The following is a 57,042-nucleotide window of genomic DNA, read 5'->3' as shown; positions in this document are numbered from 1 at the left end:
GTCAGGGCGGTGGCCTGACGGCGCCGGCTCTGACGGCCAAAGACATGGAAGACATCCGCACGGCCATGTCGCTTGGCGTGGATTACGTCGCGGTATCGTTCCCCAAGAACGCCACCGACATGGAAATGGCCCGCCAGCTCGCGAATATTGCGGGTGCGCCCTACGGCATCAAGCCGAAGATGATCGCGAAGATCGAGCGGGCGGAAGCGATTCCGGCACTGCAAGGCATTCTCGACGCATCGGACGGCATCATGGTTGCGCGCGGCGACCTGGCCGTGGAAGTGGGCAATGCCGCAGTTCCCGCGCTGCAAAAGCGCATGATTCGTATGGCCCGCGAATCGAACAAGTTCGTGATCACTGCGACCCAGATGATGGAATCGATGATCTACGCGCCGGTGCCGACCCGCGCCGAAGTGTCGGACGTCGCCAACGCGGTGCTGGACGGCACGGACGCGGTGATGCTGTCGGCCGAATCCGCAGCGGGCAAGTACCCGGTGCAGACCATCGAGACGATGGCCGCGATCTGCCTCGAAGCTGAGAAGTCGGAGCAGTCGGAGTTGGACAAGGATTTCCTCGACCGCACGTTCACGCGCATCGACCAGTCCATCGCGATGGGCGCGCTGTTTACGGCGTACCACCTGGGCGCGAAGGCAATCGTCGCGTTGACCGAATCGGGTTCGACCGCGCTGTGGATGTCACGGCACTGGACGCACGTGCCGATTTTCGCGCTCACGCCGCGGGTCGGCAGCGAACGGGCGATGGCGATCTACCGCAACGTCACGTCGCTGCATCTGGATACCAGCACCGATCGCGACACCGCGTTGCAGCAGGCGCTGGAAACCGTGGTCAGCAAGGGCTACGCGTCGCACGGTGACATGGTGGTGCTGACTGTCGGCGAGCCGATGGGCCAGGCAGGCGGTACGAATACGCTGAAGATCGTGCGCGTCGGTGAGCCGTATTGATTCGGTTTAAGCCGAAGACTGTTTAAGTTGGAGAATGCTCGATCGGCACGCAGGCTTGATTGAGTGAAGCAGGCTGTCATGCCCCGCGAGAGGCGGCGCACAGACTCCAATCGCGCGTGCGGTAAAGGTCCGCAGGTGACGCGCTTTAGGGAATGTGTGAACGGGTATGCAGCTTGCTTCGCGATAAAATCGCCAAAAAAGATGCCGACGGCACAGAATTCGTTTCAATCTAAGGAGTTAAGCATGCCTCTCGTATCAATGCGTCAACTGCTGGACCATGCCGCCGAAAACGGTTATGGCATTCCGGCATTCAACGTGAACAACCTGGAGCAGGTGCAGGCGATCATGGCCGCGGCCGACAAGGTCAACGCCCCGGTCATCATGCAGGCGTCGGCCGGCGCGCGTAAGTACGCGGGCGAGCCGTTCCTGCGCCACCTGATCGAAGCAGCGGTCGAGTCGTACCCGCATATTCCGGTCGTGATGCACCAGGATCACGGCCAGTCGCCGGCGGTCTGTATGGCGGCGATCCGCAGCGGTTTCACCAGCGTGATGATGGACGGTTCGCTCGAAGCCGACGGCAAGACGGTCGCATCGTACGAATACAATGTCGAAGTCTCGCGCAAGGTGGTTGAAGCGGCGCATTCGATCGGCATCACGGTGGAAGCGGAACTGGGCGTGCTCGGTTCGCTGGAAACCATGAAGGGCGACAAGGAAGACGGCCACGGCGCGGAAGGCACGATGACCCGCGAGCAACTGCTGACCGATCCGGAGCAGGCTGCCGACTTCGTCAAGCTGACGCAATGCGACGCGCTGGCGATCGCGATCGGTACGTCGCACGGCGCGTACAAGTTCAGCAAGAAGCCCACGGGCGACATCCTGTCGATCCAGCGCATCAAGGAAATTCACCAGCGCATTCCGAATACGCACCTGGTAATGCACGGTTCGTCGTCGGTGCCGCAGGAGCTGCTCGCGGAAATCCGCGAATTCGGCGGCGACATGAAGGAAACCTACGGCGTGCCGGTTTCAGAGATTCAGGAAGGTATCAGGAACGGTGTGCGCAAGGTCAATATCGACACCGACCTGCGTCTGGCGATCACTGGTGCGATCCGCCGCTACATGGCGACCAATCCGGGCAAGTTCGATCCGCGCGACTACCTGAAGCCGGCGCGCGAAGCCGCGATGAAGATCTGTCTCGAGCGCTTTACGCAATTCGGCTGCGAAGGCCAGGCCGGCAAGATCAAACCGGTTTCGCTTGATAAAATCGCGGAGAAGTACAAATCGGGCGAGCTCGCGCAAGTCGTCCGCTAAGCTATAAGCAGGCCCTACATCTGGCTGATTGGCCAGGTTGTCGTTCGATCGCCGTTCCCGCATCATCCGGGGAACGGCGTTTCCCTTTTGTTCCGGTCACACTTTTTGCCCCACTTTTAGCGAACCACGACGATGTCTACCCTTTACGAATCCACGCTCCACTCGCTGCCGCTGCTCGGCCGCGGTAAAGTCCGCGACAACTATGCGGTGGGCAACGACCAGTTGCTGATCGTCACGACCGACCGTCTGTCGGCGTTCGACGTCATCATGGGCGAGCCGATTCCGAATAAGGGCCGCGTGCTCAACGAAATGGCGAACTTCTGGTTCGAGAAACTGAAGCATGTGGTGCCGAATCACCTCACGGGCGTGGCGCCCGAATCCGTGGTGGCGGCTGACGAAGTCGAGCAGGTCAAGGGCCGTGCGGTAGTGGTGAAGCGCCTCGAGCCGATCCTCGTCGAAGCGGTGGTGCGCGGCTATCTGGCCGGCAGCGGCTGGAAAGACTACCAGGCAACCGGGTCGGTGTGCGGCGTGGAACTGCCGCCGGGCCTGCAGAACGCACAAAAGCTGCCTGAGCCGATTTTCACGCCGGCAGCCAAGGCCGAAATGGGCCACCACGACGAGAACATCACTTACAACGAGATGGAACGCCGTATCGGCACCGAACTGTCGGCCACGATCCGCGACATCTCGATCAAGCTGTACAAGGAAGCCGCTGACTATGCTGCAACGCGCGGCATCATCATCGCGGATACGAAGTTCGAATTCGGTCTGGATAACCACGGCCAACTGTATCTGATGGACGAGGCGCTGACTGCCGATTCGTCGCGCTTCTGGCCGGCTGATCAGTATCAGGTCGGCACCAACCCGCCGTCGTTCGACAAGCAGTTCGTGCGCGACTGGCTCGAAACCCAACCGTGGAAGAAAGAGCCGCCCGCACCGAAGCTGCCGGACGACGTGGTCACGAAAACGGGCGAGAAGTACCAGGAAGCGCTCGAACGCCTGACCGGACACAAGCTCGCTTAAGTACGCTTACCTGGTTATATCTGCACTGCGTGAGAAAACGCCGGGCCGCCCCAAGTTTGCTCACCCCCCTCGGGGGGCCTGGCGCGAAGCGACAGGTCGGGGGCGCTCTCAAGAAACAAGGAAGCCGTACCATGAGTGAAGCTCAAACTGCCCATACGCATGGCGCGCCGGTTGTCGGCGTGCTGATGGGTTCCAGTTCCGACTGGGAAGTGATGAAGAACGCCGTCGCGATTCTGCAAGAATTCGGCGTGCCGTATGAGGCCAAAGTCGTATCCGCGCACCGCATGCCCGACGAGATGTTTGCGTATGCCGAGAGCGCGCGCGAGCGCGGCATTCGCGCGATCATCGCGGGTGCGGGCGGCGCGGCGCATCTGCCGGGCATGCTGGCCGCCAAGACCACGGTGCCGGTGCTCGGCGTGCCGGTGGCGAGCAAGTATCTGAAGGGCGTCGATTCGTTGCATTCGATCGTGCAGATGCCCAAAGGCGTGCCGGTCGCTACTTTTGCAATCGGCGAAGCGGGCGCGGCGAATGCGGCGCTGTTCGCAGTGTCGATTCTGAGCGGCACGAGCGCCGAGTATGCGGAAAAGCTGGCTTCGTTCCGCGTGCGCCAGAACGAAGCGGCCCACGCAATGGTGCTGCCGGCGCTGTAAGCGCCAAGGCTGATTGCTTTTAAGACGTCCCTACTGTCTGACCCCCGGCTGGATGCTGCTGTATGAATGCAGCACCCGGCCGCGACCGACCACTAAGATGAACCCAGACAACACACCGGTTTCACCGATTCTGCCCGGCGCATGGCTTGGCATGGTCGGTGGCGGCCAGCTCGGCCGCATGTTCTGTTTTGCCGCTCAGGCAATGGGCTATCGCGTTGCCGTGCTCGACCCGGACGAAAACAGTCCCGCGGGCGCGGTCGCCGACCGCCATATCCGTGCGGCTTACGACGACGAAGCGTCGCTCACCGAACTCGCGCGGCTGTGCGCGGCGGTGTCGACCGAATTCGAGAATGTGCCGGCGGCGAGCCTCGATTTCATGGCGAAAACCACCTTCGTGAGCCCGGCCGGCCGTTGCGTCGCCGTGGCCCAGGACCGGATCGCCGAGAAGCGTTTTATCGCGTCGTCAGGCGTGACGGTCGCGCCGCACGTGGTGATCGAATCGTCGGACGCGCTGGCCGCGCTCGACGACGCGAAGCTCGAAGCCGTGCTGCCCGGCATTCTGAAGACTGCACGCATGGGCTACGACGGCAAAGGTCAAATCCGCGTGCGCAACGCCGAGGAGGTGCGCGAGGCGCATGCGTCGCTCGCGGGTGTTCCGTGCGTGCTGGAAAAGCGCTTGCCGCTGAAGTTCGAAGTGTCCGCGCTGATCGCGCGCGCGGCGAGCGGCGCGTCGGTGGTGTATCCGCTGGCGCAGAACACGCATCGCGACGGCGTGCTGTCGCACACCATCGTGCCCGCGCCGGATGCAAGCCCGACGCTGGTCCAGCAAGCACAGCAGGCCGCGCTGCAAATCGCGGACAAGCTCGGCTATGTCGGCGTGCTGTGCGTCGAGTTCTTCATTCTCGAAGACGGGTCGCTGGTTGCCAACGAAATGGCGCCGCGCCCGCATAACTCCGGCCATTACACCGTGGACGCCTGTGCGACCAGCCAGTTCGAACAGCAGGTCCGCGCCATGACCGGCATGCCGCTCGGCGACACGCGCCAGCATTCGCCGGCGGTGATGCTGAACATCCTCGGCGACGTCTGGTTCCCAAGCGGCCCGAAGGGCGCGGCAGTCACGCCGCCGTGGCACGAAGTCGCCGCGATGCCGGCGGCGCGTTTGCATCTGTACGGCAAGGAAGAAGCACGTTGCGGCCGCAAGATGGGCCACGTGAACTTCACGGCCGCGACACTCGAAGAAGCCCGCACGTCGGCGCGCGATTGCGCGCGGCTCCTGCATATCATCACGAGCTGACGCGAGCGCCATGCCGGATCAAAGCAAACCTGCCGAAGGGGGCGCCGCAAGCGCCTTGCCTGTGAGCGCCGAGCAGATCGAACACGCTGCCGCGCTGCTCGACGCGGGCGGCCTCGTCGCGTTCCCCACGGAGACGGTCTACGGACTCGGCGGCGACGCTGAAAATCCGGAAGCGGTCGCGCGTATTTACGCGGCGAAGGGCAGGCCGGCGAATCATCCGGTGATCGTGCATCTGGCGCCGCAGGGCGATCCGAACTACTGGGTCGAGCATTTGCCGGCGGAAGCGCAGCGCTTGATCGATGCGTTCTGGCCGGGGCCGCTCACGTTGATCCTGAAGCGTGCCGAGCGGATCAATGCAGCCGTGAGCGGTGGCCAGGACTCAGTGGGTTTGCGCTGCCCGTCACACCCGGTTGCCCAGGCTTTGCTCGAAGCGTTCAGTGCGTTGCGCGGCGGACATGGCGGCGTGGCTGCGCCATCGGCGAATCGTTTTGGTCATGTGAGCCCAACGACGGCGCAACACGTGCGCGACGAGTTCGGCAGCGCGATTCATGTGTTGGACGGCGGCGCATCTGATGTCGGGATCGAATCGACGATTCTGGATTTGTCGCGCGGATTTCCGGCGCTGTTGAGGCCCGGTCGCGTAACGCCGCAGGATATCGCCGACGTACTCGGCGAGGCGCCACGCCTGCCCGACGGTTCGGATGCAACGGCACCGCGCGCTTCGGGGACGTTGAAGGCGCACTATGCGCCGCGCACGCCGTTGGCCTTGCTGCCTTTTGATGCGTTGCAGATTTTGCTCGCGACGCGCCAGGGCGATGAACGCGTGGCCTTGGTAGCGCGTGCTTCCCGCGCAGGGGAGTGGGCTCATGCCGAGGGCGTGCATTTCATTGCCGCGCCTGAAGATCCGCACGTTTATGCGCGCGAGCTGTATGGCCTGCTAAGGGCACTCGATCGCGCGGATGTGAGCCGGATTCTCATCGAGAAGTTGCCGGACACGATCGAGTGGATCGCTGTGAACGATCGACTGGGCAGGGCCGCAGCGGCCTTTGAAGCGCAAGGTTAAGGTTTGATCTTCTTGCCTGTGTGGCCCTAACGTGGCACGTAGCAGGCGAATACACATCGCGCGCCGCTTCGGCGAACAAATCACAGCACGCTAACGCTGCAGGCGCCTGATCCGAAGCGCCGCGCAGGTAATAAAAAACGCCCGGCTTGACCAGCAAGCCGGGCGTTCGCAGAATTCGCATCCTGCTGCCGCTACGCGGCCACCCTCAACTTATTTCCCCAACCCGGTGGCCGCGACCTGCTGCTGAACGAACTGCGCGAACAAAGCGTGCAAGTGCGTGCTCGGATGGACCAGATCCGCGAACATGTAGGTCTGGTCAGCGCCAGCCACCGTGTAAGTCTGCGGTGAGCAGAACAGCGACGAACCGAACTGGGCGCCGTACTGTGCTGGGGTCAGCCCGTTCGTTGCGCTCGGATTGGCGGTGGCGAACGCGGTTGCGTTGGCCACCATCGACGTCAGGTTACACGCCGTACCGGTGTTGGGCACCGTGAAGCCCAGCGCCTGGTAGTTCGGCAACTGCTGATCGATCCACGTGAACGCATCGGCCACGATGACCTTGCCCGTGCCCAGCAGGCCGAGGGCCGTCAGGCTCTGGACCAGGATGCCGTTATACGCCGCGGTAATCCCCGACAGGAGTGCAGCCGTGCCAGGCGCGGCTGCGTTGGCCTGAACGCCTTGCGGCGTATTGCCGATGTCCGGCACCGTCGACACCGCCACGTGGGTCGCACCCGAGTTGACGATGGTCTGGATTTGCGCGGCGAGCTGCGTGGCGGCCGTCGCGATCTGGGGGTTGGCCAGTTGCTGCAGGTAGCCGGCGATGAACTGTACCTGGCCTGCCTGCGAGTTCGGCAGTTTGCCGGCCTGTACGAGCAGAGGGTATTGCGTCTGTAGCGCGGTGCCGAGCGCCGTCAGATTGGCGGCGGTCGAGAACTGGAAGATGTCGTTCGCGCCGCCGTTCACCAGCACAAGCTGGTTCGCGTTGAAGCTCGTATGCGCGCCCAGGTAGTTCGCCACCTGAGTCACCACCGGCACGGTCGTCGCCGCCATGCTGTTCGGTGCCCAACCTTCGCCTTGGGCGTTGACGACGTCCGAGCCGCCTTGCGCGTAGCCCAATCCGCCCGTCGCAACCAGCGGTTGACCGAAGCCGCCCACATACGCGGCGGTCAACGTGCCGCCGTAGTACTCCGCGACCTTCTGGGTCCACACTTCGCCCGGGTTGGTCGTGAAGCGGCCGCCGCCGAAGCTCGACTGAATCACCGGTGCGTACGTGCCGACATCCGACAAGCTGTCGCCAAACGAAACGACCTGCAATTTCACGCCGCCTGCCGGCGTGCTGCTCGAGCTGTTGTTGTTATCGCTGCCGCCGCAAGCCGCGAGCAGCGCAAACGCCGCACTGGCGATGGCGATCTGCGTGACGCGGACGAAATTACGTTGCTTCGATGCTGTTTGTTTCATGTTGACTACATCTCCTCGTATGTGTGGCCCTTATGCCATGTATTGCAGGCAGCGCCCACCGCGTCGGCGGCATGACGACAGCTTACAGAATCTTCTACGGCCTGCGCGGTGCTTGAAACGCGGCTGTATGGTTCTCTTCAATGCCCGTAGCGCCGCCGGATGCCGCGGCACCGGCACTCACGCCCGCGGCGCGGCGCGCGTGATAGGCCGCGGCCCATGCGGGCGGTGCGAACAGCGCGCGCAACTTGTTGCGCCAGCCTCGCACACTCACGAAATCGGCGGCCATCGACGCCCATTCATGAAACGTCGCCTTCAGCGGGTTATAGGTGTGAAGCGGTTCGACGATGCCGTACACCGGTGCGTCGTGCGGATCTTCCTCGACATAGCTGCCGAACAGGCGATCCCAGATCACCAGCACGCCGGCATAGTTGCGGTCGATATAGCGGTCGTTGCGTGCGTGATGCACGCGGTGAATCGACGGCGTGTTGAACACGTATTCGATCCAGCCGAGTTTGCCGATCGCTTGCGTGTGCACGAAGAACTGGAAGCCGAGATTGATCAGTACGATCGCGACGATCTGCTTCGGCGGAAAGCCGAACACGGCGAGCGGAATCCAGAACAACCACATGCCGGCAATCGGATACATCAGGCTCTGGCGGAATGCGGTCGAAAAATTCATCCGCTCCGACGAGTGATGCACGACATGCGCGGCCCACAGCCAGCGCACGCGGTGGCTGCACCGGTGAAACCAGTAATAGAGCAGATCCTGAGCGACGAACAGCACGACGAACGACACCCAGCTCGCCTGCCACGTATAGACGCGATATTGATCGTAGAAAAATGCATAGACGGGGATGATCGCGAGCCACGCGAGCTTGTCGGCGGCTTGCTGCATCAGCGCGAGCGCGGCGTTGCAGAACGTGTCGCGCCAGCTATAGAGCTGCGCGCCGGGGCGCGTGCGCCGCAGGTGCCACGCCTCCCAGCCAATGCATGCGAGAAAGACTGGCGCCATGGCGAGCAGCAGCAATTCGGCATCGAATTGCATCGTGTCTTCCTCCGTGGTCCCTGGCCGCTGCGCTTGCCGCAGCGGACGTTGTCGTTATCGTTTGATTGGGCCACGCTTTTCGTAACGGCTGCGTGGCTCGTGCGCTACGCATAACGTTTTACGCGCGCCTCAAACACTGCCCGACAGCGTACACGCTTGGGCGCATTGCGGCGCGTGGGTTCTATAGAATGAATCCTCAATGGGCGCCGCGCTTGTGCGGGTTTTTCCTGGGCTTGCTGCCGCGCGGTTCGGCGACGGAGTCTGAGACCTTCGTGAATCCCTGGGAGGGTCCCTGATACACCCATTCGAGCAAGGCGTCGTGCGCGGCGCGCGCGGCCTCCGAATGCGGGTCGTTGATCAGGCTCACCACCACGTAGCTGTTGCCATCCGACGAGGCCACGTAACCGGCGATCGCACGCACGTCGCGCAGGGTGCCGGTCTTGATGTGCGCGTTGCCGCCCGCACCCTGGTTGGTCAAGCGGTTGCGCATCGTACCGTCGACGCCCGCAATCGGCAGCGACTCCACGAACACCTGGGCGACCGGGCTCGCATTGGCCCGCTGCAGCAGATCGGCGAGCGAGAGCGCGGTAACGTGCTCGTCGCGCGACAGGCCCGAGCCGTTGTCGAGCGTCAGGTATTGCATGTCGACGCTGTCGCGGCGCAGAAATTCCTCGATGGCGCGCGCCGATTTCGCGGGCGTGGCGGGCGCTTTTTCTTCCGTTGCGCCGATCGTCAGGAACAGGTTGCGCGCCATCGTGTTGTTACTGAACTTGTTGATGTCGCGCACGATGTCGGACAGCATCGGCCCCTGGTGCGTGGCGACGAGGCGTGCGCCGACCGGCACCGGGCCTTCGCGGGTCGCGCCGCTGAACGTGCCGCCGGTTTGCTGCCACAGGGCGAGGAATCCGCCCGCGAAGAACGCGGAGTGATCGAGCACCGCGACGTTGATCGTGCGCGGGCCGCAGCGCACCGAGTAATCGCCGTCGAACGACGCCACCACGGTGCCGTTCGGCTGCGGCGTGACGGTGGGCGAGACGGAGGCGGCTTCGCCGCGGCACGGGCCGTTGACAGCGTGCATCTGATTGTTGATCTGTAGCTGCGAGAGCGCGGGCAGCACGTCGATGGCGACGCTGCCGTCCGGCGAAGGCGTCAGTGTGAACGACAGCGATTTGAAGGCGTACAGCAGCGGATCGGGGCCGACGTTGTACGGCGCGGTGGTGTCGTCGTCGAACGGCGGCAGATCGCGCGTGGAGGCGTCGAAATAGCGCTTGTCGAGCACCAGCGCGCCGTCGATGCCGTTGATCCCCGCCTTGTGGATCTTCTGCACGAGGTCGATCAGTTCTTCGGGCACGAGTTTCGGATCGCCGGTGCCCTGGATGTACAGATTGCCGTGCAGCACGCCGTTGGCGTCGAGCGTGCCGTCCGCGTAGGCGCTCGTGCGCCAGCGATAGTCCGGGCCGAGGATCGACAGGCCGGAGTAGGTGGTGACGAGTTTCATCGTCGAGGCGGGCATCATCGGCTTGCCGGCGTTCAGCGCGAGGATTGGCGTGCGGTCGCCCACTTTCTCGACCACCACGCTGATCGACGACAAAGGCACGTGCGCGCGCTGCAGGCCGAGCATCACCGGCTGCGGCAACACCGTGGTGACGTTGACGCTCGGATGCGTGGCCTTGACGCGCGCCTGTGCAGTGAGCGGCAACGCCGCGCCGCCGCAGCCGAGCGCGGCGCAGGTAAGCAGCAACGCCGCCGAGCGCGGTGCGAACCGGCGAGGCAGAGAGTCGGCAGCGGGAGAAGGCAGCGGACGCAGCACCACACGGCGTGCGAGAGAGTGCAAAAAAGCGGGCAAAAAAGCGTGCGTCATGGACAGGCGAAGAAGCAAGATTTCGGGGCGCGGTGGCGCGCGGCAATCCGGAGGGTATCGAAGCGTCGCGTGGCGCGCGGAAAACCGCGGCGCGACGCAAAGCGCCCATTGTAGAGACATGCCGCCACGCTGCGGTGAAAAAGCGTCGTGCGGCGCGCACGTCGGGGCTGGGCGCTAGAATGCGGCATCGTCAAATGTTTCAGGACCGTACCAACCATGCGCATATTGCTAGTCGAAGACGACCGGATGATCGCCGAAGGTGTACGCAAGGCGCTACGCGGTGAAGGCTTCGCGGTCGACTGGGTGGAAGACGGCGAAGCGGCGCTCAGCGCTGCGGCCAGCCAACCTTACGATCTGGTGCTGCTCGATCTCGGCCTGCCCAAACGCGATGGGCTCGACGTGCTGCGCACGCTGCGCGCCAAAGGCCAGGCCATTCCGGTGCTGATCGTCACCGCGCGCGACGCGGTTGCCGATCGCGTCAAAGGCCTCGACGCCGGCGCGGACGACTACCTCGTCAAACCTTTCGATCTCGACGAACTCGGCGCCCGCATGCGCGCGCTGATCCGCCGCCAATCGGGCCGCAGCGATTCGACGATTCGCCACGGCAACCTGACGCTCGATCCGGCTTCGCATCAGGTCACGCTCGACGGCGCGCCGGTCGCGTTGTCGGCGCGTGAATTCGCCCTGCTCGAAGCGTTGATCGCACGGCCCGGCGCGGTGCTTTCAAAGAGCCAGCTCGAAGAAAAAATGTACGGCTGGGGCGAGGAAATCGGCAGCAATACGGTCGAGGTCTACATCCACGCTCTGCGCAAGAAGCTCGGCGCGGACCTGATCCGCAACGTGCGCGGTCTTGGTTACATGATCGCGAAGGACGCCTGAGCCGATGCGTTCGATTCGCCGTCAATTGTTGGTCTGGCTGCTGGCGCTGGTGTTGCTCGGCGTCGGCATTGCGGGTTGGCTGATCTACCGGCAAGCGCTTGCCGAAGCCAACGAACTGTTCGATTACCAGTTGGAGCAGATCGCCGCGGCGCTGCCGTCGGAACCGTTCTCCCAGGTGCTCGGTTCGCGCGACACCGGCGACGAAGGCATCGTGCTGCAGATCTGGAATCGCAACGGAGTGCTGATGTACTACTCGCGCCCGCGTGCGCCGCTCGCGCCGCGCGCCGAAATCGGCTTTTCGACCGAGCATACGGAGCGCGGCGACTGGCGCGTGTACGGCGCGATCGTCGGCGATAACGTCGTGCAGCTCGCGCAGCCGGTTTCGGTGCGCAACCGGCTGGCGGCGAATGTCGCGTTGCGGACCCTGTGGCCCTTGATCGTTTTGCTGCCGTTTCTGGGTCTCGCGGTGTGGGTAATCGTCGGGCGCGGGTTGCGGCCGTTGCGGCGCGTGACCAGTGCGCTCGACGCGCGTCACCCCGAGGCGCTCGATCCCTTGCCCGATCAGCGTCTGCCGCTCGAAGTGCAGCCGCTCGTGCGCGCGTTGAACGGCCTGCTCGAACGGCTCGCCACTGCGCTTGATATTCAGAAAGCATTCGTCGCCGATGCCGCGCACGAATTGCGCACGCCGCTTGCCGCCGTGCAGATCCAGTCGCAACTGGTGGCCCGCGCGAAAGACGACGCCGCGCGCAGCGAAGCGCTGGCCGATCTGCAGGCGGGCGTCACGCGCGCCACACGTCTCGCCGAACAATTGCTGGCGCTTGCGCGTTCGGAGCCGGACGGCGTCGCCGCTACGAACGCGATCGATCTGCGCGCGCTGCTGCAGGACTGCGTGGCGGCGTACGCGCCGCTTGCGCAGAATCGCGGCGTCGATCTCGGTATCGAGGCGAGCGAAGCCGCCACGGTGACCGGCGACGCCGACGCGCTGCGGGTCATGTTCAACAACCTCGTTGATAACGCAACCAAATACACGCCGCGAGGCGGCCGTGTCGACGTCAGCCTGCATGTCGACGAAGGTCATCCGGTGGTGCGGATTGCCGACAGCGGGCCGGGCATCGAGCCGGCCGAACGCGAGCGCGTGTTCGATCGCTTCTACCGGGCCGGCGCCGGCGCGAACCGCGTGCGCACTGATGTGGCGGGCAGCGGCCTCGGCCTCGCGATCGTGCGCCGCATCGCCACGCAACACCATGCGGCGGTGAAGCTCGACGAATCGCCGGCGGGTGGTTTGCAGGTCGAAGTGCACTTCTGAATGTGAGGCTTTCTGTTCGTAAAGTGGCTCGAACGTGGCTTGAATGTGGCTTAAGCGAGGCTTAAACAAGCCTTAAATATGGGCTTGAAGCGATCTGGCGCTGCTTAAGACTCTTTTAAGCGATGCCACGTACGCTTCATCTCATTCCAAAGCCTCTTTCTCCCATTCAGGAGTACACGATGAACGCGAAAACCTTGTCCCGCAGCGCTGTTGCAGTGGCTGTCGCCGTGGCGCTCTCCGCCGGCTATGTGGCGGGGCATCGCGACGTGCCTGCGCCGCAGGTGATCACGCCGGCGCAAGCCGCGATGATGCCTGCTGAAGCCGCGGCGAAAACCGGCATCCCCGATTTCTCAGGTCTGGTCGAAACCTACGGCCCGGCCGTGGTCAACATCAGCGCGAAGCACGTGGTCAAGCAGACGGCATTGCGCGGTAACGGTGGTAACGGCGGTAATGGCGCCAACGGCGGCAACCAGTTGCCGATCGACCCGAGCGACCCCTTCTATCAGTTCTACAAGCACTTCTTCGGCGGCATGCCGGGCATGCAAGGCGGCGACGGCGGCGATGCGCCCGATCAGCCGAGCGCGAGCCTCGGCTCGGGATTCATCGTCAGCAATGACGGCTACATCCTGACCAATGCCCACGTGGTGGACGGCGCGAACGTCGTCACCGTTAAGCTCACCGACAAGCGTGAATTCAGGGCAAAAGTGGTCGGCGCCGACAAGCAGTCCGACGTCGCCGTGCTGAAGATCGATGCGAGCAGTCTGCCGACCGTGAAGATCGGCGATCCGCGTCAGAGCAAGGTCGGCCAGTGGGTGGTCGCGATCGGCTCGCCTTACGGTTTCGACAACACGGTGACCTCGGGCATCATCAGCGCGAAATCGCGCTCGCTGCCGAACGAAAACTACACGCCGTTCATCCAGACCGACGTGCCGGTGAACCCGGGTAATTCGGGCGGCCCGCTGTTCAATCTGCAAGGCGAAGTGATCGGCATCAACTCGATGATCTATTCGCAGACGGGCGGCTTCCAGGGCCTTTCGTTCGCGATCCCGATCAACGAGGCGATCAAGGTCAAGGACGACATCGTCAAGACCGGCCATGTGAGCCGTGGACGTCTCGGCGTCGCGGTGCAGGGCATGAACCAGACGCTGGCGGATTCGTTCGGCATGCAGAAGCCGCAAGGCGCGCTCGTCAGCTCGGTCGATCCGGGCGGCCCGGCCGCCAAGGGTGGGTTGCAACCGGGCGACGTGATTCTGTCGGTGAATGGCGAGCCGGTCAGCGACTCGTCCGATCTGCCGTCGCAGGTCGCGGGTCTGGCGCCGGGCAGTTCGGCCACCGTGCAGGTGTGGCGCGACAAGGCCACCAAAGACCTGAAGGTGACGATCGGTTCACTGTCGGATGCCAAGGTGGCCTCGGACAAGGCCGATCAGCCGACCCAGTTGCAAGGCCGTCTCGGCGTGGCGGTGCGGCCGCTGACGCCGGAGGAGAAGAGCGGCGCGTCGGTGTCGCACGGCCTGCTGGTGCAGCAATCGGGCGGCGCGGCTGAAAGCGCCGGCATCCAGCCGGGCGACGTGATTCTGGCGGTCAATGGCCGGCCGGTCACGAGCGTCGATCAGTTGAAGCAGATGATCGCCGGCGCGGGCAACAGCATCGCGTTGCTGATCCAGCGGGATAACGCGCAGATCTTCGTGCCGGTCGATCTCGGCTAAGCGGACATTGATCGCATTGAAGTAATGCTTGCCGGTCCTTGCACTTACTGCGTACGGACCGGCATTTTTTTATCTGTTTCAAAGCCGTGATTCAACGCTGTATCAAAGCTGTAAAGCAGGGCGCTCTGCGCCGCATGGCATGGCGCAGCAGCGGTTTCCATACGACGCGAACTGATGGCGGGCACGCAGGTTGCGTCTTCCTTGATCTGGACCCTCCGAGGGATTCCGGACGACAAGGACCTAAAGAAGGAGCGAACCGATGAAAACCCAACGCAAGCAGCGAAGGATCGTAGCCGCCGCAGTTTGCGCAGCGCTCACGCTCGGTCTGGCGGGCGGCGCTTACGCGCAGGCGAGTGACGTAACGGGCGGCACGACCACCGACGAAAGCAGCGCGGGCAACGCCAACGGTGGCGGCCTGCCGCAAATCCAGCACCAGGGCGACGTCTCGTTCGTGTCGGGCGGCGTCGGTCTCGACGAATCGAAAGCATTGCAGCAGGCGCAAAGCCAGTGGCCGCTGTCGATGCGCTTCACCGGCCCCGGCTCCGATTTTCTCGCCGACATCCACGTGCGGATCGTCGACGCGCACGATGGCAATGTGCTGACCGCCACCTCGCGTGGGCCGTATATGTTGGTCAGGCTGCGCCCGGGCCGCTATACCGTGCATGCGCAGTACAAGGATAACGACCAGACCAAGGCGGTGACGATTCCGGCCAAGGGCACCGCCAAGGCGGCGTTCTACTGGAATACCCAATAAACGGCCCGTCTCTCTGAGCGGCGCCGGGCGAGAAGCCCCAGCGGCATTCAGGAAGGCCGCGCAATCGGCTTAACTTTGGCCGATAATGAAGCCACGGGTGCACCCCGTGGCTTTTTTGTTGCACGACCGCATACTGAGTTGCATCCCGAGTTGCATCCCGAGTTGCATCCCGGGTTACATCCCATCACGGAGCCGAGACATGAGCGATGCCTTGACACCTCACGGAAGCCCCGGCGCCGGCGCGAGCACGGGCGGGCACACCATCGCCATCCGCGGCAACAACCATCGGGTGCGGGTGATCCACGGCGGCGTGACGATGGCCGACACCCAGGCTGGCCTGACGCTCACCGAAACCGGCCTGCCGGACGTGTTCTATTTTCCGCGCGGCGACGTCAACATGGCACGCCTCGAACGCTCCACCCATACTTCGCACTGCCCGTTCAAGGGCGAAGCCTCGTACTATCATTTGCGCACCGAAGACGGTCTGATCGAAAACGCCGTCTGGAGCTATGAGACGCCGCTTGAACCGGCGCTAAAGATAAAAGGGTATCTCGCGTTTTACGCATCGCGCGTCGACCGCATCGATCAGACGTCCTGACCGGCTGTCGCGCGTTCATCGGGGAGGCTGCCATGGAACTGAACGACGCGTTACGGATTCCGCTTGCGCCGTCCGACGTTTGGGACGCGTTGCAGGACCTCGCCTTGTTGCGTGCCAGCCTCGACAACTGCGAGTCGTTCACACGGCTCGGCGACGGCGAATATGCACTGACCATGACCGTGCCGCTCGGGCCGCTGCGCGCGCGTTACGAAGCGCGTGCCCATGTCGCCGGCCAGGATTCCGGCCCGGCGGACGCGCAGCGCCGCACCATCAACTTCAAGGCGCGCGCCGAGGGCATCGGCTCATTGCGCGGCCAGATCGAAGTGAGATTGCGCGCCGACGATGGCTCGCACGGCGTCGGCAGGGAGCGGGGCACGCGGATCGATTACACGATCTGGGCGACCTCGTCCGGGCCGCTCGCCGAACTGCCCACGCGCCAGCTCGAAAACGCGTTGCATCAACTGGCCGACGATTTTTTCGACGAGTTCGGCGCGGTCGTTCGAGCCAAGCATGGGCAAGGGCCGAACCGTGCACGCGGTTCGGCGGCGCGTCGGCAGCACGTGTTTCTGCGGCCGATCACGCTTGGCGGGATTGCCCGGCGCACGCGCGTGGATCATGGCAATGCGCTGACCGGGCGGGCGGCGAGCGCATCGCATGGGGCGGCCCACGGTGTGTCGCATGGAGTCTCGCATCGCGAACCCAATCCGCATGTCGTGCCGAACTGGGCGTGGGCGGTCATGATTTTTCTGGTGGCGCTGCTGTTGTATGTGGCGCGCTGGATTAGCGAGCAGTGACGACGTGGCTTGGCGCACCGCTGTCGTGCCAGCGCGACTACGAAATCCTGGTGGGCGACTACGAAACACCGTCGACCACACGGCATTTGCGGTCCTTGAATGCGCTATCCGCTTTTGCCGGTCTCACCCGCGCTCACACGCCGCGGAACTCCCGCCTCCACGCGGATGGCGAGGTGCGGAACGCCTCCGCGAAATGTTGCCGTAGCGAGGCGGTCGAGCCGAATCCCGCAATCCCCGCGATCGCTTCCACGGACTCATCCGTGCTTTCCAACAGTTGCTGCGCACGGCCGAGCCGCTGCGCCAGCAGCCATGCGCCGACGGTCGTGCCGGTGGCGAGCCGGAAGCGCCGCGTAAACGTGCGGCGGCTCATCAACGCGCGTTCGGCGAGCGTGTCGAGCGTATGCGGCGCATCCAGATTCCCGCTTACCCAATCGAGCAGACAGGACAGGCGGTCGCCGCGCACGTTCGGCGCGACCGGTTGCTGAATGTATTGCGCCTGGCCACCCTGCCGATGCGGCGGCACCACCAGTCGTCGCGCGACATAGTTCGCCGCCTGCGCGCCGCTCATCTTGCGCAGGACATGCAGGCAGCAGTCGAGACCGGCAGCGGTGCCGGCCGAAGTCAGTACGTTGCCGTCGTCGACATAGAGCACGTCGGGATCGAGCCGCACGCGCGGATAGCGGCGCGCGAAGTCGTCCGCCCACGCCCAGTGGGTCGATGCCGGTCGGTCGTCGAGAATGCCGGCGGCGGCCAGCACGAACGCGCCAAGACACAGCCCGACCAACTGGGCGCCGCGTGCATGGGCGGCGCGCAGTGCGTCGAGCAGGGCGGCGGGCGGCGTCTCGTCCGGATCGCGCCAGCTCGGCACGATGATCGTATCCGCGTCGGCGAGTGCTTCGAGCCCATGTGTGACCGCGATCGAGAAGCCGGCGGTGGTGGTCAGGGCGCCGCGCTCGGCAGCGCAGACGCGAAAGTCGAAATCGGGCAAGCCACCGTTGCTGCGGTCCTCGCCGAACACCACGCACGGTACCGAAAGATGGAACGGGCTGATGCCGTCGAACGCGACGACCGCGACGACGTGGCGGGGCGCGACGTCGCGCCCGGCGGTAGAGGAGGTGGATGTAGCCGTCATTCGCAATTGCCCCGTGACATTTAACGATGGCCCGATTCTAGCGAAGATTGTCATTCGGGTCGCTATCGGGGACATGGCGGCTGACGAACAATGCTTCATCGCCGCTGCCTGCAGAACGCCCATCCCGGGTCGCGCAGCGCGAGCCCTAACTGCTCAACTGACAGGAGTCTTGCTATGACCGCACCCCGCCGCGCGCTGATCGTCATCGATGTGCAGAACGAATACGTTACCGGCGATCTGCCGATCGAATACCCGGATGTGCAAACCTCGCTCGCCAACATCGGCCGGGCGATGGATGCGGCTCGTGCCGCCGGTGTGCCGGTGGTGGTCGTGCAACATCTCGCGCCGGCCGGCTCGCCGGTGTTCGCGCGCGGCAGCGAAAGCGCCGAGCTGCATCCGGTGGTGGGTGCGCGGGCACACGATCACTACATTGAGAAGTCGCGGGCGAGCGCCTTTACCGGTACTGATCTCGCCGACTGGCTGGCCGCGCAGCAGATCGACACGCTGACGGTCGTCGGTTACATGACGCACAACTGCGACGCGTCGACGATCAACCACGCATACCATGCGGGGTTTGCCGTCGAATTTCTGCACGACGCAGCCGGCTCGCTGCCCTATGAGAACAGCGCGGGCTTTGCGAGCGCAGAGGAGATTCACCGGGTCTTCAGCGTGGTCCTACAGTCGAACTTCGCGGCGGTGGCGAGTACGGAGCAGTGGATCGCCACGGTGCAGGGTGAGGCGCCGCTCGAACGCGGCGATATCTACACGTCGAATCAGAAGGCGCGGGCGCGCCGGGTCGCGGCGTAAGTATCTAGCTAGTCTGACCGGGTAACCGGGCGGCGGCTGCCGTCCGATTCCCGATGCGCAGCGCCGGACTCAGCCGTAGCGCATCGAACATCCCGGCGACCATTTGCTCCGCATGCTTGCTGAAATCGGTCGCCGCCTGCAAAAACAGCATGTCGCGCAGCGAGCCGCTGATGAACGCATGCACCATCGTCGCCGCGATTCTGGTGTCGAGATCGGCCGGCAATTGCCCTTTGGAGATCGCATTGCGCAGACCGCCTTCGATCTTCAACAGCCCTTCGCGCATGTTGGTCTGATAACGGATCATCACCGGACCCATCTCTTCGACGAACTCGCACTTCAGAAAGAGGATGTCGAACACGCGCCGGCGGCGCGGGTCGTTGGCGGTATCGCGCAGGCAGACCGTGCAGATTTCCGTCAGGCGCCCGAGCGGGTCGGGTTCATTGGGGTCTTGCGAGGCGGCCTTGAGTTCGTCCAGCGGCAGCAGCACGCGGTCGAACATTTCGGTAAACAGATCGCCTTTGTGCGCGAAATGCCAATAGATTGCGCCGCGCGTGACGCCGGCGGCCTGCGCGATGTCGGCGAGCGACGTGCGCGATACACCCTTCTCGAAGAAAACCCGTTCGGCCGCGTCGAGAATGCTGTTGCGCGTCTCCTGTGCCTCTTCCTTGGTTCTTCTGACCATATTGTGGTGACCTGCCCTGATTGTGGGGTTTTCCCGGGCGCTTTTAAGTACGCTCGATGACAATCTGTCTGCCGTTAAGCAATTTACGAAGCGATCTTGCAGGCCCCCCGCCTGCAAAGAACTAAACGCACTTTTACATGCATTCGTGGATGTATATATAATAGCATCCCACGATCGGATAGCCCAAGCCGTGACGACCGGTTAATATCCGTCACTGTTGCCTTTCAAAACGCTCTTGCGCCGTGCCCCGACGGGCGGCGCCGTGCGGCATTTCCCCGGTATGGCGCATTTTGTTCAGGATGCCCCTGCAGGTGCGGTTTGCATCCACGGGCTTCCGGTCACGCGTCGCAAGACGCATGTGTGCGCTGTCGTCCCCGGGGTAGGGATGCGCGCACTTTTTCATTCTCAGTCTTTGACAGAGGTCGCTCCATGCGCGTCGAACGGGTTCCATTCCGCTTAATCAGTGCCGCGACGGCTGCCGTATTGCTGGCAGCGTGCGGACCAAAACAATCTGCCCCGCCGCAACAAACGCCCGAAGTGGGTGTCGTCACCGTCCAGCCGACGGCTGTGCCCGTCGTCACCGAATTGCCCGGCCGCACCAGTGCCTTCCTCGTCGCGCAAGTGCGTGCACGGGTCGACGGCATCGTGCTGCGCCGCGAATTCACGGAAGGCGGCGAGGTCAAGGCTGGTCAGCGTCTGTACAAGATCGATCCGGCGCCCTACATCGCGACGTTGAACAACGCGAAGGCAACGCTGGCGAAGGCCCAGGCCAATCTCGTCTCGACCACCGCGCAAGCCAACCGCTTCAAGGTGCTGGTGGCCGCCAATGCGGTCAGCAAGCAGGACTACGACAACGCGGTGGCCTCTGCAGGCCAGGCCGCAGCTGACGTGGCCGCCGGCAAGGCAGCGGTCGACACAGCGCAGATCAACCTCGGCTATACCGACGTGACCTCGCCGGTGACCGGCCAGATCGGCGTGTCGCAAGTCACGCCGGGCGCGTATGTGCAGGCGAGCGCCGCCACGCTGCTGGCAACGGTCCAGCAACTCGACCCGGTCTATGTGGACCTGACGCAATCCAGCCTCGACGGCCTGAAGCTGCGCCGCGAAGTGCAGGAAGGGCGCCTGAAGACGAGTGGCCCGGACGCTGCCAAGGTCTCGCTGATTCTCGAAGACGGCCGCACCTATTCGGAAAAGGGCAAGCTGCAGTTCACCGACGTGACGGTCGACCAGACCACCGGCTCGGTGACCGTGCGCGCGATCTTCAAGAACGCGGACAAGGTGCTGCTGCCGGGCATGTTCGTGCGCGCGAAGATCGAGGAAGGCATCAACGACAGCGCGCTCGTCGTGCCGCAAGTCGGCATCACGCATGACCAGAAGGGTCAGCCGACCGCGCTGGTGGTCGGCGACGACAACAAGGTCGCGTTGCGTCAGCTCGTCACTGCGGGCACGTACGGTTCGAACTGGGTGGTGGAAAGCGGCCTGAAGGCCGGCGACCGCGTGATTGTCCAGGGCACCGACAAGGTCCGCCCGGGCGCACAGGTCAAGGCCGTTGCCGCGCAACTTCCCGCCACACCCGCTTCCGACGCATCCGCTCAGGGTGCGCCGGCCGCCAGCGGTGCGACGCAGACGGCTAAACCCGCTTCTGCTGCATCGGGCGCGTAATAACAGGGAGCCCGCCTCATGGCAAAGTTCTTTATTGATCGCCCGATTTTTGCATGGGTGATCGCCATTATTCTGATGCTCGCGGGTATCGCGTCGGTCTTTACGTTGCCGATCGCGCAATACCCGACCATCGCGCCGCCGGCCGTGCAGATCAGCGCAACGTACCCGGGCGCATCGGCGAAGACGGTGGAAAACACCGTCACGCAGGTGATCGAGCAACAGATGAGTGGTCTCGACCACTTGCTGTATCTGTCGTCCACGTCGGACGACTCGGGTACGGCAACCATCACGCTGACGTTCGCAGCCGGCACCAATCCTGACATCGCGCAGGTGCAGGTGCAGAACAAGCTGCAGCTCGCCACGCCGCTGTTGCCGCAAGCCGTGCAGCAGTTGGGTACCAAGGTCACGAAGTCGAGCAGCAGCTTCTTGCTGGTGATGGCGTTCGTGTCCGAAGACGGCAGCATGAACAAGTACGACCTGGCGAACTACGTCGCGTCGAACGTCCAGGATCCGGTCAGCCGGATCGACGGTGTGGGTACGGTGACGCTGTTCGGCTCGCAGTATGCGATGCGGATCTGGCTGGATGCGAACAAGCTGACCAACTTCGGCCTTACGCCGGTAGACGTGCAGACGGCATTGCAAGCGCAGAACGTGCAGGTCGCGGGCGGTTCGCTCGGCGGCACGCCGTCGGTGCCGGGCCAGGTGCTGCAGGCCACCATCACGGAAGCCACGCTGCTCAATACGCCTGAACAGTTCGGCAACGTGCTGCTGAAGGTGAATACGGACGGCTCGCAAGTCCGTATCAAGGACGTGGGCCACATCGAGCTCGGCGGCGAAAACTACAACTTCGACACCAAGTACAACGGTGCGCCGACGGCAGGCTTCGGTATTCAGCTCGCCACCGGCGCGAACGCGCTGGCTACGGCCAAGGCAGTGCGCGCGAAGGTCGCCGAACTGTCGAAGTACTTCCCGCACGGCCTCGTCGTGCAATATCCATACGACACCACGCCGTTCGTGCGTCTGTCGATCGAAGAAGTGGTCAAGACGCTGCTCGAAGGTATCGTGCTGGTGTTCCTGGTCATGTACCTGTTCCTGCAGAACCTGCGCGCCACGCTGATCCCGACGATCGCCGTGCCGGTGGTGCTGCTGGGCACGTTCGCGATCATGGGTATCGTGGGCTTCTCGATCAACACGCTGTCCATGTTCGGGCTCGTGCTGGCGATCGGCTTGCTTGTGGACGATGCGATCGTGGTGGTGGAAAACGTCGAGCGGGTGATGCAGGAGGAGGGGTTATCGCCTCGAGATGCGACCCGCAAGGCGATGGACCAGATTACCGGCGCGCTGGTCGGCGTGGCGCTCGTGCTGTCGGCGGTGTTCGTGCCGGTGGCGTTCTCGGGCGGTTCGGTCGGGGCTATTTACCGGCAGTTCTCGTTGACGATCGTGGCGGCGATGGTGCTGTCCGTGCTGGTCGCGTTGATTCTGACGCCGGCGCTGTGCGCGACGATCTTGAAGCCGATCGAAAAGGGCCATCAGGAAAAAACCACCGGTTTCTTCGGCTGGTTCAACCGCACGTTCAACAAGAGCCGCGACAAGTATCACTCGGGCGTTAACCACGTGATCAAGCGCTCGGGCCGTTGGCTGATCATCTACATGGTGGTGATCTTCGCGGTTGGCCTGCTGTTCGTGAAGTTGCCGAAGTCGTTCCTGCCTGACGAAGACCAGGGCACGATGTTCGTGCTGGTGCAAACGCCGTCCGGCTCGACGCAGGAAACCACTGCGCATGCGCTGAAGGACGTTTCCGACTACCTGCTCAACACCGAGAAGAGCATCGTCGAATCGACCTTCACGGTGAACGGCTTCAGCTTCGCCGGCCGCGGTCAGAACGCGGGTCTCGTGTTCGTGCGGATGAAGGACTACGCGGTGCGTCAGCACTCGGATCAGAAGGTGCAGGCGCTGGTTGGCCGCCTCTTCATGCACTTCTCGGGCTACAAGAACGCGCTGGTGTATCCGGTGAATCCGCCGTCGATTCCTGAACTCGGCACGGCTGCCGGCTTCGACTTCGAGTTGCAGGATCGCGCCGGTATCGGCCACGAGAAGCTGATGCAGGCTCGCAACATGCTGTTGGGCATGGCGGCGAAAGATCCGACGCTGGCTCAGGTGCGTCCGAACGGCCTGAACGATACGCCGCAGTTCACCGTGAACATCGACCACGAGAAGGCTGCTGCGCTCGGCGTGTCGCTGTCGGTGATCGACCAGACGTTCTCGATCGCATGGGCGTCGCAGTACGTGAACAACTTCCTCGATACCGATGGCCGGATCAAGAAGGTGTATCTGCAAGGCGACGCACCGTTCCGGATGAAACCGGAAGACCTGAACGCCTGGTACGTGCGCAATACGGTCGGCACCATGGTGCCGTTCTCATCGTTCGCGAGCGGTACGTGGTCCTATGGTTCGCCGAAGCTCGAGCGCTACAACGGTATCTCGGCGGTGGAAATCCAGGGCGCGGCTGCGCCGGGCAAGTCGACCGGTCAAGCCATGACGGCCATGGAAGCACTCGTGGCGAAGCTGCCGGCAGGTATCGGCTACGAATGGACGGGCTTGTCGTTGCAGGAACGCCAGTCCGGTTCGCAGGCGCCGATTCTGTACGGCATCTCGATCCTGGTTGTGTTCCTCTGTCTCGCGGCGCTGTATGAAAGCTGGTCGATCCCGTTCTCGGTGATCATGGTGGTGCCGCTCGGCGTGATCGGCGCACTGCTGGCCGCTACGCTGCGCGGGCTCGAGAACGACGTGTTCTTCCAGGTGGGTCTGTTGACCACGGTGGGGCTGTCGGCGAAGAACGCGATTCTGATTGTGGAATTCGCCCGCGAGTTGCAGCAGGGTGAAGGAATGGGGCCGATCGAGGCCGCGCTGGAAGCAGCGCGTCTGCGGTTGCGTCCGATTCTGATGACCTCGCTCGCGTTCATTCTGGGCGTGATGCCGCTCGCGATCAGTAACGGCGCGGGCTCGGCCAGCCAGCACGCAATCGGTACTGGCGTGATCGGCGGGATGTTGACGGCGACCTTCCTCGCGATTTTCATGATCCCGATGTTCTTCGTCGTGATCCGCGCGAAGTTCGGCGGCGAGAAGGAAGACCCGGATGAGGCGCTCGCACACTACAACCAGCACCATCCGCATGATCCGCAAGGTGGCGGGTCGGCTGGCGGGTCGACTGATCAAGGCTCGGGCAAGGACGGACATTGAGATGCAAAAACACTCTTTGATTGCAGTGGCGGTTGCGCTGTTCGCCGCGGGTTGCACGATGGCGCCGAAGTACCATCGCCCGGATGAGCCCGTGACGGCGAACTTCCCGACCGGCGGCGTGTACGACACGCAGCCGGGCGCGGCGAGCGCCTCGCGGACTGCGAACGGCCAGGCGGCCGCCGATATCGGCTGGCGTGATTTCTTCGCCGATGCGCGTCTGCAGCGGCTGATCGAAATCGCGCTGAAGAACAACCGCGATCTGCGCGTGTCGGTGCTGAATATCCAGGCATCGCAGGCGCAGTACCAGATCGCTCGCGCGGCGCTGTTCCCGACGCTGGACGCCGCGGCGTCGCAAAGCAAGCAGCGCACGCCGAAAGATCTGACGGCCACTGGTCTGACGATCAGCAACACGTACTCGGTGGGCCTGAACGCTTCCTGGGAAATCGACTTCTTCGGGCGGATTCAAAGCCTGAAGGATCAGGCGTTGGCTCAATACCTGGCCACCGCTCAGGCGCGCAAGGCCGCGGAAATCGCGCTGGTCTCGCAGGTGGCGAATCAGTACATGACGGTGCTTGAGCTGGACGATCTGCTGAAGGTGACGCAGAACACGTTGAAGACCGCGCAGGAGTCGTACCGCATCACCAAGCTGCAGTTCGACAACGGCACGGGTTCGGAACTGGATCTGCGGCAGGCGCAGACGGTGGTCGAGCAGGCGAACGCCAACCTGCAGTCGCAGGCGCGTCTGCGGGCTCAGGCGGATAACGCCCTCGTGCTGCTGGTCGGCGAGCCGTTGCCGGACGATCTGCCGCCGGGCATGACATTGGACAATCAGAACCTGCTGACGGATGTTCCGGCGGGCCTGCCGTCCGATCTGCTGACACGTCGTCCCGACATCATGGAGGCCGAGGAGAATCTGCTTGCGGCCAACGCGAACATCGGCGCGGCGCGTGCAGCGTTCTTCCCGAAGGTCTCGCTGACCGGCAGTTTCGGCACGCTGAGCCCGACGCTCGGCGGTCTGTTCAAGCCGGGTTCGGCGGCATGGAGCTTCGCGCCGTCGATCACGTTGCCGATCTTCGAAGGCGGCCAGAACAAGGCCAATCTCGATCTCGCCACCGTGCAGAAGAACATCCAGATCGCAACGTATGAGAAGGCGATCCAGACGGCGTTCCGCGAAGTGGCGGACGGACTGGCGGCACGCGGCACGTACGATCAGCAGATCCAGGCGCTGGAGCGCAATACCTTTGCCGAGCAGCGCCGGCTGGATCTGTCGGACCTGCGTTATAAGAACGGTGTCGACAGCTATCTGTCGGTGCTGACCGCGCAGAACGATCTGTATATATCGCAGCAGTTGCTGGTGACCGCGCGCATGCAGCGTCTGCAGAACCTGGTCACGCTGTACCAGGCACTCGGCGGCGGCTGGATCGAACGGGCCGGCGAGCAGCCGCGTCCGGCCGATGCACCGGTCGATTACGGTGCGGCAAGTGCGCCGGTGGCGGCTTCGGCGGCGACTGCGAGTTGAGTCTTGTAGTCGCAGGCGTGTAGGGCGGTTTTTGGCTTTGTCAGGAAGGCCGTCCTGCGCAACTGGTAAGAAAAAAAAACGCCACGGCATGCCGTGGCGTTTTTGTTGGCGCTGAGATCAACTCAGCTCGGATCACAATCCAACTCGGATCAACCCAACTCGGATCGACCCGGCTCAACCCATCACTCACGCTCAGCGCGATCTCTCTCGCGCAGCGTTGCCTGCGGCCCGACGCTCAGTGCAAATCCGCCGCACGCAGCATCTCGTCGCGTGGCGATTCATTACCGCCGCGTCCGTCGAAATCATGTCCGGCCTTGCGAATCTCGCACTGCGCCTTCTTCTCGCTCTTCACGCCGTTGAAGATCAGGTTCAGCACGACCGCCGACACCGACGCCAGCAAGATCCCGCTATGCAACAGCGGCGACAGCGCCGGCGGCAGCTTCGAGAAAAATTGCGGCGACACCACCGGCACCAGGCCCATACCGATGCTCACCGCGACGATGAACAGGTTGTGATGGTTCTTCACGAAGTCGACCTTGGCCAGCACCTTGATGCCGTTCGCCGCGACCATGCCGAACATCACGATGCCCGCACCGCCGAGCACGAAGGCCGGCACCGAAGCCACCACTTGCGCCATCTTCGGGAACAGGCCCAGCAGCACCAGGATCACGCCGCCCATCGCGCAGACAAAGCGGCTCTTCACACCCGTCACGCCGATCAGGCCGACGTTCTGCGAGAACGAGGTATGCGGGAACGAGTTGAAGATGCCGCCGATCAGCGTGCCCAGACCGTCGACGCGCAGACCGCGCACCAGCGTCTTCTGATCCACGGGACGATCGACCATGTCGCCGACCGCGAGGAACATGCCGGTCGATTCGATGAAGGTGACGAACATCACGGTGACCATCGTCGCAATCGCGAGCGGATCGAAATGCGGCAGGCCGAAGTGGAACGGCATCACGATGCCGACCCACGGTGCGTGCGTGACGCCGTCCATGTTCACGCGGCCGAGCACCAGCGCGATGAGGAAACCCGCAACGATGCCGAGCAGCACCGAGATATTGGCGAGGAAGCCCTTGGCGAATTTGTTGATCAGCAGGATCAGCATCAACACGAGGAGCGACAGGCCGAGATAGACCGGATTGCCGTAGTCAGGGTTGCCGACACCACCGGCTGCCCAGTTGATGCCCACTTCCATCAGCGAGAGGCCGATCACCGAGATCACCACGCCGATCACCACCGGCGGGAAAAAGCGCAGCAGCTTGCCGACCGCCGGTGCGAGAAGGATGCCGATGACGCCGGCCGCGATCGTCGAGCCGAAGATGTCGAGGATGCCGAGCGAAGGGTTGGTGCCGATCGCGACCATCGGGCCGACAGCCGCGAACGTGCAGCCCATGATGACCGGCAGACGGATGCCGAAGATCCACAGACCGAGGGTCTGAATCAGCGTGGCGATGCCGCAGGAAAACAGGTCGGCGCTAATCAGGAACGCGATCTGGTCTTTCGGCAATTTCAGTGCCGCGCCTACGATCAGCGGCACCGCAACTGCGCCTGCGTACATCACCAAAACGTGCTGAATGCCGAGCGTCAGCAACTGGCCCGCGGGCAGTCGCTCGTCGCACGGGTGAACCGTGTTCGATTGCATTTTGTCTCTCTCCACCATCTCGTTTTGGGATGGCTCCAAGGTATGCGGAACGAAAAGCTGCAACAAGACCACTGGGGCCTATTCCGGCATTCCCGGTGACGATATGGATGAGGCCTGTTTGAAAGGCAAAAGAAATGCGTGCGCCGCACAAATCGCCCGTCAGCCCCATGCAGCGGCGATGGGCGCTCGCGCGTCGCGCGCGCCCGTGCTAACGGGATATGTGTGAGAATCAATGAGGTGTATCTCGCTCGACGCATAGTGCTGTTTTTGTGCGGCTCGCGGCGTGGCGGGGTTAACCCGCGAGTCCGGGTTTTCAGCGCGCATTCCGGCGCGCTTCCGAAGCCGTGCAGCGGTGATGGAAAATACGCCGTTCCAGGCACCTTTCGCGTGCTTGTCCCTAAGCTCAAATTGACGTCCTATCGCCCATGAGTTTTCTTGGCATCGACCTTGGCACCGGCTCCCTGAAAGTCGCAATCGTCGACGAAAACGGCCGCGAGCAGGCAGCGGCCAGTGTCGCGTATGCACTCGAAACGCCGCACTCCGGATGGGCCGAAATCTCGGTGCAAACCTGGTGGCGCGCGCTATGCGAAGCGGCGGGGCGTTTGCCTGCCGGTTTGCGTCGTGAGGTGCAAGCAATCGGTTTCTCCGGGCAGATGCACGGTGTCGTGTTGATCGACGCCCATGGTGAAGCCGTGCGCCCGGCAATGCTCTGGCCCGACACGCGCGCGTTGGGTCTGCTCGATCAATGGCCCGAGCCGCAGCCGAATCCTGTTGCGCCAGGCATGGCCGGTCCTTTGCTGCGCTGGATCGTGCAGAACGAACCGCAGTCCGCACGTAAGACACGATGGGCGCTGCAACCGAAGGATTGGTTGCGCGTCGCGTTGGGCGGCGCGGTCGCAACCGATCCCTCCGACGCCTGCGCGACCGCGCTTGCCGATCCCGCTGGCGTGTGGGATCAGGCGCTGCTCGAGCGGCTCGAATTGCCGCATGAATGGTTTGCACCGCTTGCGCCTTCCTATGCGGCGGGCGGCATTTTGTCGCGGGAGGCCGCGCAGGAACTGGGTCTGCGCGCCGGCATCGTGCTGGCGATCGGTGCCGCCGATACGCCATGCGCTGCGCTTGGCAGTGGTCTCGCGAGCGACGGCGACGCATTGCTCACCACCGGCACGGGAGGACAAATCGTCGTACTCGCCGAGCACGCGCCGCAAGCGGTAAAAGGCCTGCATCGCTATCGGGCCGCGAGCGATCACTGGTATCGGATGGCGGCGATGCAAAACGTCGGCGTCGCGCTCGAACGCGTGCGGGGTTGGTTGTCGTATGAATGGGTTGATGCTTATCGTGATGCATTCGGTGATACAACAGCCGCTATCTCAAGCGCCGCAGCAGGCCTGACTTTCCTGCCCTACCTCACCGGCGAGCGCACCCCGTGGCTCAACCCTGCCGCGCGTGGCGGCTGGCTCGGCCTCGCGCTCGACCACACGCGCGGCACGATGATGCGCGCCGCATTCGAAGGCGTCGCGTTCTCGTTGCGCGCCGGGCTCGACGCGATCCGCGCGAGCGGCGCGACGGTGACGACCTTGAAGCTCGCGGGCGGCGGCTCCGTCGATGCGCGCTGGCGGCAGTTGCTCGCCGACGCGTTAAACGTCGAACTCCATGCCGTCGACTGCCCCAACGCAGCGCCGCGTGGCGCGGCTATCCTCGGCGGATTGGCGAGCGGGCATTGGCACGCAAGCGACCTCGCCGCGCTTGCGCCAGGCGCGACGCGTGTTGCCGGGCCGCAAGGCGATGCGGCGCTCGCCGAACGTTATGCGCGCTTTCTCGATCTGTATGGCCGCGTCGAATCATGGTTCGGCAAAACCCCGCTTCGCTGAGCAACGCGATGTCAGCTACAGACAATGCCGCGACGTACTTTGCAATACCATGACGGCTTTCGCACGCTAAGGTATAGGCCGGCGCTTGATGCCGGGCGGCGACGACACTGTCCGTCCCCAGTCCGGCACACGAATTAACTGCGGAACCGCGAACCGCGACACCGGCACGCCGCGCGATATCTCACCGCGACGCGCCAGGCATTCACCGACTCACAGGAGCATTCACGATGAAAACCAAAGCAGCAATCGCATGGAAAGCCGGCGCCCCGTTGACGATCGAAGAAGTGGATCTGGAAGGCCCGCGCGCCGGTGAAGTCCTGATTGAAGTGAAAGCGACGGGTATCTGCCACACCGACTACTACACGCTCTCGGGCGCGGATCCTGAAGGCATCTTCCCGGCGATTCTCGGTCACGAAGGTGCGGGTGTGATCGTCGATGTGGGTCCGGGTGTCGGCACGTTGAAGAAGGGCGACCACGTCATTCCGCTTTACACCCCGGAATGCCGTCAGTGCAAATTCTGTCTGTCGCGCAAGACCAATCTTTGTCAGGCGATCCGTTCGACGCAAGGCAAGGGCCTGATGCCCGATGCCACGTCGCGCTTCTCGCTGGACGGCAAGCCGCTGTTTCACTACATGGGCACGTCCACGTTTTCGAACTACATCGTCGTGCCGGAAATCGCGGTCGCGAAGGTGCGTGAAGACGCGCCGTTCGACAAGATCTGCTACATCGGCTGCGGCGTGACGACGGGCGTCGGCGCTGTGGTGTATTCGGCGAAGGTCGAAGCGGGCGCGAACGTGGTGGTGTTTGGTCTCGGCGGCATCGGCCTGAATGTGATCCAGGGTGCGAAGATGGTCGGCGCGGACAAGATCATCGGCGTCGATATCAACCCGGGCCGCATCGAGTTGGCGAAGAAATTCGGCATGACCCACTTCATCAACCCGAACGAAGTCGAGAACGTGGTTGACCACATCGTGCAACTCACCGACGGCGGGGCAGACTATTCGTTCGAATGCATCGGCAACACGAAGGTGATGCGTCAGGCGCTGGAGTGCACGCACAAGGGCTGGGGTCAGTCATTCATTATCGGCGTGGCGGCGGCGGGTGAAGAGATCAGCACACGCCCGTTCCAACTGGTGACGGGCCGCGAGTGGAAGGGCTCGGCATTCGGTGGTGCGCGCGGCCGCACGGATGTGCCGAAGATCGTCGACTGGTACATGGAAGGCAAGATCAATATCGACGACCTGATCACGCATCGTCTGCCGCTCGAGCGCATCAACGAAGGCTTCGATCTGATGAAGAAGGGCGAGTCGATCCGCTCGGTCGTGCTGTACTAATACGTCACCGACCCGGCACAGAAAGGAGCATGTCGATGCTTGAACTATTGTCGTCGCATGCCTGCCATGGCGGCGAGCAGCGGATCTACCGGCACGACTCGCAGGCCGTCGGTCTGCCGATGCGCTTCTCGGTGTATCTGCCGCCGCAGGCTTTGCAGGCCAACGCGAACGTGCCCGCGCTGTTCTATCTCGCCGGCCTGACTTGCACGGAAGAAACCTTCCCGGTCAAGGCGGGCGCGCAGCGCTTCGCGGCGCAGCACGGCATCGCGCTGATCGCGCCGGACACCAGTCCGCGCGGTGCGGGCGTGCCGGGCGAAAGCGCGGCGTGGGACTTCGGCGTCGGCGCGGGCTTTTACGTCAACGCGACGCAGCAGCCGTGGGCGAAGCACTATCGGATGTACTCGTATGTGCGCGATGAACTGCGCGAAACAGTGCTCGCGAATCTGCCGGTGGACGGCGGGCGTCTGGGCATCTTCGGGCATTCGATGGGTGGCCATGGCGCGCTGATGCTGGCGCTGCGCAACCCGGAGATCTATCGGTCGGTGTCGGCGTTCGCGCCGATCGCCGCGCCATCACAGTGCCCGTGGGGCGTGAAGGCGTTCAGCGGGTATCTGGGCGAGGACCGTGAAGCGTGGAGGCAGTATGACTCGAGCGAGCTGGTCGCTCACGCACCACGCAAGTTCGCTGAAGGGATTCTGGTCGATCAGGGGCTGGCGGATCAGTTCCTCGCCGAGCAGTTGAACCCGGATGTGTTCGAAGCCGCTTGCAAGGCCGCAGGACAGCCGCTGACCTTGCGTCGTCATGCTGGCTACGACCACGGGTATTACTTCATCTCGACTTTCATCGAGGACCATCTCGCGCATCACGCGAAGGTGCTGCTCGGCTGATATTCACCGGGACGATGGCGGCGGCACGCAGTGTGTCGCCGCCAGGCGCCGCTTCAACGCCGCTTCAACGCCGCTTCAACGCCGCCTCAACAAACTCCCGCCATACACCACCGCCGACAGCACGGTGATCCAGAAGCTCGTCGGCCAGTCGGTATAGAACGCCAGCGTCAGACCGAGCCACGCCTGCACCAGGGCGAACACGGCGGCAAGCACGAGACCGGTCGAGAGTCGCGTCGTCACGTTTTGCGCGGCGGCGGCCGGCCCGACCATCAGCGTGAACACCAGCAGCACGCCGACAATCTGCGTGCACGCCGCCACGGCGAGCGCGGCGATCGACAGGAACAGCACCGACACCCTGCGCAACGACACGCCCTTGGCTTCCGCCAATTCCGGCTGCAACGAAGCAAACAACAAGGGCCGCATGATCGCGGCGAGCGCCAGCAAACTGATGACGCCTAGCGCCGCCAGCACGCCGAGTGTCGACGCATTCACGCCGAGCACGTTGCCGAACAGCAGCGCGGTAACTTGAGTCGCGTATGCGGTGAAGAAATGCAGGAACAGCAAGCCGAAGCCGAGCGACAGCGACAGGATCACACCGATCGCGACATCGCGTCCGGCCAGTTTCTCGCCGAGCGCGCCCATGCCGACGCCTGCCGCGAGGGTGAAGCCGATCATCCCCCAGATCGGCGAGATGCCGATCAGCACCGCGCCGGTCGCGCCGGTAAAGCCGACGTGCGAGAGCGCGTGACCGGCGAAAGTCTGTCCACGCATCACCAGAAAATAGCCCACCACACCTGCCAGCACCGCGACGATCCCCGACGCCGCGAACGCGTTCACCATGAAATCGTATTCAAACATCGTGCTTGTGTCCGTCGCGTGAGTCGTGCTGGTGTGAGTGGCCGTGTGCGCCACCGTGGTCGTGCGAATGTGCATGCCCGTGCGAGTGGCTATGGCCGCCGTTCTCGTCGTGTTCGTGCTCGTGATCGTGTTTTTCGACTTCGACGTCGCCCGACATCACGAAGATGCGGCCATTCACGCGCATCACATCGATCGGCGAGCCATAGAGACGCGACAGCACCGGCCGCGTAATGACTTCATCGACGGTGCCGAGCGCGGCGACGCCGCTGCCGAGATACAGCACGCGATCGAGCGCGTGCAGAAGCGGATTCAGTTCATGCGCGGAGAACAGCACGGCAATGCCGAGCTCCTGCTGCACGCGCCGCACCAGTTCCACCACGCTCTTCTGATGATGCGGATCGAGGCTGATCAACGGTTCGTCGAGCAGCAGCAGCTTGGGGTTGCCGAGCAGGCATTGCGCGAGCAGCAGACGCTGACGTTCGCCGCCCGACAGCTCCGATAACGGCCGCTCGGCTAGCTGGCGGCCGCCTACCAGATCGAGCACCCGCTCGACATCCGCGCGGGTTTTGCTGTCCGCATGGGGCAGGCCCCAGCGGTGTCCATCGGCGGCCATGGCGACGAAGTCGCGGCCGCGCACGCGGCGCCCGGCCAGCGCACTGCGCGTCTGCGGCATATAACCGATCGACGAGTTACCACGCTCGACCGGCTGCCCTAACACGCGGATCGCGCCGCTCGCCGCCGGCACGAGACCGAGCACGGCGCGCATCAGCGTGGTCTTGCCCGCGCCGTTCGGCCCGAGCACGCCGATGAATTCGCCCTGGTTCACCACGAAGCCGGCGTCGCGCAGAATCGTGCGGCCGCCGAGTTCGAGCGTGACGCGCTCAAGTTCAAGCACGGGCGCGTTGCTACGTGCGCCCGTCGATGCACTAGCTGGCGTGCTGCGGCCAGTTTCGTTCATTGGGTTTTTCCTTTGGCGGTGCTCGCCGCCGCATTCGCTCCGCCTGCATCGCCCGCGGCCAGCGCCGTGCCTAGCGCGTCGAGCTGCGTCAGCATCCACGTCTGATAGGTCTTACCGGCCGGTTCGGTTTCGGTGACGCTCATGGTCGGCACCTTCGATTGCTGCGCGAGCTTCAACATGCGTTTGGTCAGGGCCTCGGTTGCCTGGCTGTTATAGATCAGAACGCGTACGCGCTTTTCGCGCAGATCGCGTTCGAACGCGGCGATATCGGCCGCGCTTGCTTCAGTGTCGTTCATCGTCGCCAACTGGAAGCGCAGATTGCGCATCGAGAGGCCGACTGCGTCCGACATATAGCCGAACACCGGCTCGGTTGCCGTCACCGGCACGCCGGCGTAGCGGCCATGCAGATCGGCGACTTTGGCGTCGATGGGTTTCAGCGAATCGAGAAACTTCGCGAGGTTCGCATCGTACGCCGACTTGTGCGCCGGGTCAGCCGCGACGAGCGCCGCGCTTACCGCGCGCGCCACTTTCGGCATGGTGGCCGGGTCGTACCAGAGGTGAGGATTATCGCCGCTCTTCTTGCCTGTCAGTTCGGCGGTAACGATCGTCGCGCGATTCGAGCCCTTGGAAGCGGCCAGCAGTTTCGCCATCCACGGATCGTAGTCGGCGCCGTTGTAGACCACAAGGCTCGCATGCTGCAAGGCCCGCGCCGTCTTCGGGCTGGCTTCGAACAGATGCGGGTCCTGATCCGGATTGCTGAGGATGCTGGTCACGTCGACGCGATCGCCGCCCAGTTGCTGCACGACGTCACCGTAAAAGTTTTCCGCTGCCACTACAGGGATTTTCGCATCTGCGGCAAATGCCTCGTGGCTGAGCGTGAGAGCAGCAGCGGTCGCCGCGCCCATAGCCATGGTCTTCGACAGCTTTAGCGCATGGCGCGCCCCGTTCAACATCGAGCCGAATTTCTTCATCGTTGTTTCCTGCTGCGTGAGAGTTGAATGAACTACGAACCTTGGGAGCGGCGCGTTTTGGCGTTCATACCGGTGATCAGGCCGGCTTTCATAGGGACGCACCGGAGGGCCGCGCCGCGCGGGCGCAGCGCGCGCACAGCCCGCTTAGCTCGACCACCTGGCGGTGCACCTCGAAACCGTGTGCCGGCACGCTATGCGACAGTTGTTGGGCAAGATCGCCGCCGGGAATCTCCACAGTCGCGCCGCACCCGTCGCACATCAAAAACTGGCTGCGATGCGGCACGCCGACCTCGCAGCAGGCAAAAAACGCGTTCTTCGATTCGATCCGATGGACGAAGCCGTGCGCGAGCAGAAAGTCCAGCGCCCGGTAGATCGTGGTGGGCGGCACGCGCCCGCGTTGCGGCTCGAGCGCGTCCAGCAACTCATAGGCCCCGATCGGCCGGTCGCTGGCGACGATCGCCGCATACACCTGTCGCCGCAGCGGTGTGAGCGCGAGCCCATGCAGGGCGGCGTGCGCCTCGGCATGGGCGAGCCGTACGGCATGGTGTTCTGCAATCGATGTAGCCATCAGCGGACTCCCTGACGAACCTGCAAAGCTTCGGAGCGAAGCGAGGCCGCAATGATATAACGTATCTCGAATTTTTGTCAGCGGCTTGCGCAGAAAGCAGATTAGGGATCTTCGATTTCTCGTATTTGTGTCGGTCGAAGCTGGAAGAGGGTGCGCGATGGTCCTGCCGCGCTGCACCATCGAAATCTGGTCGAGCGCCTTGACATGGCCCGGTCCGTATCCGATCATTCGATCACTAACAGAGCAATTGTTCGCGCAACGAGCGTTCGCTCACTGCGCCTCAAGAAGCGAAACGAACCGGAGACAGGCAGTGGCGGCACGATTGCAAGACAAGGTGGCCATTCTGACGGGCGCGGCAAGCGGAATCGGTGAAGCCGTGGCGCGGCGGTATCTGGACGAAGGCGCGCGTTGCGTGCTGGTCGACGTGAAACCGGCGGACAGTTTCTGCGACGCGTTGCGCGCCGCTTACGGCGACCGCGTGCTGACCGTCAGCGCCGATGTCACGCGCCGCGAGGATATCGAACGCATCCTCGCGAGTACGCTGGAGTGTTTCGGCCAGGTCGATATCCTGTTCAACAACGCAGCGCTCTTCGATATGCGCCCGATCCTCGATGAATCCTGGGACGTGTTCGACCGCCTCTTTGCGGTCAACGTGAAGGGCATGTTCTTCCTGATGCAAACCGTCGCCCGGAAAATGGTCGAGCAGGGCCACGGCGGCAAGATCATCAATATGTCGTCGCAAGCCGGGCGGCGCGGCGAGGCGCTGGTGTCGCACTACTGCGCAACCAAAGCCGCCGTCCTCAGCTACACGCAATCCGCAGCGCTCGCCCTCGCGCCGCACCAGATCAATGTGAACGGCATCGCGCCGGGCGTCGTCGATACGCCGATGTGGAAAGAGGTCGACGCGCTCTTCGCCCGCTATGAAAACCGGCCGCTCGGCGAGAAGAAGCGCCTGGTCGGTGAAGCGGTGCCGCTCGGCCGTATGGGCGTGCCGGACGATCTGACCGGTGCGGCCCTGTTTCTCGCGTCGGCGGATGCCGACTACATCACCGCGCAAACCCTGAACGTCGACGGCGGGAACTGGATGAGCTGAGCGAATCGCAGAGTGGATGAGCCGAACCTGTTTCACCCTTCGTTATTTTCGTAGAACAAACGCAGCATCACATAACGTACGAGAAAGGAGACATCACATGAAACCAGCTACAAAATCCGCGCTGAAGGCGGTCAGTGCCGGCGCTATCGCATGCTTTGCGTTGCACGCTCAGGCGGCCACGGTGACCATCGCCACGTTGAACAATCCGGACATGATCGAGCTGAAGAAGCTCTCGCCCGCTTTCGAGCAGGCGAATCCGGACATCAAGCTCAACTGGGTGATTCTCGAAGAAAACGTGCTGCGTCAACGCGCCACCACCGACATCACGACCGGCAGCGGCCAGTTCGACGTGATGACGATCGGTGCGTACGAAACGCCGCAATGGGGCAAGCGCGGCTGGCTCACGCCGCTCACCAATCTGCCCGCTGATTACGATCTGAACGACGTCGTGAAGACGGCTCGCGACGGCCTCTCGAGCGGCGGCCAGTTGTACGCGCTGCCGTTCTACGTCGAAAGCTCGATGACGTATTACCGCAAGGATCTGTTCGCCGCGAAGGGCCTGAAAATGCCCGATCAGCCGACCTACGACCAGATCGCGCAGTTCGCCGACAAGCTCACCGACAAAGCCAACGGCATGTACGGCATCTGCCTGCGCGGCAAAGCCGGCTGGGGCGAGAACATGGCCTATGGCACGACGGTGGTGAACACCTTCGGCGGCCGCTGGTTCGACGACAAGTGGCAGGCGCAGTTGACGTCGCCGGAATGGAAGAAGGCGATCACCTTCTACGTCGATCTGCTGAAGAAAGATGGTCCTCCGGGAGCCAGCTCGAACGGCTTCAACGAAAACCTGACGCTGATGTCCTCGGGCAAGTGCGCGATGTGGATCGACGCAACGGTGGCGGCCGGCATGCTCTACAACAAGCAGCAGTCGCAGATCGCCGACAAGGTGGGCTTTGCGGCGGCGCCGATTGCCGTCACGCCGAAGGGTTCGCATTGGCTGTGGGCGTGGGCGTTGGCCATTCCGAAGTCGTCGAAACAGGCTGACTCGGCGAAGAAGTTCATCGCATGGGCCACGTCGAAGCAGTACATCGAACTGGTCGCGAAGGATGAGGGCTGGGCCTCGGTGCCGCCGGGAACACGCCACTCAACCTACGCACGTCCGGAATACAAGGAGGCTGCACCGTTCGGCGACTTCGTGCTGAAGGCAATCGAAACGGCTGACCCGGATCATCCGACGTTGAAGCCGGTGCCGTATACCGGTGTGCAGTTCGTCGGCATTCCTGAGTTCCAGTCGTTCGGCACCGTAGTCGGTCAAAGCATCTCCGGCGCGATTGCCGGCCAGATGACGGTCGATCAGGCGCTGGCAGCCGGCCAGGCAACGGCGAATCGCGCCGTGCAACAGGCCGGGTATCAGAAGTAAAGCGGAAGCCAGCCACATGAGTCACGTGGCACGCGCCGGCTGACGCCCGTCAGCCGGCCCACGCAGCACAGTGGGCCGTCCCCTCCGTGTGGGCACCGCGACATCGCATTGTGTCGCGGTAGCCAGGCGGTTTAAGCGATCACGGCGGATAAAGCGCCGGCCCGCGCATTACCGAACAGGTGGTCAATCATGCGTCCTTTACGCCTGCCTCTTATGCATGCCCATCCCCAAACAGAAAAAGAACGCGAAACCCGCAAAGCCAATTCGGCCCGCTGGCTCGTCACGCCCTCAGTCGCCGTGCTCGTGCTGTGGATGGCGATTCCGCTGGCGATGACGATCTGGTTTTCGTTCTCGCGCTATAACCTGCTGAATCCGGATCTGAAAGGCTTCGCCGGTTTCGACAACTACAAGTATCTCGCCAGCGATCCGTCGTTCGGACCGTCGATCGGGCACACGCTCGAGTTGATCATCTCGGTGCTGGTGATCACGGTGGTCGGCGGCGTGCTGATGGCGATCCTGTTCGATCGTAAGTTCTACGGTCAGGGCATCGCGCGGCTACTGGCGATCGCACCGTTCTTCGTGATGCCGACCGTCAGCGCGTTGATCTGGAAGAACATGATCCTGCATCCGGTGTATGGCCTGATCGCACAGGGCATGCGCGCGATCGGTCTGCAGCCGATCGACTGGTTCGCCGAATACCCGCTCACGGCCGTGATCATGATCGTCGCGTGGCAGTGGTTACCGTTCGCGTTCCTGATTCTGTTCACCGCGATCCAGTCGCTCGATCAGGAGCAGAAGGAAGCGGCGCGGATCGACGGTGCGGGTCCGTTCTCGATGTTCTTCTACATCACGCTGCCTCACCTGAAACGGGCGATCGCGGTGGTGGTGATGATGGAGACGATTTTCCTGCTGTCGATCTTCGCCGAAATCTATACGACCACGGGCGGCGGTCCGGGCACCGCGACCACCAATCTGTCGTACCTGATCTATTCGCTGGGCCTGCAACAGTTCGACGTCGGTCTCGCTTCGGCGGGCGGCATTCTGGCTGTCGTGCTGGCTAACATCGTGTCGTTCTTCCTTGTGCGGATGCTCGCGAAGAACCTGAAAGGGGAGTACGAAAAATGAGCCACGTTGCCTCTACCTCTGCGTCGGGCACGGCGCCGATGACCGTGCCGGCCAAGTCGCCGTTCGCCGCAATTCGCCGCGGCCTTCCTGGCGTGATCGCCTGGCTCGTCGCGTTGCTGCTGTTTTTCCCGATCTTCTGGATGACGATCACCGCGTTCAAGACGGAGCAGCAGGCGTATTCGTCGTCGCTGTTTTTCATCCCGACGCTCGATAGCTTCCGCGAGGTGTTCGCGCGCAGCAACTACTTTTCGTTCGCGTGGAATTCAATCCTGATCTCGGCGGGCGTCACGCTGCTGTGCCTGATTCTCGCCGTGCCGGCCGCGTACGCGATGGCCTTCTTTCCGACGCGCCGCACGCAGAAAGTCCTGCTGTGGATGTTGTCGACCAAGATGATGCCGTCGGTTGGCGTGCTGGTGCCGATCTATCTGTTGTGGAAGAACAGTGGTCTGCTCGATTCGGTGTCCGGTCTGGTGATTGTCTACACGCTGATCAATCTGCCGATTGCGGTGTGGATGTCGTTCACGTACTTCGCCGAAATTCCGCGCGACATTCTCGAAGCAGGCCGGATCGACGGCGCGGCAACGTGGCAGGAAATCGTCTATCTGCTGATGCCGATGTCGCTGCCGGGGCTTGCCTCCACCGCGCTGCTGCTGGTAATCCTGTCGTGGAACGAAGCGTTCTGGAGCATCAACCTGTCGAGTTCGAACGCCGCGCCGCTGACTGTGTTCATTGCGTCGTATTCGAGTCCTGAAGGCTTGTTCTGGGCCAAGCTCTCCGCTGCTTCACTGCTTGCGGTTGCGCCGATCCTGATTGTCGGCTGGCTGTCGCAGAAGCAACTGGTGCGCGGTCTTACTTTTGGGGCGGTCAAATGACCGCAGGTACGACGGTAGGTCATTTCGCGCTGATCTGCGATTGCGACGGCGTGCTGATCGACAGCGAAGCCGTGGCGGCGAGCATGCTGGTGCACGAACTCGAGGCGCGCTGGCCCGATGCCGATGTCGAGCCGGTGGTGTTGCCGCTGCTCGGCTTGCGCATCGAAAAGGTGCTGCAGGGCACGGCGGCGCAACTTGGCAAGAGCCTGAGCGTCGAGGATATCGAGTCGATCCGCCAGGCGGTGGAAGCGGCGGCGATGCAGGCGTCGGCGGTCGTTGGCATCGAGTCCGCGCTCGCGCAGGTGCCGCTCACCAAGGCATGTGCGAGCAACAGTTTCCGGCCGTATGTGGAGAACGTGCTGGCGCGCACGGGCCTCGTGAAGTTCTTCGGCGACCGGCTCTTTTGCGCCGATGCGGTGCCGAATCCGAAGCCCGCGCCCGATGTCTATCTCGCTGCCGCGCTTGGTCTCGGCCTCGCGCCGTCCGCCTGCCTCGTGGTGGAAGACAGCGTGACGGGCGTGACGGCGGCAACCGCGGCGGGCATGACGGTGCTGGGCTTTATCGGCGGCGGTCATGCGAGTGACGCGCAGATCGACGCGTTGCATGCGGCGGGTGCGCGTACTGTGTTCGACGACATGCTGCAGTTGCCGGACCTGGTCGCGCAATGGACGCTGAGCGCGACGGCAGCGATACCGTAAGGGCAGCCGCGTTGGCGCAGCACCTGGATAAATGAATTAACGCAGCAAGAGCAATACACGGAGACACATCATGGCAAGCGTAACTCTGCGCAACATCCGAAAAGCCTACGACGACAACGAAGTGATGCGCGACATCAACCTCGACATCCTGGACGGCGAATTCGTCGTGTTCGTGGGTCCGAGCGGTTGCGGTAAATCGACGCTGATGCGGATGATCGCCGGCCTCGAAGACATCAGTGGCGGCGATCTGACCATCGACGGCACGCGCGTGAACGACGTGCCGCCCGCCAAGCGCGGCATCGCGATGGTGTTCCAGTCATACGCGCTGTATCCGCACATGACGCTGTACGACAACATGGCGTTCGGCCTGAAACTCGCCGGCACCAAGAAGCCGGAAATCGACTCCGCCGTGCGCAATGCGGCGAAGATCCTGCACATCGACCATTTGCTCGACCGCAAGCCGAAGCAGCTTTCAGGCGGCCAGCGCCAGCGTGTTGCAATCGGCCGCGCAATTACGCGCAAGCCGAAGGTGTTCCTGTTCGACGAACCGCTGTCGAATCTCGACGCCGCGCTGCGAGTGAAGATGCGCCTCGAATTCGCGCGCCTGCACGACGAGCTGAAGACCACGATGATCTACGTGACGCACGATCAGGTCGAGGCCATGACGCTGGCCGACAAGATCGTCGTACTGTCGGCGGGCAATGTGGAGCAGGTCGGCAGCCCGACCATGCTTTATCACGCGCCGGCCAATCGCTTCGTCGCCGGCTTTATCGGCTCGCCGAAGATGAACTTTATGGAAGGGATCGTGCAGTCGGTGACGCACGACGGCGTCACGGTACGCTACGAAACCGGCGAGACGCAGCGCGTTGCGGTGGAGCCGGGCGCGGTGAAGCAGGGCGACAAGGTCACCGTCGGCATTCGTCCGGAGCATCTGCACTTCGGAATGGCTGACGACGGCGTGTCGGCACAAACCATGGCGGTCGAATCGCTTGGCGATGCGGCGTATCTGTATGCGGAATCTAGTGTCGCGCCGGATGGTTTGATCGCGCGGATTCCGCCGCTCGAACGCCACAGCAAGGGCGACACGCAAAGGGTCGGCGCCACGCCTGAGCACTGCCATTTGTTCGACAGCGAAGGGAAAGCCTTCCAGCGTAAGATCGTAGAAGTGCTGGCCGCGTGAGTATGTGATTGGGAAAGCGGCGGGCGCGCCGCTTTCCGTCCGGTCACGTTTATTCACGCTCAGGAAACGTTCATGCCCGCCTACGTCGTCATCACGCGCGAGAAAACGCTCGACCCCGCCAAACTGGAAGAATACAAACAGGACGCGCCCGCAGTCTTCGAGAAGCATGCGGTCATGGTGCTCGCGAGCCACGGGCGGAAAGAAGTGGTGGAGGGGCCGCCGATCGACGAAATCCTGATCCTCGAGTTCCCCAGTTACGACGAAGCGATCGCGTGGTATCGCAGCCCAGCGTATCAGGCGGTCAGCGAGACGCGCCTGCAGGGCGGCGAGTACCGCATCATCATCACGGAAGGGCTGCCAGTGTTGTAGAGCGGCGGTGTGCCGCCTGTAAGCCTTTTAAGCCGCCGCTTCGAGCGCCGCTCGCGCACACAACTCGTCGGTCACCAGTCCCGACAGCCAGCCGCCTTTAAGCACCGCGATCAGCGCTTCGCGCTTGCGCTCGCCGCCGGCAAAGCCGATGGTGGGGCGCCGCGGTGGCGAGTCGAGCGCGATGCTGGTGACGCGCCGGCCGGTCGGCGATTCGACGTGCGCGCCGGCGGCATCGATCGGCAGGCCGAGCATTTCGGCCACCGCACCGTTCTGCACCAACTCCTTCACTTCCGCGGACGTGATAAAGCCGTCTTCGTGCAACGGACATTTCGGCCCGATATTGCCGATGCCGACGAACGCGACATCCGCTTGCGCCGACAGCGATTCGACGATCCGGTACAGCCGGTGATTGCACCACTGTGCGCGTTCGGCTTCGCTATCGGCGAGCAATGGCGCGGGCAGCAGAAAATGCTTGCCGCCGGTCTTCTCCGAAATGTGCAGCGCGACGTCGTAGCGGTTCGAGGAGCCGTCCGAGGCGATCGCCCCGACCATCGATACCAGGCGATGCTGCGGACGCTCCAGTTGGGCGATCTGATCGACCGCGGCCTTCAGCGTACGGCCGCTGCTCACGGCGACCACCATCGGCTTTTCTTCGCCGAGATAGCGTTCCATGACTTGCGCGCCGGCCACCGCCAGCTTGCGGTCGACTTCTTCCGAGGTATCGCTGTCGATCGGTACGACTTCGCACATGCTCAGGCCGTAGCGCTTCGAGAGTTGATCGGCGAGCGCGAGGCAATCGGCCAGTTTGTGATCGACGCGTACGCGAATCAGGTTCTTTTCGACCGCGAAGGCAACCAGCCGCTGCGCGACCGGGCGCGACACCTGCAGCTTCTCGGCGATCTCGTTCTGGGTGTTGCCTGCGACGTAGTAAAGCCACGCGGCGCGGGTAGCAAGGTCTAATTTTTCTGTGGACTTGGGCACGGTGACGGTTCGCTTGAAGTGCGCCGATGATAGCAGCCGGTTCCCGCGTCTCAACGGCAACCGGCTGTGCTTTGCCGGTCAGGCGAGCGGTTGTCGCGCGGGGTCGAACAGCGGCCGCACGTGGCGGTAGAGCGCGCGATACGCTTCGAGCCGGTTGCGCAGTTCGGCGTGCCGTCGCGGGTTCGGCGTGAACTCCTTTTCGATCGGCGGCTTGCTCAGCACCTTGGCCGGGTCGCCGCCCGCCGCCAGCCAGCCGAGGCGTGCCGCGCCGAGCGCCGCGCCGGTTTCGCCGCCGCCGTGCTTGCGGGTGGCGGTGTCGAGCGCGTCGGCGAGCAGTTGTGCCCAGTAGTCGCTGCGCGCACCGCCGCCGAGCAGGGACAGTGCCTTTGCTTCGGTGCCGGCCGCGCGCAACGCGTCGAGGCCGTCGGTGAGCGCGAGCGTCACGCCTTCGAGCACCGCGTAGCCGAGCAACGCGCGATCGGTCGCGTGATTCATGCCGAAGAACACGCCCTGCGCATACGGGTCGTTGTGCGGCGTGCGTTCACCGGATAGATAGGGCAGAAAGAGCGGGGCAGTGGTCAACGCTTCCGCTGGGAGCGCCTCGATTTCGGCGAGCAGGGTCGGCTCGTCGGTGGAGGTGAGCTTGCAGACCCAGCGCAAACAGCTTGCCGCCGACAACACCACGCTCATCTGATGCCAGCGATCCGGAATCGCATGGCAGAACGCGTGCACCGCCGAAGCGGGATTCGGCCGGAAGCTGTCGCCGACCACGCACAACACACCTGAGGTGCCGAGCGAGACGAAGCCGTCGCCCGGTTGCGTCGCGCCGATGCCGATCGCGCTCGTGGCATTGTCACCACCGCCGGCCGCGACGATCACGCCGTCGCTCAAACCGAACTCGCGCGCCACCGCGGGAAGCAGGGTGCCGGACGGTTCACTGCCTTCGCACAAGGCCGGCATCTGCGCGCGCGTCATGTTGCAGGCGGCGAGCAATGAATCGGACCAGTCGCGTTTGGCGACGTCGAGCCACAGCGTGCCTGCTGCATCCGATGGATCGGACACCTTGCCGCCGGTCAGTTGCAGGCGCAGGTAGTCCTTTGGCAGCAGCACGCAGGCGGTCTGCGCGAAGATTTCCGGTTCGTGGTGCGCCACCCATAGCAGCTTCGGCGCGGTGAATCCGGGCATCGCGAGATTGCCGGCCACGGTGTGCAACTCCGGCGCGCGCTCGGTGAGCTCCGCGCACTCCTTGTCGCTGCGCATGTCGTTCCACAGGATCGCGGGCCGCAATACGCGGTCTTGCGCATCCAGCAGCACGGCCCCGTGCATCTGCCCCGAGAGGCCGATGCCGCGAATCTGCGCGAACTCGTCCGGATGTTTGGCGCGCAACGCGGCCAGCGCCGCGCGCGTGCCGGCCCACCAGTCTTCAGGATTCTGTTCGGCCCAGCGCTGATGCGGACGCGAAACCGTAAAGGGTGAGCCTGCGGTGCCGATCACGCGTCCATCGGAGGCGAGCAGCAGGACTTTCACTTCGGACGTGCCGAGGTCGATGCCGAGATACATGGGCGCGAAACCTTCGTCGTTAGGAATGCGCTACTTTAGCCGCACATGGCGCGCGGTGCCATGCGCATTAAGCCTGGCACCGGCGTGTTTCGCGTGGTTCGCTATAGCGCGAGTCAAGCTGCGCCGCGTTTGGCCAGCCACACGTCGACTCGCGCCAACGCGCCCGCCAACGCCGATTCCAGTTCCGGCGTCTGCGCCATGCTGCCCCAGAGCAGGCGGTCAGCGGCGAACGCTTGCAGCGGATCGGGCGCGCTAAAGAAGCCGCGGGCGATGCGTTCGTCCATCACGCCGTCCTGATACGCATACGGCAGCGTGCCGGCGTTCCAGCGCTCGAGGAAGCGGAAGAACAGCGCCGGCAACATCGCCGTCGCCGAAGGCGTGACGCCACGTTCGAAGCATTCGGCGAGCGTCGGCGCGATAAAGCCGGGCAGCTTCGAAAAGCCATCGGCCGCGACGCGCTGGTTGGTGTCCTGGATGTAGGGATTGCCGAAGCGTTCGAGCACCACGTCGCGATAGCGTTCGAGATCGAGCGGGCTCGGCGTGAGGCACGGAATCACGTCTTCGGTCACATAGTCGAAGGCGAATTTGTTGATGTCCGGATCGAGCGTCCCTTCGTGGATGTAGGTCAGTCCGACCAGCGTGCCCGCCCACGCAATGCAGCTATGCGTCGCGTTGAGAATGCGGATCTTCGCTTCCTCGTACGGCAGCACCGAGTCGACCAGTTCCGCGCCGACCTTTTCCCACGCGGGGCGTCCGGCAATGAAGCGGTCCTCGATCACCCATTGGATAAAGGATTCGCCCATCACCGGGCAGATATCGTCGACGCCGGTAGCGGCTTTCACGCGCTCGCGCACGTCGGGTGTCGGACGCGGCGTGATGCGATCGACCATCGAACTCGGGCACGCGGTGTTGTCGTCGAACCATTGCGCCAGGTCCTCCGCGCCGCGCCGTTCGAGAAACTCGCTCATGCCCGCATGAAAACGCTCGCCGTTGCTGCGCAGGTTATCGCAGGTCTGCAGCGTGACCGGGCCGGCGCCGCGCTTCATGCGTGCGTCGAGAATCGCCGCGAGCGCGCCGTAAATCGTGGTGTGGCCGCCTTTCAGATCAGCCGCGAGATCGGCATTGGCCGTGTCGAGTTCGTCCTGTTCGTCGAGGTAATAGCCGCCTTCGGTGACCGTGAACGCAATGATCTTGCAGGCCGGATCGGCGCCCGCTTCGATCAGCGCATCGAGACTCTCGGTCCACGGCACCACGCGCTCGATCGAACGAATCGTCTCGTACGCGCGCTCGCCCTGCGGCGTGACGGTCTCGAGCGTATAGACGCCGTTTTGCGCGGCGAGTGCGTCGAGCACCGCGTTCATGTCGCTGCGGATATTGCCGACTGTCAGCGACCAGTGCGGCTCGCCCGCCACCTTCGCCTCGTTCAACCGATGGAGATACCACGCCTGATGCGCGCGATGAAACGATCCCGCGCCGATGTGCAGGATCACGTGTGCGGCCGCGCCGCTGCCTTGCCCGCTGTTCATGTGCGTCTCCTGAATGTCCTTGATCGCACGGCTCGGCGCGTGCGTTTTTCTTGGGGTGGAGCATTTGCTCTGTCTGTGAGCGAATGATCGTACCCGGCGGAACGAATGTCAAGGCGACGTAGAGGGCTTTTCGTGGCGCAGCGCGGCGTGGCGGGACTTCCGGCGCGACTCGCGTGACGCCCGCGCGTTATGGGACGTGTCTCGCGGTGCGTATTGCATTGCATCAAATTTGACTTTCACCGCGCCAGGACTAACCCCAATGCAAAAAAGTATCGGTCTGCGGTTTGATTTTTAGTGGTGGATCAGGCTCTAGAGGGCTACTTTTCGCTATACAAGACGAAGTTCAGCGGCACCCGCAACACGCCGCTTCATGGAGGAAGACGCGAATGCAACCCGATCTGGAAGTCGTCGCCGTACGGCGCGACGAATCCTTCAAAGTGTGGTCGCACGGCTATCCGTACCGCACGGTGCGCTGGCACTTTCATCCGGAATACGAAATCCATCTGATCGTGGCGACGACCGGCAAGATGTTCGTCGGCGATCACATCAGCAGCTTTACGCCTGGCAACCTTGTGTTGATGGGGCCAAACCTGCCGCACAACTGGGTCAGCGATGTGCCGGAAGGCGAGACGATTGCGCAGCGCAATCTGGTCGTTCAGTTCGGGCAGGAGTTCGTGTCGAGTTGCATGGGCAGTTTTCCGGAGTGGCGCCAGGTCGAAACATTGCTTGCCGATTCGCGCCGCGGCGTGTCGTTCGGTACAGAAACGAGTGCGGCGATCCAGCCGTTGTTCCTCGAATTGCTGGCGGCGCGCGGACTGCGCCGTCTCGTGCTGTTCATGTCGATGCTCGAGATCCTGATGAACGCCGAGGACCGCGAGATGCTTGCCAGTCCCGCCTATCAGGCCGACCCGACCGGTTTTGCGTCGACGCGCATCAATCACGCGCTCTCGTATATCGGCAAGAATCTGTCCAACGATCTGCGCGAATCGGATCTCGCGCAACTTGCCGGGCAAAGCGTGAGTGCATTTTCGCGTTACTTCCGCCGTCATACCGGGCTGCCGTTCGTGCAGTACGTGAACCGCATGCGTATCAACCTCGCGTGTCAACTGCTCACGGACGAAGAACTGAGCGTCACCGATATCTGCTTCAAGGCGGGCTTTAACAACCTGTCGAATTTCAACCGGCAGTTCCTCGCGGTCAAAGGCATGGCGCCTTCGAAATTCCGCCGCTATCAGCAACTGAACGATGCGAGCCGCGACGCTTCCGAAGAAGCTGCCGCGCGCGGCGCCGGCATCGACAATGCACCCGCGATCGTGCTCGCGCCAGGTTTGCCACGCAGTGCTGCCGCTGCCTATCCACCGACGTAGTCCTCCTACGCCACGCTAAAAGCCGAAGCGTTCTAACTCATCCGCGTTTCAATACCTATCGCGCTGTCCAAAGACAGCGTGAGGGACGTGCTCATCTCATCGAACAGTTTTAATAACGGAGACAACCATGACGCAATCCACTTCGAAGCAAACATCGTTGAAGACCTTCGCGCGCAGCACGGCTGCGTTGGCGACGCTTGCATTCGGTCTTTCGTTTATCGCCGCGCCGGCAGCACTTGCCGCGCCGGCAGCACTTGCCGCGCCGCTGAAGATCGGCATGACGTTTCAGGAGTTGAACAACCCGTACTTTGTGACGATGCAAAAGGCGCTGAACGATGCGGCTGCGTCGATTGGCGCGACGGTGGTCGTCACCGACGCGCATCATGACGTCAGCAAGCAGGTCAGTGACGTCGAAGACATGCTGCAAAAGAAGATCGACATCCTGCTCGTGAATCCGACCGATTCGACCGGCATTCAATCGGCGGTCACGTCGGCGAAGAAGGCGGGCGTGGTGGTGGTTGCGGTCGATGCGAACGCGAACGGTCCGGTCGATTCATTCGTTGGCTCCAAGAATTTCGACGCGGGCGAGATGGCCTGTGAGTATCTGGCGAAGTCGATTGGCGGCAGCGGCGAAGTGGCGATTCTCGACGGCATTCCGGTGGTGCCGATTCTCGAACGCGTACGCGGCTGCAAGGCAGCGCTCGCGAAAGTGCCGGGCATCAAACTCGTGGATATGCAGAACGGTAAGCAGGAACGCGCGACTGCGTTGTCCGTTACCGAGAACATGATTCAGGCGCATCCGAATCTGAAGGGTGTGTTCAGCGTGAACGACGGTGGCTCGATGGGCGCGCTCTCGGCGATCGAATCATCGGGCAAGGATATCAAGCTGACCAGCGTCGACGGTGCGCCGGAAGCGATTGCCGCGATCCAGAAACCGAATTCGAAGTTCATCGAAACGTCCGCGCAGTTCCCGGCCGACCAGGTGCGTATCGCGCTCGGCACTGCACTCGCGAAGAAGTGGGGCGCCAATGTACCGAAAGCCATTCCGGTCGACGTGAAGATGATCGACAAGAGCAATGCCAAGGGCTTCAGTTGGTAAGCCGAATGCTCGTTGCCAGGTGCATGTGCTTCTTCGATGAGCATGGCGACGAGCAGCAGAGGAGGACCCGATGGACACGATACTCAAGCTCGACAACATCACCAAAAGCTTTCCAGGCGTGAAGGCGCTGCAAGGCATTCACCTGGAAATCGCTCGGGGTGAGATTCACGCGTTGCTCGGCGAAAACGGCGCGGGCAAATCCACGCTGATGAAAATTCTGTGCGGCATCTATCAGCCGGATGAAGGTACGATCACGATCGCGGGCGAAGTGCGGCACTTCACTAACTACCACGATGCGGTCGCCGCGGGCGTGGGTATCGTGTTTCAGGAGTTCAGCCTGATTCCGTATCTGAACGCGGTGGAGAACATGTTTCTCGGCCGTGAGTTGAAGAACGGTTTGGGTCTGCTCGAACGCGGCAAGATGCGGCGTGCGGCGGCCGCGATTTTTCAGCGGCTGGGCGTGACGATTGACTTGTCGGTGCCGATTCGTGAGCTGTCGGTCGCGCAGCAGCAGTTTGTTGAAATCGGCAAGGCGTTGTCTTTGGAAGCGCGCATTCTGATTCTGGATGAACCGACCGCGACGCTCACACCCGCTGAAGCGGAACACCTGTTCGCGATCATGCGTGACCTGAAGACGCAGGGCGTCGCGATGATCTTCATCTCGCATCACCTGGAAGAGATCTTCGAGGTGTGCGATCGCATTACGGTGCTGCGCGACGGCCAGTACGTCGGCATGACGCAGGTCGCGCAATCCGATGTGAACCGCCTCGTGGAAATGATGGTGGGGCGCCGCATCGAAAACAGCTTTCCGCCGAAGCCGCCACTGCGTACCGACGCGAAGATCGTGCTCGACGTCGAAAAGCTGCAGTTGCTGAAAGACAGCCCGGTGCTGAGCTTCAATTTGCGTGAAGGCGAAATCCTCGGCTTTGCTGGACTGGTTGGTTCGGGCCGTACGGAAACCGCGCTGGCCGTGATCGGTGCGGATCCGGCCTATGTGAAGGAAATCCGTATCAACGGCGCGGCCGCAAAACTGTCCGATCCCGCTGACGCGTTGCGCGCCGGCGTCGGCATTCTGCCCGAGAGCCGCAAGACCGAAGGTCTGATCACCGATTTCTCGATCAAGCAGAACATCTCGATCAACAACCTCGGCAAATACCGCTCGCTGCGTTTCTTCATCGATCAGCGCAGCGAAGCGCGCGCCACCGCCGACATCATGAAGCGCGTCGGCGTCAAAGCCCCGACGATGCACACCGAAGTCGCAACCCTTTCAGGCGGCAATCAACAAAAGGTGGTGATCGCGCGTTGGCTGAATCACCACACCAACATTCTCATCTTCGACGAACCGACGCGCGGCATCGACGTCGGCGCCAAAGCCGAAATCTATCTGCTGATGCGCGAGCTCACCGCGCGCGGCTACTCGATCATCATGATCTCATCCGAATTGCCAGAGATCGTTGGCATGTGCGACCGCGTCGCCGTGTTCCGTCAGGGCCGCATCGAAGCGATGCTCGAAGGCGGCGAGATCGACTCGAACGCCGTGATGACCTATGCAACAGCCGGCACCCGTGGAGCAGTTCATGAACACGCCTAATCCTTCTTCATCGCCGAAAACGTCGACTGTCACTAGTGACACGCCGGGCGCACCGGTGCGTTTTACTTGGGCCGCGTTGAAACGCTCGACGCTCTTCTATCCGTTCATCGGCTTGCTGGTGGTGTGCATCGTGATGGTATTCGCGAGCGACAGTTTTCTCTCCGCTGCGAATTTGGAGAACGTCCTGCGCCAGGTGTCGATCAACGCGATCATTGCTGTGGGGATGACGTGCGTGATTCTGACCGGTGGTATCGATCTGTCGGTGGGCTCCGTGATGGCTTTGGCGGGCACGCTCGCCGCGGGCTTGATGGTGGCCGGGATGAATGCGGTGGCTGCCTTGGCAGTCGGCATCGCGGTCGGTTTGGGCTTCGGTGCTGCGAACGGGTTCTTCGTCGCGTTTGCCGGTATGCCGCCGATCATTGTCACGCTTGCGACGATGGGGATCGCTCGTGGCCTCGCGCTGATCTACACGGGTGGTTATCCAATCGACGGTCTGCCTGAGTGGGTCAGTTTCTTCGGCAGCGGCAAGATTCTCGGCATTCAGGCGCCGGTTGTGATCATGGTGGTGATCTATGCGATTGCCTGGGTGTTGCTCGAACGCATGCCGTTTGGCCGCTATGTCTATGCGATCGGTGGCAACGAACAGGCGACACGTCTGTCCGGCGTGCGCGTGGCTCGCGTGAAGCTGATCGTCTACTCGATTGCTGGATTGACGTCCTCCTTTGCCGCCATCGTATTGACTGCTCGTTTGATGAGTGGCCAGCCGAACGCAGGCGTCGGCTTCGAACTCGATGCCATCGCTGCCGTGGTGATGGGCGGTACCTCGATCTCCGGCGGACGCGGCTCGATCATCGGCACCTTGATCGGTGCGTTGCTGCTGGGCGTGCTGAACAACGGCCTGAACATGGTCGGCGTGAATCCTTATGTACAGAACGTGATCAAGGGCGGAATTATTTTGCTGGCGATCTACATCAGCCGCGACCGTAGAAAGTAACTCTTAAACGACCTCCTTTTAGCAGGACCATGCAATGACTCAATCCACGCAATCCGATAAGCAAAACATGACGGCGATCGTCTGCCACGCTCCGAAAGACTATCGCGTCGAACAGGTGTCCAAGCCTAAGGCTCGCGCGCATGAGTTGGTGATCCGCATCGCCGCGTGCGGCATTTGTGCGAGCGACTGTAAATGTCATTCGGGTGCGAAGATGTTTTGGGGCGGCCCGAGCCCGTGGGTCAAAGCGCCGGTGATTCCGGGGCACGAGTTCTTCGGTTTCGTCGAAGAAATCGGCGAGGGCGCGGTGGATCATTTTGGCGTGAAGATCGGCGACCGCGTGATCGCCGAACAGATTGTGCCGTGCGGCAAGTGTCGCTATTGCAAATCCGGCCAGTACTGGATGTGTGAGGTGCACAACATCTTCGGTTTTCAGCGCGAAGTCGCGGACGGCGGCATGGCCGAGTACATGCGCATTCCGCCGACGGCGATCGTCCACAAGATTCCCGACGGCATCTCGCTCGAAGACGCGGCGATCATCGAACCGCTTGCTTGCGCGATCCACACTGTGAACCGCGGTGATCTGCAACTCGATGATGTGGTGGTGATTGCCGGAGCAGGTCCGCTTGGCTTGATGATGACGCAAGTCGCGCATCTGAAAACGCCGAAGAAGCTCGTCGTGATCGATCTGGTTGAAGAGCGTCTGGTACTTGCGCGTGAATACGGCGCGGACGTGACGATCAATCCGAAACAGGAAGACGCGCTGGCGATCATTCATTCGCTGACAGATGGCTATGGTTGCGACGTCTACATCGAAACGACCGGCGCGCCGATCGGCGTCAATCAGGGCATGGAGATGATTCGCAAGCTTGGTCGCTTCGTCGAGTTTTCCGTGTTCGGTGCGGATACGACGCTGGACTGGTCGGTGATCGGCGACCGCAAGGAACTCGATGTGCGCGGTGCGCATCTGGGTCCATACTGTTATCCGATTGCGATCGATTTGCTGGCTCGCGGGCTCGTGACGTCGAAGGGTATTGTCACGCACGGTTTTTCGCTGGAAGAATGGGACGAAGCGATCAAGGTCGCTAACTCGCTCGATTCGATCAAGGTATTGATGAAGCCGCGTGCCTGAGTGCTTGGCGCGGCGTGAGGCAAGGACGAGCGGCATATAAACGGAGACTGTATGGACTACGTCATCGGCGTCGATATCGGCACGCAGAGCACCAAGGCTTTGCTGGTCGATCAGCACGGCGCGATCGTCGCGCAGCATGCGTCGAGCTATCAACCGGATACGCCCAAGCCGCTATGGGCCGAGCAATGGCCGGCGATGTGGTTGAAGGCGGTTGTGGAGTGTATTGCGGCTTGCGTGCGCAAGGCGAAGGAGGCGGGCGTTGCGGCGAAGTCGATCAAGGCGGTGTGCGTGAGCAGTCTGTATGGTGGCTCGGGGATTCCCGTCGATAGCGATATGCGGCCGCTTTATCCGTGTCTGATCTGGATGGACCGGCGTGCGACCGATCAGGTCGAGTGGGTGCGTAAAAACATTGACCTGGAGCGGTTGTATGCGATCACGGGCAACGGCGTGGACAGCTACTACGGTTACACGAAGATGATGTGGTTGCGCGATCACGAGCCGGAAATCTGGGCGCATACGCGTTACTTCCTGCCGCCGAATGCTTACGTGATTTATATGTTGTCCGGCGAGGTCGCCGTTGATCATAGCTCGGCGGGCAATATTGGCGGCATCTACGATATTGCGAAACGCGACTGGTCGGATGAAGCGCTCGACATGCTTGGCATCCCTGCGACGATGATGCCGGAGCGGCTGGTGGAATCGTCGGACGTGGTGGGCGGGTTGTTGTCGCAGTGGACCGAGCAGCTTGGATTGGAGGCGGGCACGGCGATCGTTGCGGGTGGCGTGGATGCCGCCGTGGCGACGTTTGCCGCGGGTGTGACGCGTGCGGGGCAGCACGTTGCGATGATCGGTACGAGTATGTGCTGGGGGTATATCAATCAGACCGTCGATGCTCGGCATGGGCTGATCAGCATGCCGCATGTGTTCAACGGTCAACGCGATATTTATGTTTTTGGTGGTGCGATCACAGCGGGTGCTTCGGTGACGTGGTATCGGGAGCAGTTCTGTCATGCGGAGACCGAGGCGGCGCGTGCGATGGCGAATGGGGATCCGCATCGCTTGCTTGAAGAGAGTGCTTCTCAGATTCCCGCAGGCTCTGACGGGGTGATGTTCTTGCCGTATTTGATGGGGGAACGAAGCCCCGTGTGGGATGCGAAGGCGAGTGGGGCGTTTGTTGGTCTGAGCCTGTTTCACACGCGGGCACATCTGTATCGCGCGGTGCTGGAGGGCGTGTCGTTCGCGTTGAAGCACAACATCGAAGCGGGACGTAAAGGCGCGCAATCGCTGGATGACAAGTTGATCGTCGTGGGCGGCGCCGCGCATTCGGATTTGTGGATGCAGATCATTGCGGACATTACCGGCTATCCGGTCTATACGATCGAGCAGGACGTAGAGGCAGCGATGGGGGCGGCGTTGCTGGCTGGTGTCGGCGTTGGTCTGGTATCGCGTGAAGAAGCGCAGAACGGATGGGTCACGCTGATTGAACGTGCAGAACCGAATGCGCAACGGATGGCGCTGTATGAGCAGCGGTTCGGCGTTTATACGGATTTGTATCCGGCGTTGAAGCCGCTCATGCATCGGTTGCAGACGTCATGAATGCTACTTTTGATTTTTCTGGTCGCTCGATTCTCGTGACGGGCGCGTCGAGTGGGATTGGGCGTGCGACGGTGGAAGCGTTGTGCGGTTCCGGCGCGAATGTGGTCGCGGCGGCACGGAATGTGAATGAGCTTGCGCGGTTGGCTGAGGAAACGGGCTGCGAGCCGATGATGCTCGATGTGAGCGATGAGTCCGCTATTGATGAGGTATTGGGTTCGCTCGAGGCGTTTGATGGGCTCGTGAACTGTGCAGGGATTGCTTTGCTTGAGCGTGCGGTGGATACGACCGGCGCGAGTTTCGATCGCGTGATGGGGGTGAATGCGCGTGGGGCGGTGTTGGTTGCCAAGCACGTGGCTCGCGGGATGATCGATGCGAAGCGCGCTGGCAGTATCGTGAATGTTTCCAGTCAGGCTGCGCTCGTGGCGCTGGATGATCATTTGAGCTATTCGGCTTCCAAGGCGGCGCTCGATGCTGTTACGCGGGCTTTGTGTATCGAGTTGGGGCCATACGGCATTCGAGTAAATAGCGTTAATCCTACGGTGACGCTAACACCGATGGCGGTGCAGTCGTGGAGTGATCCCGCGAAGCGTGATCCCGCGTTGAAGGCGATTCCTCTGCACCGCTTCGCGGAGTCCGCAGAGGTGGCTGCGCCGATTATGTTTTTGTTGAGCGACGCGGCTTCGATGATTAGTGGGGTTTGTTTGCCGATTGATGGGGGTTATACCGCGAGGTGACTCGTTTGTCTGCGCTGGGCTAACGGGTTGCGCGTATGCGGCGTTGGCGCGCACAGCGTCCCGCACCATCGTGGCAGACCGCGAGTCCACGTCCCGTTTTGCAGACAACATCCACGCTCGATGTCTCAAGGCGCAATAGCTTGATGGCATCAAACGTTTCTGACGCTAGGGCGTTAAGACCCTACGTATCTTCAGAATCACCGCACGCATTTTTCAAGTGTGACCGATTTCTCCTGCCGCAAGAAAGTGCGAGTCTCTACGGATAAGTTTGTTCAACTCCGTAGGAGACGGACTCGTGGCAAATACCACAACCAACAAAACGGCAGGTCTGGAGCGGATTACGACTGCAACCGGCGATTCGACTATCGCTTGCTTGCGTTGTACCAATGTCGAAGGCGGCCTACACCGCATCGGGGATCAGGAAGCCTACAACCATAAGGTTCATTGCGGCGACGATGCCCTTGCAAGACGGGCCGGAGTCTAAGCAATGCCGAACAAGAAAACCGTAGTTAGAACGAACTCGACACCCGGCTCGATCAAGGTGGTGGAGTTGAAGGTACTAACGTTTCAGGAACTATGGGACAACTATCCGACGGGCAATCCCTACGACAATCCGAAATACAAGGATCAGTGTGCAATCCGTATGAGCGTGATGCTCCACCGGGTCGGTGTTGAAATGAAGTCATTTTCAGAAAAACTCGTGAAGCCGCTTTCCGGTGCGCCGACGATTGGGCGAATATTGCTTGATGGCAAGGCCACCGCCACGCGGGCTGATGAACTGGGCGAATGGCTGAACCTGCGTCCGTTTGCCGGTCTGCCAAAGGCAGAGAATATTACCGGGGCAGACTGGGAAGAAAAGGTTAAAGGGCGTACGGGTATCATCCAGTTTTCGCGATACTGGTCCCGCGCAGGAGAAAGTGCATCGGAAGCAAGCGGCGGCCACATCGACCTTTGGAATGGCAAGCGGCTAACAAACAATGGTGTGGTGGGGGCTACAGAAACGTTTATGCGCTTTACGCTTCGCATCAACGATCCGTGGATTCCTGTCTATTCTGACCTTAGAAGATCCAAGGCAATTCTGTTCTGGGAAATTAAGTGATTGCGTCATTTGGCATCTTCTTGATGGGTTGCATAGGGGGTCTTTTGATAGACCTAATCCCGCATGCCATACAGTTCACGATGCGTATCGACTTATGCAGAGAGTCATGTCCTTCATGGTTTCGGTTAGGTTCAATGCTGGTATATGGCGCAATGCCACTTACGTGGGGTGTGCTATCGGTTTTGTTTTTTCGACGATCAATCAGGCGGGCCTGTTTCGGAACGATGGCGTTGGCTGTATCGTTGACGCTAATTTTGCTCGTGACCTGGATGGCATACGCGTATCAGACGAGCCTTCTGAAATGAGGCGCGTAGCAGCCGTGGGTATTTTCTCGCCAATCAAACCAAATGTTATTTTGGCAATAAAATGAAAAGGCTCGCGGTGCTCGTGATGCTCGCTGTTATCGGGGCAATTACCGGCACCGCTGCCGCTTGCATAGTGCTCGCCTTCTCACCGGTATGCGGCTACGACTGTGAGAATCACGCTACCGGAATCTGGTTCTTCATGACCGTCGCGTGCCTTGTCGGGTTCCCTTTATTGGGACATGTGTTCACGCGCGGAGCACGATTGACGCTCAAACGAGGGTCTATTGTCTCCGCTGGATTGGTGACAACGGTATTGTTTGCGGCAGGATGCTTCTACGTCGTGGACCTTCGCAGACACTATGCGGATGCCGAGGCTGCATGCCCCGTAAGCGCTGATTTTGATTTCATGTACATGTCGATAGCAACGCGTGACGTGCAGACTTATACGAAGGCGTCGGACGGAGAGGTGAAGCCGTTGAGCGTCATACCCCAGTGGCAACGATGTACGGTCGACGGTGCGTGGTGCGATACAAACCCGAAGCAAGCGCATATGCGATGCAAGGCTGGCGTGGTCTATGTGAATGCAGCCGATTGGTCTGCGTTTTCTCTCGTACCGAAGGAAAATATTCCAGGGGCAGTACCCATGAAATCGATGAACCTTTGTGAACCTGGCAACGTACCAGATAACTAGTCCGATCACATTAGCTTCTCATTCGATTGTTGGGCGTCGAACACAACGACATGTGGGCTGATGCACGTCGAGAGTAAAGTGGCGCTGCTTGAACTTCAACGGACGCCGGTTCCGTTAAACCGGTACGAATAGAAAAGGCGCGAACGATTCGCGCCTCATTCTTTGTCGCGGCGCGATGGCCGCAACTTCACGTTAGTGTTTCACTGCTGTCTGCTGCGCATCCGCCCGCGCACACGCGGCTGCCTTTACGCGCTCCTGCTTACGCGTCACCGCTTTGTCTGACGCACCTTCGGCTTCGAGTGCAGCTTCCCCTGCTTCCCGTCCCGCCTCTGCAGCATCCGAGAGAAGCTTCGTCGCAAGCTTGGCCGTGATGCGACTGTGAGCAACTCCCTTTGCATCGAGCGCGATCACTTGGTATAGGTCACGGTCGCATTCAACTTCCTGCTGGTATTGCTCGACGGTATAGAGCAGGTGTTCCAGCAGGTTGCGCTCACTGCGTCTTTCCTCAACCGTCGTCGCTGGGCATCGGGTGATGCTCGCCGCGAGATCAATCAGTGTTCGAAGCTGTCGGATTTGTCGGTCGCACGCTCCAAAAGCCGACAGTGCGAGCTTTTCGTACTGGAGCGCATCAAAGGGCGGTCGTGATGCCGTTTGAGTCTTCTTAGTGGTTTTGGTCATGGTGCGATTTCCGATGTGTTCCTGAAACGCCCGACACTCTCTAACAGATGAATTAGTAAGGACTTCCCCGGTCTGCGGATCGTCACCGTCTGGTGCGATCATG

General features: G+C 62.4%; 51 protein-coding genes (1 of these 51 only partly in view). 37 read left to right on the top strand and 14 right to left on the bottom strand.

Features of this window, described 5'->3' with window-relative positions; translation table 11 throughout:
* The 6 genes from pyk to M0D64_RS34935 all read left to right on the top strand — a co-directional run.
* Positions 1-962: the 3' portion of a pyruvate kinase gene (gene pyk, locus M0D64_RS34960; protein WP_154558671.1), read on the top strand. Its footprint begins 475 nt before the window's first position; 962 of the gene's 1,437 nt are visible here — the last part of the coding sequence; the start codon falls outside the window, past its left edge; the stop codon is at positions 960-962.
* A 243-nt stretch (positions 963-1,205) separates the two neighbouring features.
* Complete coding sequence (fba, locus tag M0D64_RS34955; protein ID WP_154558670.1) at positions 1,206-2,270, top strand: class II fructose-bisphosphate aldolase; 1,065 nt, start codon at positions 1,206-1,208, stop codon at positions 2,268-2,270.
* 132 nt (positions 2,271-2,402) lie between these two features.
* Positions 2,403-3,293 carry a phosphoribosylaminoimidazolesuccinocarboxamide synthase gene (locus M0D64_RS34950; protein ID WP_028196245.1) on the top strand — a complete coding sequence of 297 codons (891 nt, stop codon included), beginning with the start codon at positions 2,403-2,405 and terminating at the stop codon, positions 3,291-3,293.
* 131 nt (positions 3,294-3,424) lie between these two features.
* Positions 3,425-3,943, top strand: a complete 519-nt coding sequence (gene purE / locus M0D64_RS34945) for a 5-(carboxyamino)imidazole ribonucleotide mutase (protein ID WP_266261150.1) — start codon at positions 3,425-3,427, stop codon at positions 3,941-3,943.
* Between the two features lie 97 nt (positions 3,944-4,040).
* On the top strand, positions 4,041-5,237 hold the full coding sequence (locus M0D64_RS34940; protein WP_154558669.1) for a 5-(carboxyamino)imidazole ribonucleotide synthase: 1,197 nt from the start codon (positions 4,041-4,043) through the stop codon (positions 5,235-5,237).
* Positions 5,238-5,247: 10 nt separating this feature from the next.
* The gene (locus tag M0D64_RS34935; RefSeq protein ID WP_266261149.1) at positions 5,248-6,300 is read left to right on the top strand and encodes an L-threonylcarbamoyladenylate synthase; all 1,053 of its coding nucleotides are present in this window, start codon (positions 5,248-5,250) and stop codon (positions 6,298-6,300) included.
* A 210-nt stretch (positions 6,301-6,510) separates the two neighbouring features.
* Here the strand turns inward: M0D64_RS34935 and M0D64_RS34930 are convergent, their stop codons facing one another.
* From M0D64_RS34930 to dacB, 3 genes are all read right to left on the bottom strand, one after another.
* Positions 6,511-7,755, bottom strand: a complete 1,245-nt coding sequence (locus M0D64_RS34930; RefSeq protein ID WP_266261148.1) for an SGNH/GDSL hydrolase family protein — start codon at positions 7,753-7,755, stop codon at positions 6,511-6,513.
* Between the two features lie 94 nt (positions 7,756-7,849).
* Entirely contained in the window at positions 7,850-8,800 is a 951-nt protein-coding gene (locus M0D64_RS34925) for a sterol desaturase family protein (protein ID WP_266261147.1), read from the bottom strand.
* Between the two features lie 196 nt (positions 8,801-8,996).
* A complete protein-coding gene (gene dacB, locus M0D64_RS34920) occupies positions 8,997-10,661 on the bottom strand; it encodes a D-alanyl-D-alanine carboxypeptidase/D-alanyl-D-alanine-endopeptidase (protein ID WP_266261146.1) in 1,665 nt (554 codons plus the stop codon).
* Between the two features lie 216 nt (positions 10,662-10,877).
* On the opposite strand from dacB, the gene M0D64_RS34915 reads away from it, so the two are divergent.
* The 6 genes from M0D64_RS34915 (at position 10,878) to M0D64_RS34890 (ending at position 16,698) form a co-directional block, all read left to right on the top strand.
* On the top strand, positions 10,878-11,540 hold the full coding sequence (locus M0D64_RS34915; protein WP_054034404.1) for a response regulator: 663 nt from the start codon (positions 10,878-10,880) through the stop codon (positions 11,538-11,540).
* Between the two features lie 4 nt (positions 11,541-11,544).
* Positions 11,545-12,846, top strand: coding sequence for an ATP-binding protein (locus M0D64_RS34910; protein ID WP_266261145.1), 1,302 nt, complete (start codon positions 11,545-11,547; stop codon positions 12,844-12,846).
* Positions 12,847-13,025: 179 nt separating this feature from the next.
* Positions 13,026-14,552 (top strand): DegQ family serine endoprotease, encoded by a 1,527-nt coding sequence (locus M0D64_RS34905; protein WP_266261144.1) that lies wholly within the window; start codon positions 13,026-13,028, stop codon positions 14,550-14,552.
* A gap of 259 nt (positions 14,553-14,811) precedes the next feature.
* Positions 14,812-15,306, top strand: coding sequence for a carboxypeptidase regulatory-like domain-containing protein (locus tag M0D64_RS34900; protein ID WP_154558664.1), 495 nt, complete (start codon positions 14,812-14,814; stop codon positions 15,304-15,306).
* 199 nt (positions 15,307-15,505) lie between these two features.
* The gene (locus tag M0D64_RS34895; protein WP_266261143.1) at positions 15,506-15,904 is read left to right on the top strand and encodes a DUF427 domain-containing protein; all 399 of its coding nucleotides are present in this window, start codon (positions 15,506-15,508) and stop codon (positions 15,902-15,904) included.
* Between the two features lie 32 nt (positions 15,905-15,936).
* Complete coding sequence (locus M0D64_RS34890; RefSeq protein ID WP_154558662.1) at positions 15,937-16,698, top strand: CoxG family protein; 762 nt, start codon at positions 15,937-15,939, stop codon at positions 16,696-16,698.
* A gap of 133 nt (positions 16,699-16,831) precedes the next feature.
* Here the strand turns inward: M0D64_RS34890 and M0D64_RS34885 are convergent, their stop codons facing one another.
* Positions 16,832-17,830, bottom strand: coding sequence for a helix-turn-helix domain-containing protein (locus tag M0D64_RS34885; RefSeq protein WP_266261142.1), 999 nt, complete (start codon positions 17,828-17,830; stop codon positions 16,832-16,834).
* Between the two features lie 174 nt (positions 17,831-18,004).
* Here M0D64_RS34885 and M0D64_RS34880 point away from each other — a divergent pair, with 174 nt between their 5' ends.
* Complete coding sequence (locus tag M0D64_RS34880; protein ID WP_266261141.1) at positions 18,005-18,637, top strand: cysteine hydrolase family protein; 633 nt, start codon at positions 18,005-18,007, stop codon at positions 18,635-18,637.
* Between the two features lie 4 nt (positions 18,638-18,641).
* On the opposite strand, the gene M0D64_RS34875 is transcribed toward M0D64_RS34880, so the two are convergent.
* Positions 18,642-19,319 carry a TetR family transcriptional regulator gene (locus tag M0D64_RS34875; protein ID WP_154558712.1) on the bottom strand — a complete coding sequence of 226 codons (678 nt, stop codon included), beginning with the start codon at positions 19,317-19,319 and terminating at the stop codon, positions 18,642-18,644.
* 429 nt (positions 19,320-19,748) lie between these two features.
* Here M0D64_RS34875 and M0D64_RS34870 point away from each other — a divergent pair, with 429 nt between their 5' ends.
* The 3 genes from M0D64_RS34870 to M0D64_RS34860 are packed head-to-tail and all read left to right on the top strand — an operon-like array spanning position 19,749 to position 25,740.
* Positions 19,749-20,981 (top strand): efflux RND transporter periplasmic adaptor subunit, encoded by a 1,233-nt coding sequence (locus M0D64_RS34870; protein WP_154558659.1) that lies wholly within the window; start codon positions 19,749-19,751, stop codon positions 20,979-20,981.
* Between the two features lie 18 nt (positions 20,982-20,999).
* The gene (locus M0D64_RS34865; protein ID WP_266261140.1) at positions 21,000-24,221 is read left to right on the top strand and encodes an efflux RND transporter permease subunit; all 3,222 of its coding nucleotides are present in this window, start codon (positions 21,000-21,002) and stop codon (positions 24,219-24,221) included.
* Between the two features lies 1 nt (position 24,222).
* The gene (locus M0D64_RS34860; protein ID WP_266261139.1) at positions 24,223-25,740 is read left to right on the top strand and encodes an efflux transporter outer membrane subunit; all 1,518 of its coding nucleotides are present in this window, start codon (positions 24,223-24,225) and stop codon (positions 25,738-25,740) included.
* A 235-nt stretch (positions 25,741-25,975) separates the two neighbouring features.
* Here M0D64_RS34860 and M0D64_RS34855 read toward each other — a convergent pair whose 3' ends face one another.
* A complete protein-coding gene (locus tag M0D64_RS34855; RefSeq protein ID WP_154558656.1) occupies positions 25,976-27,385 on the bottom strand; it encodes a nucleobase:cation symporter-2 family protein in 1,410 nt (469 codons plus the stop codon).
* Between the two features lie 425 nt (positions 27,386-27,810).
* On the opposite strand from M0D64_RS34855, the gene M0D64_RS34850 reads away from it, so the two are divergent.
* The 3 genes from M0D64_RS34850 (at position 27,811) to fghA (ending at position 31,477) form a co-directional block, all read left to right on the top strand.
* The gene (locus tag M0D64_RS34850; RefSeq protein WP_266261138.1) at positions 27,811-29,256 is read left to right on the top strand and encodes a xylulokinase; all 1,446 of its coding nucleotides are present in this window, start codon (positions 27,811-27,813) and stop codon (positions 29,254-29,256) included.
* A 227-nt stretch (positions 29,257-29,483) separates the two neighbouring features.
* Positions 29,484-30,590, top strand: a complete 1,107-nt coding sequence (locus M0D64_RS34845; RefSeq protein ID WP_093635627.1) for an S-(hydroxymethyl)glutathione dehydrogenase/class III alcohol dehydrogenase — start codon at positions 29,484-29,486, stop codon at positions 30,588-30,590.
* Between the two features lie 35 nt (positions 30,591-30,625).
* A complete protein-coding gene (gene fghA, locus M0D64_RS34840; RefSeq protein ID WP_171929005.1) occupies positions 30,626-31,477 on the top strand; it encodes an S-formylglutathione hydrolase in 852 nt (283 codons plus the stop codon).
* Between the two features lie 75 nt (positions 31,478-31,552).
* On the opposite strand, the gene M0D64_RS34835 is transcribed toward fghA, so the two are convergent.
* The 4 genes from M0D64_RS34835 to M0D64_RS34820 all read right to left on the bottom strand — a co-directional run bounded on the left by M0D64_RS34835 (position 31,553) and on the right by M0D64_RS34820 (position 34,832).
* A complete protein-coding gene (locus M0D64_RS34835) occupies positions 31,553-32,335 on the bottom strand; it encodes a metal ABC transporter permease (RefSeq protein ID WP_154558653.1) in 783 nt (260 codons plus the stop codon).
* Positions 32,328-33,293, bottom strand: coding sequence for an ABC transporter ATP-binding protein (locus M0D64_RS34830; RefSeq protein ID WP_171929007.1), 966 nt, complete (start codon positions 33,291-33,293; stop codon positions 32,328-32,330). Before M0D64_RS34830 ends, M0D64_RS34835 begins: the two co-directional genes overlap by 8 nt.
* Positions 33,290-34,264 carry a metal ABC transporter solute-binding protein gene (locus tag M0D64_RS34825; protein ID WP_266261137.1) on the bottom strand — a complete coding sequence of 325 codons (975 nt, stop codon included), beginning with the start codon at positions 34,262-34,264 and terminating at the stop codon, positions 33,290-33,292. The genes M0D64_RS34830 and M0D64_RS34825 overlap by 4 nt, the downstream gene beginning before the upstream one ends.
* 88 nt (positions 34,265-34,352) lie before the next feature.
* Entirely contained in the window at positions 34,353-34,832 is a 480-nt protein-coding gene (locus M0D64_RS34820; protein ID WP_154558650.1) for a Fur family transcriptional regulator, read from the bottom strand.
* 310 nt (positions 34,833-35,142) lie between these two features.
* Here M0D64_RS34820 and M0D64_RS34815 point away from each other — a divergent pair, with 310 nt between their 5' ends.
* The 7 genes from M0D64_RS34815 to M0D64_RS34785 all read left to right on the top strand — a co-directional run bounded on the left by M0D64_RS34815 (position 35,143) and on the right by M0D64_RS34785 (position 41,589).
* A complete protein-coding gene (locus tag M0D64_RS34815) occupies positions 35,143-35,925 on the top strand; it encodes an L-iditol 2-dehydrogenase (RefSeq protein WP_266261136.1) in 783 nt (260 codons plus the stop codon).
* A 97-nt stretch (positions 35,926-36,022) separates the two neighbouring features.
* Complete coding sequence (locus M0D64_RS34810) at positions 36,023-37,345, top strand: sugar ABC transporter substrate-binding protein (RefSeq protein ID WP_266261135.1); 1,323 nt, start codon at positions 36,023-36,025, stop codon at positions 37,343-37,345.
* A 189-nt stretch (positions 37,346-37,534) separates the two neighbouring features.
* Entirely contained in the window at positions 37,535-38,470 is a 936-nt protein-coding gene (locus M0D64_RS34805) for a carbohydrate ABC transporter permease (RefSeq protein ID WP_093635644.1), read from the top strand.
* 38 nt (positions 38,471-38,508) lie between these two features.
* Positions 38,509-39,342, top strand: a complete 834-nt coding sequence (locus tag M0D64_RS34800) for a carbohydrate ABC transporter permease (protein WP_233464749.1) — start codon at positions 38,509-38,511, stop codon at positions 39,340-39,342.
* Positions 39,339-40,040 carry an HAD family phosphatase gene (locus M0D64_RS34795; RefSeq protein WP_171929012.1) on the top strand — a complete coding sequence of 234 codons (702 nt, stop codon included), beginning with the start codon at positions 39,339-39,341 and terminating at the stop codon, positions 40,038-40,040. Before M0D64_RS34800 ends, M0D64_RS34795 begins: the two co-directional genes overlap by 4 nt.
* A gap of 70 nt (positions 40,041-40,110) precedes the next feature.
* A complete protein-coding gene (locus tag M0D64_RS34790; protein ID WP_266261134.1) occupies positions 40,111-41,220 on the top strand; it encodes an ABC transporter ATP-binding protein in 1,110 nt (369 codons plus the stop codon).
* 72 nt (positions 41,221-41,292) lie between these two features.
* Positions 41,293-41,589 (top strand): DUF1330 domain-containing protein, encoded by a 297-nt coding sequence (locus tag M0D64_RS34785; protein ID WP_154558645.1) that lies wholly within the window; start codon positions 41,293-41,295, stop codon positions 41,587-41,589.
* A gap of 27 nt (positions 41,590-41,616) precedes the next feature.
* On the opposite strand, the gene M0D64_RS34780 is transcribed toward M0D64_RS34785, so the two are convergent.
* The 3 genes from M0D64_RS34780 to dalD form a co-directional block, all read right to left on the bottom strand.
* A complete protein-coding gene (locus M0D64_RS34780; protein ID WP_266261133.1) occupies positions 41,617-42,570 on the bottom strand; it encodes a sugar-binding transcriptional regulator in 954 nt (317 codons plus the stop codon).
* Positions 42,571-42,648: 78 nt separating this feature from the next.
* The gene (gene xylB / locus M0D64_RS34775) at positions 42,649-44,130 is read right to left on the bottom strand and encodes a xylulokinase (protein WP_266261132.1); all 1,482 of its coding nucleotides are present in this window, start codon (positions 44,128-44,130) and stop codon (positions 42,649-42,651) included.
* A gap of 113 nt (positions 44,131-44,243) precedes the next feature.
* Positions 44,244-45,656 carry a D-arabinitol 4-dehydrogenase gene (gene dalD / locus M0D64_RS34770; protein ID WP_266261131.1) on the bottom strand — a complete coding sequence of 471 codons (1,413 nt, stop codon included), beginning with the start codon at positions 45,654-45,656 and terminating at the stop codon, positions 44,244-44,246.
* A 386-nt stretch (positions 45,657-46,042) separates the two neighbouring features.
* On the opposite strand from dalD, the gene M0D64_RS34765 reads away from it, so the two are divergent.
* The 11 genes from M0D64_RS34765 (at position 46,043) to M0D64_RS34715 (ending at position 56,261) form a co-directional block, all read left to right on the top strand.
* A complete protein-coding gene (locus M0D64_RS34765; protein ID WP_171929016.1) occupies positions 46,043-47,023 on the top strand; it encodes an AraC family transcriptional regulator in 981 nt (326 codons plus the stop codon).
* A gap of 127 nt (positions 47,024-47,150) precedes the next feature.
* Positions 47,151-48,122 (top strand): ABC transporter substrate-binding protein, encoded by a 972-nt coding sequence (locus M0D64_RS34760; RefSeq protein WP_266261130.1) that lies wholly within the window; start codon positions 47,151-47,153, stop codon positions 48,120-48,122.
* A gap of 70 nt (positions 48,123-48,192) precedes the next feature.
* The gene (locus M0D64_RS34755; protein WP_266261129.1) at positions 48,193-49,713 is read left to right on the top strand and encodes a sugar ABC transporter ATP-binding protein; all 1,521 of its coding nucleotides are present in this window, start codon (positions 48,193-48,195) and stop codon (positions 49,711-49,713) included.
* A complete protein-coding gene (locus M0D64_RS34750; protein ID WP_175050843.1) occupies positions 49,700-50,707 on the top strand; it encodes an ABC transporter permease in 1,008 nt (335 codons plus the stop codon). The genes M0D64_RS34755 and M0D64_RS34750 overlap by 14 nt, the downstream gene beginning before the upstream one ends.
* A 34-nt stretch (positions 50,708-50,741) precedes the next feature.
* Positions 50,742-51,836: an alcohol dehydrogenase catalytic domain-containing protein gene (locus M0D64_RS34745; protein WP_266261128.1), complete on the top strand. Its 1,095-nt coding sequence runs from the start codon at positions 50,742-50,744 to the stop codon at positions 51,834-51,836.
* 51 nt (positions 51,837-51,887) lie between these two features.
* Positions 51,888-53,432, top strand: coding sequence for an FGGY-family carbohydrate kinase (locus M0D64_RS34740; RefSeq protein WP_266261127.1), 1,545 nt, complete (start codon positions 51,888-51,890; stop codon positions 53,430-53,432).
* Positions 53,429-54,166 (top strand): SDR family oxidoreductase, encoded by a 738-nt coding sequence (locus tag M0D64_RS34735; RefSeq protein ID WP_266261126.1) that lies wholly within the window; start codon positions 53,429-53,431, stop codon positions 54,164-54,166. Before M0D64_RS34740 ends, M0D64_RS34735 begins: the two co-directional genes overlap by 4 nt.
* A gap of 295 nt (positions 54,167-54,461) precedes the next feature.
* On the top strand, positions 54,462-54,650 hold the full coding sequence (locus M0D64_RS34730) for a hypothetical protein (protein ID WP_171929023.1): 189 nt from the start codon (positions 54,462-54,464) through the stop codon (positions 54,648-54,650).
* Positions 54,651-54,653: 3 nt separating this feature from the next.
* Positions 54,654-55,265: a type VI secretion system amidase effector protein Tae4 gene (locus M0D64_RS34725; RefSeq protein ID WP_171929024.1), complete on the top strand. Its 612-nt coding sequence runs from the start codon at positions 54,654-54,656 to the stop codon at positions 55,263-55,265.
* Between the two features lie 106 nt (positions 55,266-55,371).
* Positions 55,372-55,635 (top strand): hypothetical protein, encoded by a 264-nt coding sequence (locus M0D64_RS34720; RefSeq protein ID WP_171929025.1) that lies wholly within the window; start codon positions 55,372-55,374, stop codon positions 55,633-55,635.
* Positions 55,632-56,261, top strand: coding sequence for a hypothetical protein (locus tag M0D64_RS34715; RefSeq protein WP_266261125.1), 630 nt, complete (start codon positions 55,632-55,634; stop codon positions 56,259-56,261). Before M0D64_RS34720 ends, M0D64_RS34715 begins: the two co-directional genes overlap by 4 nt.
* A gap of 192 nt (positions 56,262-56,453) precedes the next feature.
* Here the strand turns inward: M0D64_RS34715 and M0D64_RS34710 are convergent, their stop codons facing one another.
* Positions 56,454-56,939, bottom strand: coding sequence for a hypothetical protein (locus M0D64_RS34710; protein ID WP_266261169.1), 486 nt, complete (start codon positions 56,937-56,939; stop codon positions 56,454-56,456).
* Between the last annotated feature and the right edge of the window lie 103 nt (positions 56,940-57,042).

Origin of the sequence: Paraburkholderia sp. WS6, assembly GCF_030464835.1 — a bacterium.
Taxonomy (GTDB): Bacteria; Pseudomonadota; Gammaproteobacteria; order Burkholderiales; family Burkholderiaceae; genus Paraburkholderia; species Paraburkholderia madseniana.
Note: the sequence above shows the minus strand (reverse complement) of the source record. Positions and strands in the feature narration are given on the sequence as shown.

Excerpts from the sequence above, each read along its gene's own strand:
- M0D64_RS34900 (WP_154558664.1), top strand. The coding sequence starts at position 14,812 with ATGAAAACCCAACGCAAGCAGCGAAGGATCGTAGCCGCCGCAGTTTGC.
- M0D64_RS34760 (WP_266261130.1), top strand. The coding sequence starts at position 47,151 with ATGACGCAATCCACTTCGAAGCAAACATCGTTGAAGACCTTCGCGCGC.
- M0D64_RS34895 (WP_266261143.1), top strand. The coding sequence starts at position 15,506 with ATGAGCGATGCCTTGACACCTCACGGAAGCCCCGGCGCCGGCGCGAGC.
- M0D64_RS34745 (WP_266261128.1), top strand. The coding sequence starts at position 50,742 with ATGACTCAATCCACGCAATCCGATAAGCAAAACATGACGGCGATCGTC.
- M0D64_RS34820 (WP_154558650.1), bottom strand. The coding sequence starts at position 34,832 with ATGGCTACATCGATTGCAGAACACCATGCCGTACGGCTCGCCCATGCC.
- M0D64_RS34845 (WP_093635627.1), top strand. The coding sequence starts at position 29,484 with ATGAAAACCAAAGCAGCAATCGCATGGAAAGCCGGCGCCCCGTTGACG.
- M0D64_RS34790 (WP_266261134.1), top strand. The coding sequence starts at position 40,111 with ATGGCAAGCGTAACTCTGCGCAACATCCGAAAAGCCTACGACGACAAC.
- M0D64_RS34935 (WP_266261149.1), top strand. The coding sequence starts at position 5,248 with ATGCCGGATCAAAGCAAACCTGCCGAAGGGGGCGCCGCAAGCGCCTTG.
- M0D64_RS34715 (WP_266261125.1), top strand. The coding sequence starts at position 55,632 with ATGAAAAGGCTCGCGGTGCTCGTGATGCTCGCTGTTATCGGGGCAATT.
- M0D64_RS34875 (WP_154558712.1), bottom strand. The coding sequence starts at position 19,319 with ATGGTCAGAAGAACCAAGGAAGAGGCACAGGAGACGCGCAACAGCATT.
- M0D64_RS34765 (WP_171929016.1), top strand. The coding sequence starts at position 46,043 with ATGCAACCCGATCTGGAAGTCGTCGCCGTACGGCGCGACGAATCCTTC.
- M0D64_RS34855 (WP_154558656.1), bottom strand. The coding sequence starts at position 27,385 with ATGCAATCGAACACGGTTCACCCGTGCGACGAGCGACTGCCCGCGGGC.
- M0D64_RS34755 (WP_266261129.1), top strand. The coding sequence starts at position 48,193 with ATGGACACGATACTCAAGCTCGACAACATCACCAAAAGCTTTCCAGGC.
- M0D64_RS34830 (WP_171929007.1), bottom strand. The coding sequence starts at position 33,293 with ATGAACGAAACTGGCCGCAGCACGCCAGCTAGTGCATCGACGGGCGCA.
- M0D64_RS34905 (WP_266261144.1), top strand. The coding sequence starts at position 13,026 with ATGAACGCGAAAACCTTGTCCCGCAGCGCTGTTGCAGTGGCTGTCGCC.
- M0D64_RS34880 (WP_266261141.1), top strand. The coding sequence starts at position 18,005 with ATGACCGCACCCCGCCGCGCGCTGATCGTCATCGATGTGCAGAACGAA.
- M0D64_RS34860 (WP_266261139.1), top strand. The coding sequence starts at position 24,223 with ATGCAAAAACACTCTTTGATTGCAGTGGCGGTTGCGCTGTTCGCCGCG.
- M0D64_RS34870 (WP_154558659.1), top strand. The coding sequence starts at position 19,749 with ATGCGCGTCGAACGGGTTCCATTCCGCTTAATCAGTGCCGCGACGGCT.
- M0D64_RS34735 (WP_266261126.1), top strand. The coding sequence starts at position 53,429 with ATGAATGCTACTTTTGATTTTTCTGGTCGCTCGATTCTCGTGACGGGC.
- M0D64_RS34915 (WP_054034404.1), top strand. The coding sequence starts at position 10,878 with ATGCGCATATTGCTAGTCGAAGACGACCGGATGATCGCCGAAGGTGTA.
- M0D64_RS34720 (WP_171929025.1), top strand. The coding sequence starts at position 55,372 with ATGTCCTTCATGGTTTCGGTTAGGTTCAATGCTGGTATATGGCGCAAT.
- M0D64_RS34890 (WP_154558662.1), top strand. The coding sequence starts at position 15,937 with ATGGAACTGAACGACGCGTTACGGATTCCGCTTGCGCCGTCCGACGTT.
- M0D64_RS34940 (WP_154558669.1), top strand. The coding sequence starts at position 4,041 with ATGAACCCAGACAACACACCGGTTTCACCGATTCTGCCCGGCGCATGG.
- M0D64_RS34740 (WP_266261127.1), top strand. The coding sequence starts at position 51,888 with ATGGACTACGTCATCGGCGTCGATATCGGCACGCAGAGCACCAAGGCT.
- M0D64_RS34710 (WP_266261169.1), bottom strand. The coding sequence starts at position 56,939 with ATGACCAAAACCACTAAGAAGACTCAAACGGCATCACGACCGCCCTTT.
- M0D64_RS34925 (WP_266261147.1), bottom strand. The coding sequence starts at position 8,800 with ATGCAATTCGATGCCGAATTGCTGCTGCTCGCCATGGCGCCAGTCTTT.
- M0D64_RS34785 (WP_154558645.1), top strand. The coding sequence starts at position 41,293 with ATGCCCGCCTACGTCGTCATCACGCGCGAGAAAACGCTCGACCCCGCC.
- xylB (WP_266261132.1), bottom strand. The coding sequence starts at position 44,130 with ATGTATCTCGGCATCGACCTCGGCACGTCCGAAGTGAAAGTCCTGCTG.
- fba (WP_154558670.1), top strand. The coding sequence starts at position 1,206 with ATGCCTCTCGTATCAATGCGTCAACTGCTGGACCATGCCGCCGAAAAC.
- M0D64_RS34885 (WP_266261142.1), bottom strand. The coding sequence starts at position 17,830 with ATGACGGCTACATCCACCTCCTCTACCGCCGGGCGCGACGTCGCGCCC.
- purE (WP_266261150.1), top strand. The coding sequence starts at position 3,425 with ATGAGTGAAGCTCAAACTGCCCATACGCATGGCGCGCCGGTTGTCGGC.
- M0D64_RS34800 (WP_233464749.1), top strand. The coding sequence starts at position 38,509 with ATGACCGTGCCGGCCAAGTCGCCGTTCGCCGCAATTCGCCGCGGCCTT.
- M0D64_RS34930 (WP_266261148.1), bottom strand. The coding sequence starts at position 7,755 with ATGAAACAAACAGCATCGAAGCAACGTAATTTCGTCCGCGTCACGCAG.
- M0D64_RS34825 (WP_266261137.1), bottom strand. The coding sequence starts at position 34,264 with ATGAAGAAATTCGGCTCGATGTTGAACGGGGCGCGCCATGCGCTAAAG.
- M0D64_RS34910 (WP_266261145.1), top strand. The coding sequence starts at position 11,545 with ATGCGTTCGATTCGCCGTCAATTGTTGGTCTGGCTGCTGGCGCTGGTG.
- M0D64_RS34865 (WP_266261140.1), top strand. The coding sequence starts at position 21,000 with ATGGCAAAGTTCTTTATTGATCGCCCGATTTTTGCATGGGTGATCGCC.
- M0D64_RS34795 (WP_171929012.1), top strand. The coding sequence starts at position 39,339 with ATGACCGCAGGTACGACGGTAGGTCATTTCGCGCTGATCTGCGATTGC.
- fghA (WP_171929005.1), top strand. The coding sequence starts at position 30,626 with ATGCTTGAACTATTGTCGTCGCATGCCTGCCATGGCGGCGAGCAGCGG.
- M0D64_RS34810 (WP_266261135.1), top strand. The coding sequence starts at position 36,023 with ATGAAACCAGCTACAAAATCCGCGCTGAAGGCGGTCAGTGCCGGCGCT.
- M0D64_RS34950 (WP_028196245.1), top strand. The coding sequence starts at position 2,403 with ATGTCTACCCTTTACGAATCCACGCTCCACTCGCTGCCGCTGCTCGGC.
- M0D64_RS34805 (WP_093635644.1), top strand. The coding sequence starts at position 37,535 with ATGCGTCCTTTACGCCTGCCTCTTATGCATGCCCATCCCCAAACAGAA.
- dalD (WP_266261131.1), bottom strand. The coding sequence starts at position 45,656 with ATGAACAGCGGGCAAGGCAGCGGCGCGGCCGCACACGTGATCCTGCAC.
- M0D64_RS34750 (WP_175050843.1), top strand. The coding sequence starts at position 49,700 with ATGAACACGCCTAATCCTTCTTCATCGCCGAAAACGTCGACTGTCACT.
- M0D64_RS34725 (WP_171929024.1), top strand. The coding sequence starts at position 54,654 with ATGCCGAACAAGAAAACCGTAGTTAGAACGAACTCGACACCCGGCTCG.
- M0D64_RS34850 (WP_266261138.1), top strand. The coding sequence starts at position 27,811 with ATGAGTTTTCTTGGCATCGACCTTGGCACCGGCTCCCTGAAAGTCGCA.
- dacB (WP_266261146.1), bottom strand. The coding sequence starts at position 10,661 with ATGACGCACGCTTTTTTGCCCGCTTTTTTGCACTCTCTCGCACGCCGT.
- M0D64_RS34835 (WP_154558653.1), bottom strand. The coding sequence starts at position 32,335 with ATGTTTGAATACGATTTCATGGTGAACGCGTTCGCGGCGTCGGGGATC.